A 56,093-nucleotide genomic window follows, 5' to 3' on the forward strand; every position below is an offset into this window, starting at 1 on the left:
GTTCACCGCTGTCCCGGAGCGCCTACCGAGCGGTGTACCCGAAGGCCACACCGTTGGCCGGCAGGCCGCCCGAGCCGGGCTTGTACGTGGTCACGGGAGCGACCGTGCCGCCCTGGGTCACGTTGGACATCGGCAGCGCGTACAGCGCGCCGGCGGCGTTGGGCCCGAACGGCATCCCCACGTACAGCTTGGTCGCGGTGAAGTGGATGCTCCTGCCGAGCTCCTGGTTGGCGCCGGGCGTGCCGGGGATCCCGTCGCCGTCGCCCGCCTCGATCCAGCGGTCGTTCAGACCGGCCGAGCCGGCCATGGAGAACGTGTGGACCGCGCCCGCCTTGGTCGCGGTGCCGATGGCCTCGCCGGGCGTACCGACCGCGAGGCGCATGGAGGCGATGGTGCTCACCGCGTTCGGCGCGGTGTTGACGGCGGTCAGCGTCTCGCCCATGCGGTCACCGGTCTCGGAGGTGCCGGAGACCTCGTCGTCCGCGGTGCCCTGCTTGAGCTCGCGCAGATAGCTCCAGGTGCCGTCGGGCTTGATCCGGATCTGCACCACACGGCCCGCGTTCAGCCGGTTCTCGGTGCCCACGACCACGCCTTCACCGGGCGAACCGATGGCGAGGATCGAGTCGGTGGGGGCGGAGGACCCCATGGGCCGGTACGGGGCGATGGCGACCGCGAAGCCGAACTGGTCGCCGGCCTCGGCGTCTCCGGAGATCGCCGCGCTGTCCTGGTCGAGCCCGGCCAGGGGAAGCGGTCGGCCCTCGGGGTCGAAGGCGTTGGCGTCGAAGAGGGCGACACCGCCCGCCTTCGCCTTGGTGCCGATGGCCTCGTTGGGGGAGCCGATGGCGAGGTAGTTCTGGTCGGCGGCCAGGGAGTAGCCGAAGTTGTCGTCCTTCTCGGGGTCACCGGGGACGCCGGGCTTGTCCTGGTGGATCGTCAGGCTCGTGGTGCCGTGGACGTAGAAGACGGTGCCCGCGTTGGTGAGCGTGCTGATGGCCTCGCCGGGCGTGCCGATCAGCAGGTACGGCCGGCCGGCGTCGTTGACGGCGGCCGCGAGCGAGTGCCCCATCCGGTCGTTCGCCTCGGCGGTCGAGGCGGCGATCCCGCCGGTGCCCGCGCCCTGCTCGAAGTGGGTGTCCTTGGTGGTGCCCGCTCCGAGGCCGCCGGCGGCGCCGTAGAGGATGTCGACCATGCCGGCGTTGGTGGCGGTGCCGATGTCCTCGCTCGGGGTGCCGACCACCAGGTCGGTGAAGCCGTCCTTGTTCCAGTCGATGGTGGCGAGGGTCTCGCCGAAGTAGTCGTCCGCCTCGGAGCCGCCGGGCACCCAGTCCAGGTCCTGGCTGATCTCCGCGGTGCCCTTGCCGCCGCCGTACACGATGCGGATCAGACCGGCCCTGGCGTCGGTGCCGACAGTGGCCTGGGTGTCGGAGATCGCGATGTCCTCGGCACCGTCGCCGTTGAAGTCGGTCATGCCGACGGGCTGGGGGGTGCTGCCGCCGCCGCCGAGCGCCGCGCCGATGTCGATGCGGGGAGTGGTGGCGCCCGTGTAGATGATGGGCCGGCCGCTGCTCTTCAGGAGGGCCACGAGGTCCGCGACGCTCTTGGTGGGGTAGGCCTGCCTGAGCACGGCGAGGGCGCCCGCCACGTGCGGCGCCGCCATCGAAGTGCCGTTCTTGGAAGCGTAGTTGCCGCCGGGGACCGAGGAGACGATGCTCGTGCCGGGGGCGAACACGTCGAGCAGCGGGCCGCGGTTGGTGAAGGAGGACAGCTCGTCGTCATCGGTGGTGGAGCCGACCGTGACGGCGGAGGAGATGCAGCCGGGGACGCTGACCGCGTCGGTGTAGCCGTTGTTGCCGGCCGCGATCACGGTGGCGACACCGGCGGCGAGCAGGTTGTCGATCGCGGCCTTGCGCGCGTCGCTCTCGCAGGCGGCGGTGTAGTGGCCGCCGCCGAGGCTGAGGTTGGCCGCGATGATCGGCGTGCCGGCCTGCTTGAGCTTCAGCACCTGCTCAAGGGCGGCCAGTTGGGCGCTGGGGAAACTGCCGATGCACGGCACTTCGCCGCCGCAGGCGTCGGCGGTGTTGAACTGGGAGAACACCTGGATGGCGACGATGTCGGCGCCGGGGGCGACTCCGGTCTTCGGGGATCCGACGGAGCCCGTGCCCTTGCCCGCGGCGATGCCGGCGACATGGGTTCCGTGGTCGCAGGCGTTCAGGGTCGCGCACGGTCCGGACGCGGAGTCGGCGGAGCCGGGCCCCTCCTGCTGCGCGGCGCCGTTGGGGCAGAGGCTGGTGGCGCCCAGGTCGGGATCGATCGGCGAGAAGCAGGCCTCGGCCTTGACCCGGCCGCCCAGGAACGGATGGTGGGTGTCGACACCGCTGTCCAGCACGGCGACGGCGGTGCCGGCGCCGGTCTTGCCCGCCTTGGCGGCCTCGTCGCCGCCGATGAGCGGGACGCTCTCGTCGAGGGTCGCCTTCTCGGGCTTGTCCTCGGTGACACTGACCACCCCCGGCTGGGCGGCGAGCTGGTCGAGGCCCGCTCGGTCCACCTTGAGGGTGACCACCGGCAGGGCGTCGAAGCTCTGCTTCGTCTCACCGGCGGCGGCCGCTTCGGGAATGTCGGTACGGCTCTGGGTGAGCACGTTGACGCGGACGGTGGCGCCGCCGGCGGTCATGTCGTACAGCGGCGGGTCGACGACCTCGCCCGCGACCGCGGCCGTGGCCGCGCCGGTGGTGCTCGTCGGTGCGGCGGCCTGGGCCGGTATCGCACCCAGGGTCGTGGTCATCGCGGCGGCGACGACCGTGGCCCAGATCGTTTTCTTCATGGCGCCTCGGGGAGCAGGGGGCCCGGCGCGGCCCGTGGAGGGACGCGCGCGGCCGGGTCCGTGGAGATGGGGGGAAGGGATCGGGTGCGAAGGGGCCGGGTGGCGATGTCGCGCCACCCGGCCCGTGTCCGCCCGAAGGCCCGATCCGTCAGGAGCTCGGGCCGGGGGACGTCAGAGGTCCCCGCCCGGGATCAGGTCGCGTTCGCGCCGTTCTTGGCCCGGCCGAAGACCGTCACCGCGGCGTAGTACGTGTTGGCGAGGGAACGGCAGGTGCTCTTCCAGAAGTAGGCGGAGCAGGTCTTGCTGTAGAGCGTGCTGTAGAAGACGGCGTCCACGGCAAGGCCCTTGTTGCGCGACAGGTAGTACTTGTAGCCCTTGTACGTGTTGCCGATCAGGCCGTAGCCGTAGTCGTGCATGTCGCAGGCGGGGATGAAGTTGTAGCCGAGCGGCTTGTCGGGCGCCGTGGTGCAGTGGTCGTGGTTGATGCCGCGCACCCAGTAACCGGTCGGGGTCTTCTTCCACTTGGGCGAGTGCCAGCCGTAGTGCGCCACCTTGGCCGAGCAGCCGGACTTCCAGTAGTACAGCCAGTGCCGCGCCCAGCTGCACTTCGACGGGTACGACGTCGGGTCGGTGATCTCACCGCCGGGGAAGTCCGTGGCGGGCGGCGGGTCGGTGACGCCGGTGGTGTCGTCCGGAGCGTCACCCTCGACCGGCACGCCGGGGGTCGGGACGGCCTCGCCGTCGACGGTGGCGGTCGGGGCCGCGGAGTCGCCCGCGAAGCTCAGGTCCCAACTGCCGCTGCTCGGCGAGCTGATGTCGGTGAGGCGGTTGACGCCGTCGTACGTGTAGGTGGCCTGCGGCTCGGCGGCCTCGCTCGGGTTGGTCACCGTACGCAGCAGACCGGAGGAGTCGTAGGCGTACCGGGCGAGGGTCTGCGTGGTGGCGCCCTCGGTGACGCTGATCTGCTTGACGCGGCCCGTGTAGTCGCCGAAGGAGGTGCCGGCGGCCGTGGTCGAGTCCGCGTAGGTGACCGCGGTGGCCGTCGCGAGCCGCTCGCCCGCGGCGGGGGTCGAGACCTTGAACACCCGGCCCTTGCTGTCGTACTGGACCGTGGTGGCGAAGGTGTTGTTGCCGACGCTGGTGACCCGCCACTTGTCGGTGCCGGTGGCGGCCTGCTGCCACTTGTAGGTGGGCTTGAGGTCCGCGGCCGGGATGGGGTTTCCGGCGGCGTCGGTGAAGGTGTCGTCGCCCGCCGCGACGGCGGAGAGGTCCACGCCGAGCACCTCGACCATGGTGGTCACCAGGGTGCCGGTGGCGTCGTTCCACTTGGAGGTCGCCGTCACCTCGGACCCGTCGGCGGTCGCGTACTTCTTGACGCCGCCGCCGTCCGGGTAGTCGATGCTCGACTTGAGCGCGTACGTGATCTTCTCGTCGACACCGAGGTCGGTGACGACGATGGTGTCGCCCTGCTGCTCCAGCTTCCGGTTGAGCTGGCCACCGACGAACTCGGCCTCCCAGTTGGGACCGAAGACGCCCATCTCGGGGCGGGTGGCGGGAGCGGACTCGGGCTTGGCGAGGCTGCCGTCGGGCTGCGCGGCGACGGTGTGGCGCCGGCCTATGAGGGCGACGTCCACGTCGTTCTCGGCGACCTGGAAGGTCTTGTCCGCGGTCGAGTACTGACCGGGACCGATCGTGGACAGCGTGCCTTCCGCAAGCGGCTGGTCCGGGACCTCCGCCGTGGTGGCACTCGCCTGCTCGGCGGTCGTCAGTGCCATGGACTGCTGCGGCATCAGTAGCGCGAGTGAGAGCGCAGTGATGGCAGGAAGCGCGATTTTGCGCACGAGTTGCCCCCCTGGTGTGGTGCTCGGCTGGTGATTGCTGCGGACCCTAGGCGGCTCTTGATCAACTTCACAAGGCTGTCTCACCGGGGGGCGACGACGCCGTTTGCTTGCACCTGCGAACGCTCCGCAAATGCCACTCGCGTGTCCGGACGCGATTGAGTACGCGTACTCATGTGGCGTGCGGGGCAACGCCACAGACTGTGCGCATGACCGAAATCCCAGCTCAGGGCCGCTTGTTCATCCGCCGACGACACAGCCTCTCGGCAACTGCCGTAGTTCTTTTGGCACTTGTCGGCTGCGGAGCCCAGCAGCAGGCGGCCACGGGCGTACGGGACGGCTCCCCCGCCGACACCGCGGCCGACAGGGCGTTCACCGCGATGCTCGACGACGTGGCGCGGTCATGCCCCGAGCCCGGACCCGTGGAGAAGCCCCCGGGCGACGCGGCCGCGCCCGCCCCCACGGCGGGTCCGGAAGTCGAGCTGAACGCTCGCGACTGGTGCGCGAGCGCGCTGCACGAGGAGCGCATCACCCGGGAGGTCCGGAAGCCGGCGGACCCCACCCCGGACAAGGTCAGGAAGATCCTGAACGGCCTCGGCTACATCGACGCACGCATCCACGGACTCCGGCAGTCGGGCACGGCCACGACGTTCACTCTCGACCTGCGCGACAAGGGCGGCCGTCTCTGCGTCAACGGCTCGGCAGAAGGCGACAGGACCCTCGTCGAGGCGTGCGTGGCACCCGAGAAGGGCCCGTTCTCCCCTGCAAAGTAAGCGTTCCGATCTTCGAGCTCGTGTGACCCAAGTCACCTTGTGATCACTGCGCCGGGTGACCTACCGATCCTGCCCTGTCATGGCAAAACGGACCAGAGAGGGATGAACCTGCTCTCTTTCGAAGAGTTCGGGGGGTGTCACCATTTCACGGTGCGTCGTACGGCCAAGTGCTCTACGTGGTTGCATACGTAACTTCATTGCCCCTCAGCGCTCCGGACGGTAGGTCGCGATGATCACTCCGCTGCTGGTCGGCCGGGCGCTCACGAGTTCCAGCTTCTTCAGGGCGGCGTCGTCGGCGAACAGCTTCTTGCGCCCCTCCCCGGCCACCACCGGGTGGATCAGCAGGACCAGTTCGTCGAGGAGGTCCTGCTCCAGCAGGGAGCGCACCAGCGTCGGGCTGCCCGCGACGGTGATGTTCTTGCCCTCGCCCGCCTTGAGCCCCTCGATCGTGGCCGCCGGGTCGCCGCTGACGAGCGTGCTGTTCTCCCAGTCGTCGACGCTGTCCAGCGTGGAGGAGAAGACGTACTTGGGCGATTCGTTGATCCACTGGGCGAAGCCGACGTCCTCCCCGCTGGTCACCGTCGGCCAGTACCCGGCCCACTCGGTGAACGTCACCCGGCCCAGCAGGATCGTGTCGGCCGTCTCCAGCGTCTCCGCCAGTGCGGCGCCCATCTCCTCGTCGAAGGCGAACTGCCACTCGTTCGGCGACTGGGCGACACCGTCGAGCGAGACGAACAGACCGGAAACGACCTTGCGCATGATTCCTCCTGATGTGTACGGGCTTGTCGCCACGTCAGGAAGGCTATGCGGACTCCACCCCCGAGGGCTTGTACAGAAGCGACAGCGGCTCCGCCGTGTCCGGGGCGCTCAGCCGAGTGGCGGTGCGGCCGATGTACCGGGTCAAGGACCGCGCCAGGTGCGGCTGGTCGAAGTACCCGAGCCGGTGGACGACGTCCTGCGCCGCAACGCCCCCCTGGATCAGCAGCGCCGCCTCACGGGCACGGTGGATCTGCCGTATCGCGCCCCGGGTGAGGCCGGTCGCGGCGACGAATCGCCGCTGGAGGGTGCGTGCGGAGACGTCGGGAGCGGCCCCGCCGAGCACGGCGGGCACGATCGGGTCGCGGTCCACGATGCCCTCGCGCACCAGGCGCCGTACGAACACCTCGGCGTTGTCGTAGTCGGGCACGTGCCACGCCGAGCCCTTCAGCCACACGGACCGCCGCGTCACGTCGGGGAGCTCCGCGCCGCCGCCGACGAGCCGGCTGATCGGAACATGCGGCATCGAGGTGCCGAGGGCGAAGCTGATGCCGAAGAACGTGGCGTCCTTCGGGACGGGTGCCGGGCAGGCCTCGGGCTCCGGGCCCAGCACCGCGGCCTGCACCCGGCCGTCGTGCTCCCAGAAGACGAGCTCCCAGTGCGCCGACGCGATCGACGTCATCCGCCCCACGTCATCGCTTCGGCTGCGCCAGACCCGCTCGATGTACGGCAGCTCGGACGGACGGCTCTCGATCTCCAGCCCCAACCGGATCAACTCCTGGCATCGGTCGTCTTCATACGGGGCAGGGTCTGGGTGACGCGCCACAGGCGGCGGGGAAGGTCGCCCTCCTCGAAGGTGTGGAGTTCGTCCAGGGTCCAGCCCTCGGCGAGCGCGTCGACGAGCTCGCGGCCGAAGAAGTGGACCGCGAACCCGCCGTGCTCGAAGATGTCGTCGCCGTGCGCGGTGCCCGCGCCGTAGTGGGCGTCGCCGGTGTGCCGCACGGTGTAGACGAACACCCCGCCGGGCCGCAGGACTCGGCGGACCTCCCCGACCAGGGCCCGGATCTCCTGCGTCGACAGCGCCATGCACAGCAGCATGTGCGCGAACACCGCGTCCACCGACGCGTCCGGCAGCGGCAGGGGCTCGCGAACGTCGTGCACCGTGGTGGTCACCCGCGCGTCGACGCCCCGGGAGCGGGCGCGGGCGCGCAACTGCTCAAGCCCGACGGGGCTGAAGTCGGTCGCCCGCACCGTGAAGCCCTCGCGGGCGAAGTACAGCGCGTCCCTGCCGTGACCGGCCCCCAGCTCCAGCACGTCCCGGGCCCCCGCCGCCCGGAACACGCGGGCGGCGTGGACCGCGGGCGCGGACGGTTCCTCGCCGTACATGCCCGGGTGGGCGGCGTACGTGTCCTGCCAGTGCCGCCGCTGGGCCTCGGCCAGCTCCTGCTCGTCCGCCACGGTGTTCCCTTCCGGCTGTGCTCCCCGCCCAGCCTAGACATGCGGCGCTAGAGTCCGATGTCGCGGCGGTTCATGTCGTCGAGCGACTCCCGGCGTACGAGCGTGCGCGCGGTGCCGTCCTTCACGGCGACGACGGGCGGGCGGCCGACCAGGTTGTAGCCGGAGGCCATGGACAGGTGATACGCCCCGGCCACGGGGACGGCCAGGAGGTCTCCCGGGTGGACGTCCCCGGGGAGAGGAACGTCCTCCGCCAGCACGTCTCCCGCCTCGCAGTGGCGGCCGACGACGGTGACGAGCCGGGGCTCCGCCGTGGAGTGCCGGCTGATCAGGCGGGGCGAGTAGCGGACGCCGTAGAGGGCGGGCCGGGGGTTGTCGCTCATGCCGCCGTCGACGGCGACGAAGGTGTGCGTTCCGGTGCGCTTGACGGCGAGGACCCGGTAGACGCAGACACCTGCGGGTCCGACGACCGCACGGCCCGGCTCGATCGTGAGCCGGGGCACGGGCAGCTTCACCTCGGCGCAGCCGTCCCGCAGTTCGGCCCGGACGCGCGCCGCGAGCTGCGGCACGTCGAGGCTCTCCTCGCCGGGCCGGTAGGCGATGCCGTGCCCGCCGCCGATGTTCAGCTGGGGCAGCTCCACGCCGTGCTGCTCCCTGACCCGTGCCATCAGGCCGACCATGCGGCGCACAGCGGCGACGTACGGCTTGACGGTGGTGATCTGCGAGCCGATGTGGCAGTGCAGTCCGACGAGGTCCAGCCGGGGCTGGTCGAGCACCCGGGCGACCGCGTGCTGCGCGGAGCCGTCGGTGACGGACAGGCCGAACTTCTGGTCCTCGGTACCGGTCCGCACCTTGGCGTGCCCGCCGGCCGCGATGCCGGGTACGACGCGCAGCATCACCTGCTGACGCGAGCCGTGCGGCACGATCGCGGCGAGGCGCGCGATCTCCGAGGCGCTGTCGACGACGATCCGCCCGACGCCAAGACGCACGGCGGTGTCCAGGTCCTCGGGACTCTTGGCGTTGCCGTGGAGGACGATCTTCTCGGGCGGGAAGCCCGTGGTGACGGCGAGAACGAGCTCGCCGGCCGAGCACACATCGAGGCCGAGGCCCTCTTCCCGCACCCAGTGGGCCATGGCTCGGCACAGGAACGCCTTCGCGGCGTAGACGACATCGGCTTCGGGGAACGCCGTGCGGTACGTCCGGCAGCGCTCCCTGACCTCGTCCTCGTCCAGTACGTAGACGGGGGTGCCGAACCGGCCCGCGGTCTCGGCCAGTGACACACCGGCGACGGTGACGTCCCCGCTGTGCTCGGGGCGGGTGGAACGCGGCCAGATCGACAGTCCGTCGGCCGTGTCGGACGCGGGTGACGGCACCTGGGGCAACGAAAGGGACAGGGACACGACGTCTCCTCAGCCGATACCGGCGCCCGGCCGGGCGGCCGGGCGTGCTCCGAGAGGAAGCTATGCCCGCCGGGCGCGGCTCCGGGCCCGTCACTGACGCGCGCTTGACGCCCTTGCCCGGACCCGTAACGCGCTCCTGACGCCGCTCAGGGGCGACGGACGGGGGGCCGCCGGCCCTGGTCGGCATCGGCGCGTGCGCCCGCCGACTACGCCTCGGTCTTCGGCCGGTAGGTGCACACGTGCACTCCGGTGCCGGTGACGACCGTGGAGACCAGATCGAACGCGCGGAGGTGGCCGTCGGCCGGGTAGATCGTCTTCCCGCCGCCGACGAGCACCGGCAGGATCATGAGCCGGAGCTCGTCGACGAGCCCCTCGGCCAGCAGGGTTCGCGCGAGGGACGCGCTGCCCATGACCACCAGGTCGCGGCCTTCCGCCTCGCGCAGCTTCCTGATCTGGTCCACGGCCTGGTCGCCGGGGATGCGCGTGGTGTTGTTCCAGGTCAGCTCGTCCTCGCCGAGGGTGCTGGACACGACGTACTTGGTGACGCTGTTCATGTTGTCGGCGAACGGGTCGCCGGCCCGGCCCGGCCACGCAGCGGCCATGGTCTGCCAGGTGCGGCGGCCGAACAGCAGGGCGTCGGTGCCGGTCTGCCACTCGGCCAGCGCGCCGCCCATCACCTCCGGGTCGAAGAACGGGTGGGTCCAGCCACCGTGGGCGAAGCCGCCGTCGGTGTCCTCGTCCGGGTGCCCGGGGGCCTGAACAACACCGTCCAGGCTGATGAACTGACTGATCGCAATGCGCATGCGGATGTCTCGCTTCTTCCTGATCCGTGGGGTGCAGAGGGTGCCGCTGGAATCCCGGTCGTTCGCGACGAGAGAAAGCTATGTTGCGTTCAGGGGTCCGGCAACCGACGCATGACCCAATCCCCTTATACGCGCAGGCCAGTTGGGGAAATTCATTGCAATCATCCTGCAGCTGAACGCAAGGGTGGTCGTCGATCCGTTGCAATGACCTGAGCGTGAACGCGCGACACGACCTGCACATGGTGCACAGGTGGCACGTTTTGCCATTCGCCGTCGGTGGGGCGGGATCCAGCCATGTCGCGTTCATATGACGTTCGCCCCGGCCGCCCAGTGTCACGGCCATGAACAAGGCACTCCTCTCGGCGACGGCCGTCGCCGCCGCCCTCACCGTCACCACCGTCGCCCCCGCTTCGGCGCTGGACCTTCCCGACCAGGCCTTCCAGCACCGATCCGGTCAGGCCATCCCGTTCACCGCGGCCACCGTCACCTCCGGCGCCGACGGCTCCTTCACGCTCACCTGGTCGGCGGAAGGCGTCCGGCGCGTGGAGATCCGCGCGAACGGCAAGGTCGTCGCGAGGGGCGGCGCCACCGGCCGCGCCGTGGTCACCGGGCTGCCCGCCGCGGACCGTCAGTGGTTCTGGTTCGAGGCCGACCACGGCCAGGGTCTGCGCCTCGCCGACCGCCTCGTCCAGCTGTCCGGAACCGTCAATCTCCGTGACGTGGGCGGCTACCGCACCGAGGACGGCCAGTGGGTCAGGATGGGCGAGGTCTACCGCTCCGACGCCCTCGACAAGCTCAGCCCCGAGGACCAGGCCAAGCTCCAGCGCCTGCGCGTCAGAACCGTCTTCGACCTGCGCACGCAGGACGAGCGCGCCAAGGCCCCCGACCGCGTCCCGGCCGGAGCCGAGTACGTCGTCGCCGACGTCTTCGCGGGCTCCGGCGCCTTCCAGGCCATGCCGAAGACGCCGGCCGAGGCCGAGCAGATGATGATCGACGCCGAGAAGGCGATGGTCAGCGGCGACGGGGGCAGGAAGGCGTACACCCAGGTCTTCGACGGCATCCGTGAGGACGACGCGCGCTCCGTGCTCTTCCACTGCACGGCCGGCAAGGACCGCACCGGCTGGTCCGACGCCGCCCTGCTCACGGCCCTCGGCGTGCCGCGGGACACCGTCATGGCCGACTACCTGGCCAGCAACACGTACCGCAAGGCCGCCAACGACGCCATCCTCGGTCACCTCCCGCCCCAGCAGGCCGCCGTCTACAAGCCGCTGCTCGACGTCCGCCCCGAGTACCTCAACTCCGGCTACGCCGAGGTCGAGGCGGCGTACGGCACCTTCGACCGCTACCTGAGCGACGGCCTCGGCATCGACCACCGCGAACTGAAGCGCCTCAAGAAGGACCTCCTCATCGGCTGACCCGGGACGAGGCCCGACCGCCGTTCACCAGGTCGGGGACCGTCTGGCGGGCCGTTCCGCCGGACGTCGTCACCGATTCCCGATCGCCGTTTGCCGGGCCGGATCCGGGAAAGCCGGACCCATGTGGACGAAGTGGAAACCGCACTACGCACCGTCGTGATCAGCGGGGTCGGCGGGGGCGGCGGCGGTGTCGGCCGGGCCTGCGCGGTGGCGTTCGCCGCCCGTGGTGCGGGACGTCGGCGCGCACGGTCGCTTCGACGGCCGGGCCCGCCGCCGCAGCCGTCAGCAACCCGCCGCGCACGCTCTCGGCGCGCTGGCCGCGGCTTTCTCACGCAGATGGGGGCCACGCGCCGAACGAAAGCGGGACAGGAAGGTGTGACCATGCCGTACGAACACACCAGGATGACCGCGCAGGAAGGCGGGGCCCCGCTGGTCATGGGCACCGTTCCCGTGCCGCCGGACCCCGACACCACGCCCGTGCCCCCGCCCGAACCACCGCGACCGCCCGGCCCGCCCGGTCCCGTCGAGCCGCCGGTGCCCCCCGAACCGCCGGCACCGCCGGGTAAGCCCACCCCGCCCACCGAGCCGCCTGCCCCCGGGCCCGGGACTCCGGAGCCCGGCGATCCCCGCCCGCCGGAACCGCCCGACTGACGTTCCCGCGGGCTGTGGCTGGACCGGGCGGGTGACCCTGAACCGCGCCGCCCGGACCGGCAGGTCCGCGGTGTGGCCGTACTGGCGGCCGCCCTGGGCACCGATCCGGCGGCCGGGACGGTGCGGCGCATCCGTCTCAGTGGGGTCATGCCCGTGCGGGTACCCCGGTGAGGCGGGGGCACGGGCGCGCGAGTCGCATTCCGGTCGGCAGGCACAGGGGCGGCCGGGGTGCCCGATACGGGAACGGGCCGGCTCCGAGGAGCCGGCCCGTGCGCCGCGGCGCTGAGGGGTGCGGTCACCGCATGCCCGGTTCGTCGTCGGGCGGCAGCGACCAGGACCCGGTCTCCGGGGGCGTGCCCGTCGTTCCGGGCGACCGCACCGGCCCGGGCGGCTCCCGCATCGCCTCGGGGCCCTTGTGGGTCGTTCCCGTCCCCGTGGCGGTGCCGGCCTCGTCGGGACGGATCCGGCCGCGCCAGGCGCCGCTCGCGTCCCCGTGCTCCTCGATGAAGCCCTTGAAGCGCTTGAGGTCGCCCTTGACCCGGCGGTCGAGCATCCCGAGGGCGTCGGCGGCCTTCTCCACCATGCCGTCGGGCTCCACGTCCATGGCGAGCCGCACCCGGGTGTGCCCGTCGCCCAGGGGCTGGAAGCTGACGACGCCCATCTGCCGTACGTCGCCTCCCGTCGTGCGCCACGCGATGCGCTGGTCCGGGAGCTGGTCGACGATCTCGGTGTCGAACTCGCGCCGCACTCCGGCGATCTTGGTCCGCCAGTGGCAGTGCCGGTCGTCGATCTGCCGGACGTCCTCGACGCCCTCCATGAAGCTCGGGAACTCCTCGAACTGCGTCCACTGGTCGTACACGCTCCGCAGCGGTACGTCCACATCGATCGTCTGCTCCACCTTGCTCATGGTGTGGCCTCCTTCGGTGGCCGGGGGTGTTCCGTCGGACATTCCACCGCCGCGTCTACCCACGGTCGCGGCATACAGACGTCCCACTCGGCAACCGCCGCCCCGGTACCTTGATCCGCGCACGCACCGGCGGATCGAGGAGCACACATGCAGATTTCGACGCTCAGCCTCTGGGGGGCCGGGGCCTTCGGCGCGGTCATCGGCTGGATCGCCTACCGGACGCTGCGGCGCGCGGCCGGCGGGTCGCGGATCGCCGATCTCGTGACGATCATCGCGGCGTTGGGCGGCGGCGCGGTCGTGAACAACCAGTTCGCGGAGCCTGATCTCTTCGCCGCGTACGGCATCGGTCTGTTCGCCGGCTTCTTCGGCTACTTCGTGGCCGGTCTGCTCGTCGACCGGTCGGAGGCCAGGGCGAAGGCGCGGCTCCGGGCGGAGGCCACGGCGGAGCTCCCCGCGCGGGCGGAGGGCTCCGATTCCGTCCCGGCGCCGCGGGACGAGGCCGGTGCCGGCTCGTCCGCGTCCACCTCGACGTCCACGTGGATGGGCGAGGAGTGAGCGGCGCCGGCCCGGCCCGCGGTCAGGCGGTGCCGCGCAGGCGGAGTGCGGCGGAGCAGTACGCCGTGTAGGCGAGCCCCAGGACGTTGCCCTTGCGCAGGAGCCGCATCCGGACGCCGTGCAGGGCGGGGCCGACCTCCTGCCCGGCGAGGAGCGCCTCCCAGAAGAGTTCGGCGAACTCGCTCGCGAGCGCCTGGTCCACGGTGATCTCGGTGCCGATGACTCCGGAGGCGTGGAGTTCGGTGAAGGTGTCGACGAAGCCGAGCCAGGAGGCGGGGTCGCGGTCGGCGGTGTGGCAGCCGTTGAGGAAGACGAGGGGTGCGAGTTCGTCCCAGCGGTCCCATCCCTCGTCCACCGCCCAGGCCTTGAGGTCCTGCGGGAGGATCCGGTCCGTCCGGCCGATCTCCAGGACCGTGGCACTGGAGAACTCGCCGTCGGCGGCGCGCGGCCGGCGGCCGTGCCCGTAGAAGTACACGCAGTCGCCCGGGTCGCCGATGAAGGCCCGGCGGAGCGCCGCGCTGTAGTCGTAGACGTTCACCCACCGGAACCGTGAGCGCAGGGCGGCGATGTGACGGTCCGACAGCTGCCGGTCGAGGCGGTTGCCGCGGGCCACGGTGAGGACGGGTGCGGCGCCCTCGCGGCCCGCCGTGAGGCGCAGGCGCCGTCCGCGCGGGACGGACGGCGGATGCTCGATGAAGTGGCGATATCCCCAGAAGCCGTACGGGCAGAGGGTGTTGAGGGCGTGCCGGTCCTCCGCGGGGCAGGAGCGGGCCGTGGCGTCCCGTCGCATCCGGTCCCAGCCGGGGCCGCACGGTACGAGGGGTGCCCGGCTCTCCACGGGGATGTCGTACAACAGGCCCCAGGGGAAGACGAGGTACTGGTGTTCCTCGCGGCAGATCTGGATCTGGGCGGGTTCGCGCAGGACGCGCATCAGCGCCGCCCGCTCCGTCCGGTCGCGCGCGACCAGCTGGAAGAAGGACCAGCCGAGCCGGGCGAGCCTCGTCATGTCGTGGAGCAGGGCCTCGGGCGGCTTTCCGTTGTCCGGGTCGAGCAGGTTCTCCAGCCTGCGGTCCTCCCCCTCCCCCGTCCGTAAGGCGTGACAGTCGAGCAGGGCCGCGCGTGCCTTCTCCAGGACGTCGCGCACCTGGTGGTCGCCGAGCCAGAACGTGGCCACGGGACCGTGCTGCGAGGTGACGTCGACCGTCATCGTGCCGTCGCCGCCGCGGCCGATCCGTACGGCCGCGGTCCGTGCGGGCAGCTCGGCGAGGTCCGTGAACCCGGGCGCGAGGGTGTAGTCGACGACGGCGGTCGTCGCGCCGCCCACGCCTTCCCGGGCGGCGACGACGGCCGTCAGGGACGCCGACTGGAGCTGGTTGCCGCGGTACGCGACGTGCACCCGCATCCGCGCCGGGCCCCGCGCCTCGGGCGCGGTGAACGGGATGTGCAGGTACCGTCCCCGGTGCCACGGCTCGCAAGCGTGCCGCTCGCCGGGGCGGCACGGGCAGACCCAACTGCCGCCCTCCCGCGGCAGGAAGAGCGGGTGCGCGACCGCCGGGAGGACGAAGTCCTCGCTGAAGACGGTCACGTCCAGCCAGTCGCCCCGGCCTTCGTCGTCCGCGTGGGCGAGCGACTCTTCGGGGAAGGACCTGGCCTGTCCCGCGAGCAGGCTCTTCGGGTACAGGTCGCCGATGTCCACCCGGAGTTCGTACGGGCTCCCGGAGGCGAGGAAGCGGTCCTCGGGAACGACCTCGCGGGAGAGCGGCCACACGACCGCCAGATTGAGGAACCGTTCTTCCGTGGCCTGGGCGGGTTCGGGCGCCGGGGTCCGGGGCGTGCCTCCGGTGGCGTGCTCGGTCCACGGCGGGATCGCGGCGCCCCAGGAGTTCGCGAAGTCCGGGGCCTCGGGCCGGGGCCGGGGCCGGGACCTGCGCCAGAGCCGGAACTTGCTCTGCTTCCTGCGCTCGGCCCGGCGTATCGGCTCCGGTTCGGGCCGACGCTCGTCCACGTCCTCCGCGGCGGGGACGGGCGGTGGAGCGCTCTCGGCCGGGAAGCCGGCGGGAATGCCGCGCGGTACGGCGACCACCGGCCTGGAACGGAACATCAGCAGGGTCTCGAAGGCGCCCCGGAACGCCGCGCAGATCTCGTAGAACGCGAACGAGAAACCCGCCTCGTCCACGTCCGCGTCACGCAGCAGCAGCTCCCAGGCGCGCCGGGCCTCGTCCTCCAACTCCGGCCGGTGCCACAGCTCGGAGTCCCGCAGAGCGCGCAGCTCCGCCTCCAGCTCGCAGCGCGGGGGCCACGCGTACGCGTCGTCGTGCGGCACAGGTGTCGCCTCCATCGTTCCGGACCTGCCGATGGGGTCATTCTGGATCCCTCGCGAAGGAGGGGAACAACGGGCCCGGCTCCCGCCGTCTCAGGCGCTGTTGGCGTCCAGGAGGCGGCGGGTGCGGTCGCTGGCGCCGCTGAGGGTGAGGGGCACGCCGAGGCCCGCGCACATCCGGTGGGCGCGGGCGAGGGCGCTCAGGGTGGCGGGGCTGGGGTCGGCGGCCGGGACGGCGATGACGACCCGGGCGGGCCGGTGCTCCTGGACGAGGGCCTGGATCTGGAGGGCGGCCGCGGCGCGGTTCGTGACGTCCAGGTCCCGGTGGAGCGTCACGTGCAGGGCGTCGTGACGTACGGCGTGGCTGATGAGCAAGGCATCCCTCCGCACAGGAGACGAGGAAGGCCCACAGCGGGACGTCGGCGTGGGCGGTTCGTCCGAGGATGTCACGACTGGAGGCCAGGTGGTGTTCTCGTGGCGTTCACCGCGCGGAGTGTCTAGCCGGGCGGACCCCGAAGTTCACGTATATGAATCGCCGGGCTCACCTCCTAGGGTGGGAGAGGCCGGGGCGACCGGTCGACATTTCGAACGAGACCCTCACTCACCAGGCGGTTTCCATGACTCAGTTCGACCTGTCCGTCGACCGGCTCCGCACGTACCGCAGTGCGTCCGTGGAGCCCGAGGACTTCGACGCCTTCTGGACGAAGACCCTCGACGAGGCCCGTGCGCACGAGCTGGACGCGCGCTTCGAGCCCGTGGCGACGGGACTGGCCACGGTGGACGTCTTCGACGTGACCTTCGCGGGCTTCGGCGGGCAGCCGGTCAAGGGGTGGTTCGTCCTGCCGGCCGGGACGTCCGAACCCCTGCCCGTGGTGGTGGAGTTCCTCGGGTACGGCGGCGGGCGGGGCCTTCCGCACACGCATCTGCTCTGGGCCTCGGCCGGGTTCGCGCACTTCGTGATGGACACGCGCGGGCAGGGCAGCGGCTGGGCCACCGGCGACACCCCGGACCCGGCGGGCAGCGGGCCCTCGTTCCCGGGCTTCATGACGCGGGGCGTCGAGGACCCGTACGCCTACTACTACCGGCGGGTCTTCACGGACGCGGTGCGCGCCGTCGAGGCGGCCCGTGCGCATCCCCTGGTGGACGCGGGGCGTACGGCGGTGACGGGCGTGAGCCAGGGCGGCGGCATCACGCTGGCCGTGGCGGGGCTGGTGCGGAACCTGGCGGCGGTGGCCCCTGACGTGCCTTTCCTGTGCGATTTCCCGCGCGCGACGACGATCACGGACCGCATGCCGTACCGCGAGATCGGCAACTACCTGAAGACGCACCGCGGCCGGGTGGAGCGGGTCAGGGAGACCCTCGCCTACTTCGACGGGGTCCACTTCGCGGCGCGCGCGACGGCCCCGGCGCTGTTCTCGACGGCCCTGGAGGACGAGACCTGCCCGCCGTCGACGGTGTTCGCGGCCTTCAACGCGTACGGCGCGGAGGAGAAGGCGATCGAGCTGTACGACTTCAACGACCACGAGGGCGGCGGAACGTTCCAGCAGGCGGCGCAGCTCCGCTGGCTGCCGGGGCGGCTCCGCTAGCGGATGGGGCCGGAGCCCGGGCCGCGCAGCGGGCCCGGGCTCCGGCGGGGTGCACGTGAGCTGTGCACCGGCGTGCTGCCCGCCTCCCGGACGGGCGTCACGCTCGCTGGTTTCAGTGCCAGTACTTCATGGTCGAACCTCCTCCCCCGCTCGTGGGCGCAGGGTGACCTCGAAGCGGTCGAGACCGCGGAGGGTCAGATTGCGCCGGTGGTCCGGTTCCGCGACCGCCCGTGCGTCCGGGTAGTCCCTGGCCAGGGCCCCGAGGACCGATCCGGCGAGCCGGATCGCCATGGACGCGCCCAGACAGGCATGGGCCCCGCGTCCGAACCCCAGGTGCGGGTTCGGGGCGCGGTCGAGTCGCAGCTCTGTGGGGTGGTCGAACCGCAGCGGGTCGTGGTTGGCCGCGCCCAGGAAGAGCGTGACCGGATCGCCCGCCTTGAGGGTGACGCCACCCAGTTCGGTGTCGGTGACGCAGACCCGGGCGTCCGCCTGGACGGGTGCGTCGTACCGGATGAGTTCGTCCACGGCCGTGGCCGGGCTCGCCCGGAACGCGGCGAGCGCGCCCGGGGTGGTGAGGAGGGCCGCGGCGGCGTTGCCGAGGAGCCGGGAGGCGGATTCGTATCCGGCGTGGAGGACGGCGCGCAGACTGTTCCGCAGAACCGTTTCTGCCACGCCGCTGTCCGCCGCGTGCTCGGCGACGTACGCGATGAGCCCTTCCTTGGGCGGATCCGCGAGCCACCCGCCGGCGTACTCCGCGAGCCGGGCGCGAGCGGCGACGGCCGGCTCGTGCTTCTCGGGCCAGAGCCCGGCGTCCATGCCGTCGACGACGGTACGGGACATGGGCACGAACCAGTCGAGTTCGGGCGCGGGGACGCCGAGGAAGGCGGTGACGAAGCGGAGGGCGACCGGTTCGGCGAGCTCTCCGACGAGGTCGAAGGAGGGCCGCTCGGCCAGCTCGGCGAGCAGGTCCGCGATCCCGTGCTCGAGGCCGTCGTGCAGGGCCTGGCGGTCCTGGGCGCGGAAGCCGTCGAGCAGCAGGTGCCGGATGGCCGTGTGCTCCGGCGGGTCGAGGGTCTGGACGCTCAGCAGCGGCGCGGGGATGTCCTCGCCGGCGCGGCGCCAGTCGGAGGCGAAACGGTTGCTGTCGGTGAGCACCGCGAGGCAGTCGGCGTGGCGGGTCAGGACCCAGGAGCCTAGCAGTTCGTGCCAGAAGACCGGCGTGGTCTCCCGCAGCCGCGCGTAGGCCGGGTAGGGGTTCCGCAGGATCGACGGACGGGCCAGATCCAGAATCGGGTCCACGGCTGCCGCTTGCTCCACGAAACGTCTCCCCCTGTGCATCGGGCCTGGTTGAGGCCTTGACTGCTTTCCGAGTCGAGCGAACGAGACGCCGGAACACCGGTGGGTGGAACGCCTCGTTTGGTGCTTCACCGGCGGTTCGCCGGTCCATCCCCGTACATCATCCGAGCCGAGCGCCGGTGACGCTACCACGCAACTGGGGTGGCTGGTATGACTACCTGCCTCAGATCTTTCACAAAGCTTCGGGGAGTTACGGAAGATGACCGGTCAAGACCAGACAATCGTTCACGATGTCCCGGTAAACGTCGCTCAACAGCCCAACCCCTACCCGCTTTTCGAACGCATCCGTGAGCACGGCGTCGTCCAGCGCGTCCGGCTGAATCCCACCCTTGAAGTCTGGATGGTCACCGGCTACGACGAGGCGGTGGCCGCGCTCACCGACCCCCGCCTCAGCAGCAGCCCCGTCGGGGTCAACGGCCTCGAGGAGGAGATGGCCCACCAGGAGCGCACCAACGTCCTGATGGCCAGCATGCTCGTGGCCAACGGCGAGGACCACACCCGGCTGCGCAACCTCGTCTCGAAGGCCTTCACCTTCCGCCGCGTGGAGGCGCTCGCGCCCCGCGTCCAGGCGCACACCGACGCCTTCCTCGACGCCATCGCACAGCGCGGATCGGCCGATCTGGTCTCCGAGTTCGCCCTGCCGCTGCCGATGGCCGTGCTCAGCGAGCTCATCGGCATCCCGGCCGAGGGACAGCCGGACTTCGCCCGCCTAGCGGTCGGCCTCATCATGCCGCCGAACACCCCCGAGCGCCTTGCCAAGGGAGCCCGGGCGCGGGCCGAACTCACCGAGTTCTTCGAGCCGTTGATCGCCGCGCGCAAGGCCGACCCGAAGGACGATCTGCTGAGCGCGCTCTGCGCCGCGCAGGCCGAGGAGAAGATCAGCGACCGCGAGCTGACGGCCATGGCCATCCTGCTCACGCTCGCCGGCCACGAGACGACGGCGAGCCTCATCGCGAACGGCGTCCACGCCCTCCTGCGCCACCCCGAGCAGTTCGCCGCGCTGCGCGACGACCCCTCGCTGCTGCCCGGCGCGATCGAGGAACTCCTGCGCTACGAGGGGCCGGTGAGCCGGGGCGTCGCGCGCTTCACCGTCGACGCGTACGAGATCGGCGGGGTCACCGTGCCGCCCGGCGAGATGATCATCATCGGCCTCGCCGCGGCCAACCGTGACCCGGCGCGCTACGACCGTCCCGACATCCTCGACGTGGCCCGCCGCGAGGTGCCGCAACAGCTCGCTTTCGGCCATGGTGTGCACTTCTGCCTGGGCGCCCCGCTGGCCCGCGCGGAGGCCCGGATCGCCATCGGCACCCTGCTGCGGCGCTTCCCCGACCTGCGCCTCGCCGACCCGGACGCGGACCTGAGCCGGCGCGAGGGCATCCTGCGCGGGATGGCGACGCTGCCCGTGACGTTCACCCCGCAGGCGTGAGGGGGAGGACGGTGGCGGTCGCCGAGTTCGACGAGATCGCGCCGAACTACGACGAGTCGCGCGGCGGTACGGAACGGGCGGCGGGTTTCGCGCGGATGCTGGCGCCGCTGCTCGACCCGGCCCGCCCGGTGCTCGACGTCGGCGTGGGCACCGGCATCGTCGCGGCCGAACTGACCGCGCTCGGGCACACGGTGCACGGCCTCGACCTCTCGCCAGGGATGCTCGCCCGCGCGAGGGCCCGGCTCGGCGCCCGGGTCGCGGTGGCCGACGCCTGCCGGCTGCCGGTACGGAGCGGGACCGTGGACCAGGCGGTGTCGACCTGGCTGCTGCACGCGGGACCGGACAACCGGGCCGTCCTCGCCGAGGTCGGACGGGTCCTGCGGCCGGGCGGACGCTATCTGGTGATCCCGGCGGGCGGGACGCGCCCGGCGGACGACATCGGCGTCCTCGTCGGGGAGTTGGAGGACCGCCTCGATCCGGAGGGCAGCCGGCGCGACGGACCGGAGTGGCTGGCCCCGATCGCCGCGGCCCACGGCCTCGTCTACGAGGGGACGGCCTCGGAGCGGCCCACGTCGTTCGAGGTGACACCACGGGCGATGGCCGCGTCGCTTTCGCGGGGCCTGTTCACGGGGGCGTGGGCGGTGGGCGCCGAGGCGACGGCCCTGGTGACCGAAACCAGATCCCGTCTCCTGGCCCTCCCGAACCCGGACGTCCCGCGCGTCCGCCGGGGCGCGGACGTGGTGCTGCGCTTCACTCGGACCGCGTGACGGACCCCGTTGCGGGGCCTGCGCCCCCGCCGGGGCGGCGCCCACCCCGTTGTGGGATGCGTTCCGCCGGGGCGGTGCCCACCCGCGCGGACGGCGCCCACCCCGTTGTGGGCAATCGTTCCGCTGGGGCGGTGCCCACCCGCCCGGACGGCGCCCACCCCGTTGTGGGCAATCGTTCCGCTGGGGCGGAACGGGTGGGCACAACGGAACGGCGCCCCAGCCGGGCCTAGGCTCCCGTGCCTGAACCCGCACCCCCGGTGACGGCGCGGTCGTGGTGCGGGCCAGGGCGCGGAACGCGGAGGCGCCGCTGAAGGGCGCCGTCCCGTGTGCCCACCCGTCCCGCCCTGCGGGACGATTGCCCACACGGGGGCGGGCCGGGGCGCCGCCCAGCCGAGGCGCGGTCCCACACGGGCGCGGGCACCCTCAGGCGCGGCCCCGTAGCGCCGCCGCGTACATCTCGTCCGGGTCCAGCCGGCGGAGCTCCTCGGCGATCAGCTCCGCCGTGCTCCGGACCTTCAGCGCCAGGACCCGGCTGGGCTGCCCGGGGATGGCGAGCCGCGCGACCGGGCCCTCGGGCCGGTCGATGCGGATCTCGCCGTCGGCCGTGCCCATCCGCACGGCCGTGACGACGGGGCCGTCGGTGACGACCCGGTCGACGGGAACCCCGAGCCGGACCTCGAACCAGCGGGCCAGGAGTTCGGCGCTGGGATTCTCCGCCTCGCTCTCGACGGCGGCGGAGGTGACGGTGAGCGGCGCCTGGTCGAGGGCCGCGGCCAGCATCGAGCGCCACGGGGTGAGCCGCGTCCAGGCGAGGTCGGTGTCCCCGGGGGCGTACGAGGCGGCGCGGCGCTCCAGCGCGGCGAGCGGGTCCTCGACCGCGTACATGTCGGTGATCCTGCGCTGCGCGAGCGAGCCGAGCGGGTCCCGGGAGGGCACTTCGGGGGCGTCGACCGGCCACCAGACGACGACGGGCGCGTCGGGCAGCAGCAGCGGCAGGACGACGGAGTCGGCGCGGGCGCCGAGTTCGCCGTACAGCCGGAGCAGGACCGTCTCGCCGGAGCCGGCGTCGGTACCGAGCCTGACCTCGGCGTCGAGCCGGGTCTCGTACCGCTCCCGGGGGGTGCGGGCGTGGCGCTTGATGACGACGAGGGTGCGGGAAGGGTGTTCCCGGGAGGCCTCGTTGGCCGCCTTGACGGAGTCGTAGGCGTTCTCCTCGTCGGTGACGATGACGAGGGTGAGCACGGCCCCGACGGCGGGCGTGCCGACGGCCCTGCGCCCCTGCAGGATCGCCTTGTTGATCTTGCTGGAGTCGGTGTCCGTCAGATCGATCTTCATGTGCGGCGCCCGTCCCTTCCTCTGCGGCGAGCCTAACCCTCCCGCGCGGCGGACGCGTGCGGGTCCCCCGGAGAGGTGCCTGCTAGGCGGCTTCCGGGCCGGGGTCCGAGTCGGGGCCCGGGTCGGGTTCCGGTGCGGGGGACGCCTGTTCCGCGGCGCGGCGGCCGACGACGGCGGCGGCGGCGATCGCCGTGCCGAGGAAGGCGGTGACCACGACCCAGCGGCGGTCGAGGACGTGTCCGGTGGCGTGGTCCAGGGAGTACCGTCCGGCGCCGGTGATGCCGATCGCGGCGGCCGAGAAGCCGAGGAAGGCCGGGTACTCGTAGCCGCCGGACATGGCGAAGAAGCCGGAGGGGGCGTGGACGGCGACGGCTCCCGCCATGGCGCCCGCCGCGGCGGCACCGGCGACCGGGGTGGCGAGACCGAGGGCGAGGAGCACTCCGCCGCCCGCCTCGCCGAGACCGGCGGCGATCGCGCTCTCACGGCCCGGGTTGAAGCCCATGGCCTCCATCGCCTTGGTGGTGCCCTCGATGCCGCCGCCCCCGAACCAGCCGAGGAGCTTCTGCGTTCCGTGCGCGGCGAGCACGGCGCCGGTGCCGACTCTCAGCACGAGCAGCCCGAGATCGCGTCGGTTGGGGTGGCCCATGGGTTCTCCAGGTGCGGGAGGCGGAGGCGTACGCCGTCCACTCTGGTCCCGGCGGGACCCGGGCGCTCTCCGAACCCCACCCGGAATAGCCCACCCGAGTCATGTTTTGCGGCGATTGCCCACTGTTGCTTGACTGAGTGGGCTTTCGTCCCCGAGGGAAGTGGGTCCGCATGTCCGCCGAGTCCACCGAGACCGCAGCCCTGCGGGAGAGGGTCCGGGCGCTGATGCCCCGGGCGAAGGAGGACCTCGCCGCCCTGGTGGCGATGCGCTCGGTCGCCGACCCGCGCCAGTTCCCGCCCGAGGAGTGCGCGAAGGCCGCCGACTTCCTCGTCCGGGCCTTCACGGAGGCGGGGCTCCGCGACATGCGCCGGGTGACGACCCCGGACGGCACGGACGCGGTGGTGGGGCACGCGCCGGGCCCCGAAGGGGCTCCGACGGTGCTGCTCTACTGCCACTACGACGTCCAGCCGCCCCTCGACGACGCAGCCTGGCGGACGCCGCCCTTCGAGCTGACCGAGCACGACGGGCGCTGGTACGGGCGCGGAGCCGCCGACTGCAAGGGCAACATCGCCATGCATCTGACGGCGCTGCGCGCGCTCGGCGGGCCGGAGGGCCGGGGCTTCCCGGTGAACATCAAGTTCGTGGCGGAGGGTTCGGAGGAACAGGGGACGGGCGGCCTGGAGCAGCTCGTGCCGCTGCAGCCCGAACTGTTCGCCGCCGACACCCTGTTGGTCTGCGACACCGGCAACTTCGCGCTCGGCCTGCCCACCGCCACCACCTCGCTGCGCGGACTCACCAATGTCGTCGTCACGGTCTCCACGCTCAAGGGCGAGATGCACTCCGGGATGTTCGGCGGCCCGGCGCCCGACGCACTGGCCGCGCTCGTACGGATCCTCGACAGCCTCCGCGACGAGCAGGGCAACACGACGGTCAAGGGCCTGGACGGCGCCGGCGTCTGGGACGGGGTGGACTACCCGGTCGAGCAGTTCCGTACCGACGCGGGCGTCCTCGACGGGGTGTCCCTCCTCGGCACGGGCTCGGTCGCCGACGAGCTGTGGGCCCGGCCGGCCGTCACCGTCCTCGGCATCGACTGCCCGCCGGTGGTGGGCTCCTCGGCCGCGATCCAGGCGAAGGTACGGGCCAGGGTCGGCCTGCGGGTGCCGCCGGGGATCGACGCGGACGACGCCCTGCGTGCCCTCACCGACCACCTCACCTCGGCCGCCCCGTGGGGCGCCCGGGTGGAGGTGGAACCGGAGAGCGCCGGACAGCCCTTCCGGGCGCGCACCGAGGGACCCGCCTACCGGGCCCTGGGGGCGGCGCTGCGCGAGGCGTACGGGAAGGACATGGTCCAGTCGGGTCAGGGCGGCTCGATCCCGCTGTGCAACGTGCTCGCGGCGCGGTTCCCGGAGGCGGAGATCGCCCTGATCGGCGTCGAGGAGCCGGGCTGTCTCATCCACGCGCCGAACGAGAGCGTGGATCCCTCCGAGATCGAGCACATGGCGCTGGCCGAGGCCCTGTTCCTGAGCTCCTACGGCACCCGGCCGTGACCCCCACCCGCCACGAAAGGACCGGTGCAGTCCCATGACACAGACTCAAGACTCTCCGTACGGCCGCGACGCGCGAGGGGACGTGCCACCCGGGCCCCTGGGAATCCTCGCGGGCTTCGCCTGGCAGGCCCTGCTCGTCGCCGGGCTCGTCTCGCTGATCCTCGGCGTCATGGTGCTGGCCTGGCCGGAGGCCACCCTGCGGGTGGTGGGGGTGCTCTTCGGTCTGTACCTGCTGCTCAGCGGTGTGATGCAACTGGTCGCCGCCTTCGGCACGCACGCCACCACGGCACTGCGGGTCATGGCCTTCATCAGTGGTGCGCTGTCGATCCTGCTCGGCCTGTTCTGCTTCCGGGGAGCGACGCAGTCGACCCTGCTGCTCGCGCTGTGGATCGGGATCGGCTGGCTCTTCCGCGGCATCACCCAGACCGTGGCGGCGGCCTCCGACCCGGCGATGCCGGCGCGCGGCTGGCAGATCTTCCTCGGCATCGTCAGCGCGCTCGCCGGAATCGTGCTGATCGTGTCCCCGCTGGAGTCGGCCACGGTGCTCACGGTCCTCGGCGGCGTCTGGCTCCTCGTCGTCGGGGTGGTCGAGATCATCACGGCCTTCATGGTCCGCTCCCGCGCCAAGGGCCTCCCGCCGGGCGCCTAGGGGCTCGCCGCCTCGGCCCGCCGCCCGCCCGATCTCCGGGGGGGCGGCGGTTCTCGTTCACCCGTGCGCTACATTTTGCCGGTCCTTGACCACCGATCCCCCGCGATCACCACGTTCGGAGCCGGCACCTCATGAGCGACATCGTCAACGGCCTCGGCCGGGCCGGCGCCTACGGCGCCCTCGGCGTGGTCCTGCTGATCCTCGGCATCGTGCTCGTGGACCTGCTGACCCCCGGCAAGCTCGGGCGCCAGATCTGGGAGGACCGCAACCGCAACGCCGCGATCCTGCTGAGCTCGGCGCTCCTCGGGATCGGCGGCATCGTCTTCACCTCGATCTGGACGACGTACGAGAACTTCGGCAAGGGCCTCGTCTCCACGGCCGCGTTCGGTCTGCTCGGCCTGGTGATGATGGCGGTGGCCTTCCTCGTCGTCGACCTGGTCACGCCGGGGAAGCTCGGTGCCACGCTCGTCGACCCCGAGCCGCACCCGGCGGTCTGGGTGACGGCCTCCTGCAACATCGCGGTCTCGGCGATCGTCTCCGCCTCGATCGCCTGACGGGCGGGCGTCCTCGGTGCCCGACGGGCAGGCGCCCTCGCGCACCCGACGGCCGGCGCGTCACGGGGACATGGGCTCGACCTCCAGGAAGCGGCGGCCGCGCGGCCCCTTGTAGAGGAGCGCCTCCCAGCCGAGCCGTCCGAGCGCGGGCACGCACGCGCCCAGGGCCGCCGCCTCCTCCTGGGCGGCGCCCGCGCCCGGCGGGCCGAGCCACTCCACCCTGACCGTGCCGGGCCGCTCCCCCGCCGTGACCCGGTAGCCGGTGGAGAGCCGCGCACCGGAGGCGTCCACGGACGAGGGCGTGATCCCGCCGGACTCCAGGGCGAGAGCCACCGCCCTGACCGGTTGACGCCGCTCCCAGTCGGCGGGCACGGTCCTCGGGTCGCCGCCCTGGCGCAGGGTCAGCCGCCGGATCTGGAGCAGCCCGTCGACGGCCGCGCGGATCTCCCGCGATCGCTGCTCGGTCTCGGCCGGGGGCAGCGGCGGCCCGTCGCCCGTTGCCGCCTCGAACACCCCCGAACCGCCCCCCGCACCGGTCGTCACAGCAGCCGCCGGATGTCGCCGCGCACCCGGTAGAACCCGCCCGCGGCCGGGTGCAGGGCGTCCACCACGTACCGCGCGCCGGGCTCCCGGATCGCCCGCGGGAACTGCACGTTCCACCCGGAGTCGTACCCCTGCGAGACGACCCGCACCCGGGTCCTGCCGCCCTCGGTCACGCATTCCACGACCACCGAGCCGGCCGGGGCGTCGCTGACGGCGGTCACCGCGGTCACGGTCGTCGCCGGCTCGTACACCGGCAGGGCGGCGGCGAGTTTGATGTCCCGCGCGACCGGGACCGTGCCCTTGTTGGCGGCCTCGATCGCCGCCTCGCTCGCGTCGACGCAGACCAGCGAACCGTCCGTGGTCACCAGGTAGAGCCGCTCGTCCCGGTACTGCATGGAGAGCGCCGAACCGCCGCCCGTACCGAGCTTCCACAGCCGGGTGCCGTCCTCCGCGAAGCAGTAGACGGAGGAGGCCGAGTCGGCGGCGAAGACGAACCGGCCGCCGGGTGAGGTGGCGCAGGAGTACACCGGGCTGTCGCAGGAGTACACCGCCTCCACCCGCCCGTCCTTCTTCGCGAGCCGCAGCACCTTCTTGCGGGACGTGCCCGCGTAGACCGCGGTGTCCTCCTGCCAGCCGAAGAGGACCCCGCCCTCGGTCGCCGTGTGCCAGCGCTCGCCGCCGCCGTCCGGCGCGTGGGCGGCGACGCCCTTCGTGTCCCCGTAGTAGACGGCGTCGCCGTCGGCGCGGACCATCCAGGCGTGCTCGCCCTGGCCGCCGCGCGCCCACTGGTGCTCGTCCTCGTGGTCGATGACGGTGAGCCGGCCGGAGCGGTCGGCGACGTGCAGGACGCCCTCGTGGATGTCGAGCCAGAAGATGTCGACGTCGGTGGCGATGTCGTACGCGGCGAACGGGAGCTTGGACGAGAGGTCGTACACCTTGCCGTCGTCGCAGCCCGCGTAGATCCAGAAGTCGTCGGCGACCAGGCACTTGACGCCGTCCGGCAGGCTGAACCGGGCCTGCACCTCGCCGGCGCGGTCGAGCGTGAAGACGTCCCCCGCCTGGTTGCCCACCCAGCAGCGCTCCTCGTCGACGTGGATGCCGAAGGCGGCCGAGCCGGTGCGGAAGCGCCAGAGGACGGGGGCGACGGCGCGCGCGGTGGAGGGCGCGGAGGTGACCTCACGGCGCGTCACGGGACGCGCGGCGCGCTGTCCCCGGACCGCGGGGGCGTACCCCTTGCGGACCTTCTCGCCGATCTTCTTCGCCGCCGCGGCCTGGGCCTTCGCCGTCGTCGGGAACGTCGAGCGCTGGGTCTGCCCGTCCGAGCCGATCCGGCCGTAACGGACCGACACCGCGAGGTCCTCGACGGTCACTTCGTAGAACTTGTGGGCACCGCCGCCGTCCTGCGACAGCTCCAGATAGGTCGTCGTCGTCATGGTGAAAACGGTAGGGGCCACCACTGACAACGGCCCGCGGTGAAGCCGTGGCCAAGGGACCAAAGACCCGGGCATTCGGGACTTTCGTCGCGGCATTCCGGACATTCACCCCTGTGACCATGGTGCGTGAAGATCATCCGACGAGCCGTCACCTCAGTTACGGCCGGAAGGGCCTCATGACCGAGCTACAGAAGCGGCCCCTGCCCGTCCGCACCCGCCGGCACACGGACGGCATACCGATGAACGACCTCTTCCGGTCGGACCCGGACCGGCCCGCCCAGATCCTTCCGAAGGCGCCGCAGCGCACCACGGAACAACCCCCCGAGACACCCGCCCCGTCGGTGACGCTCCCCCGCCGTCCCCCGCCCGCCGAACCCGACCTGACGGAACGTCCGGGCCCGGCCCTCCCCGGCTGGGTCGCCGTCCTCACCGGCCTCACCGCCCTCACGGGCGCGGCGGCGGCCCTGTGGCGCGCCCGTCCCCTGCGCACCGTCGACCTGCCGCCGTGGCAGTGGGCCGCGCTGGCCGCCTGCGTCGTCGTCGCCGTCGTCTCCTTCGGCGGGCTGACCCGCGGCCGCACGGGCTCCGCGTGGGTCCTGTCGCTCTTCGGCCGCTACCGGGGCAGCGTCCGGCGCACCGGCCTCGCCTGGATCAGCCCCTTCGTGCTGCGCCGCCGGATCGACGTACGGCTGCGGCACTGGCGCAGCGAACCCATCGCCGTCGTGGACGCGGAGGGTTCGGCGCTGCGCGTCGTGGTCCTGGTCGTGTGGTCGGTACGGGACACGGCCCGCGCGCTGCTCGCCGTCGACGACCATCTCGGCTATCTGCGCGAGCAGGTGGAGGCGGCCACCGCGCGCGTGCTCTCGCAGCTGCCGGCGGACGCCTTCCGGGGCGACGCGCCGACCCTGCGGAACGCCGAGGCCGTCGGCGACGCGCTGACCCGGATGCTCGCGGCCGAGTGCCGGCCGGTCGGCATCGCCGTCTTCTCCGCCCAGCCGACCCGTATCGAGTACGCCCCCGAGGTCGCCGCCGCCATGCGCCGGCGGCAGATCGCCGTCCTGGACGCCAAGCACCGGGACTCGGTCCTGACCGGCGTGATCGACGCCGTGGACGACACGGTGACCCGGCTGACCACGCGGGGCCTCGTCGAGCTCGACGACTTCGAACGCCAGGCCCTGGTCAAGGACTTGACCGTGGCCTTCTACACCCGGAGTGGCGGCCCGGCCGAACCGAACCACCAGGAGTGAGGAGCACCATGAGCCACAGCACGCCCGACCCCGAGTTCGGCGTCCCCGCCTTCGCCGACGACATCCCCCCGGACTGCGCGTGCACGGGCTGCGCCGAGGCAGCCCACGCGGGTCGGGCGCCGGGCGGCGGGCAGCGGGCCCTGCACGGGGTGCGCCGCGCGGTCGTCGCGACCGTGGGCGTGGTCGCCCTGACCGGCGCGGGCGCCGGAACGGCCGCCGCCGAGCCCGCCCCGGCGCACGCCGGCTGGGACGGCTCCCGGTACTGGTTCCGGAACGAGGCCGGCGAGTGGCGCTGGACCAGCCACCACGCCACGTACGAGCAGCGCACCAAGACCTCGGGCCGCACCGGGGAGCCGGTCTTCCACGGCCGGCCCGGGTGGGACAGAGAATGCGGCGTGTACTGGTACCAGTCACGCGGCCACTGGTACTGGACCAGTCATGCCTGGAAGTACGAGCAGCGGACGGGCCGCCGCCCCGCACAGCCGTCCGCCCCCGTCCCGTCCCCCTCGCGGGGCTGGACGGCGCCGGTCTCCTCGTACGTCTTCACGGGGTACTACGGGCAGCGGGGCTCCTGGTCGAAGGGCTACCACACGGGGCAGGACTTCGCCGTGCCGTCCGGGACGACGGTCCGCGCGGTGGGTCCCGGCCGGGTCGTTACGGCCGGGTACGGGCGCTCGTACGGCTACGAGGTGGTGATCCGCCATCCGGACGGCCGCTACACCCAGTACGCGCACCTCTCCCGCATCGACGTCTCGCCGGGGCAGAGCGTGTCGGGCGGGCAGCGGATCGCACGGTCGGGGGCGACGGGGCGGGTGACGGGTCCGCACCTGCACTTCGAGGTGCGGACCACGCCGTACTTCGGCTCGGACATCGACCCGCTGGCCTATCTCCGCGCGCACGGGGTGTCCGTGTAAGGCGTTCAGGCCTCGACCCGGTCCTCCTCCGCCGTCGTCGTCCGTCCGTTCTCCTTGATCGTGATCCGGCCCTTCCGGATCGTGGCCAGGCGGGGAGCGCGGCGGGCGACGGCGCTGTCGTGGGTGACCATGACGAAGGTCAGCCCGTGCTCGTCGCAGACCCCTTCGAGCAGGTCCACGATCTCGTCGCGCATCGACTCGTCCAGGTTGCCGGTGGGTTCGTCGGCGAGGAGCACCTTGGGCCGCTTCACCAGCGCGCGGGCGATCGCCACGCGCTGCTGCTGGCCGCCGGAGAGTTCGGACGGCAGGTGCCCGAGCCGCTCGCCGAGACCGACCGACTCCAGCGCCTCGGCGGCCCGGGCGCGCCGCTCGGCGGCCTTGACGCCGAGCGGGACGAGCGCGGTCTCCACGTTCTCCTGGGCGGTGAGCGTGGGGATGAGGTTGAAGCTCTGGAAGACGAAGCCGATGTTCTCGCCGCGCACGGCCGTCAGCCGGCGCTCGGAGAGCGCGGCCAGGTCGGTGCCGTCGAGCAGCACCCGGCCGGAGGTGGGGCGGTCGAGCCCGCCGAGCATCTGGAGGAGGGTCGACTTGCCGCCGCCCGTGGGGCCCTGGATGACCAGCCGGTCCCCCTGGGCGAGGGTGAGGTCGATCCCGGCGAGCGCCTCGACTCTCTTCTGCCCCCGCCGGTACTGCTTGGTGACGCCGATGAGTTCGTACATGGTGGGACTCCTGTGGTCCGTGGGTGAAGGGGGGCGGGCGGCTACTCGACGCGGCGCAGCGCGTCGGCGGGGCGGAGCCGCGAGGCGCGCCAGGCGCCGAAGGCGCCGGCGACGAGTCCGCCGCCGAGGGCGAGGAGGACGGCGAGGCCCACGGTGGTGACGCTGACGGGGGCGGTGAGGGCGATGTCGACGGTCCTGCCGGCGGCGGTACGGGCCGTGCCGGGGCCGCCGAGGACCATGCCGCCGCCGCGTCCGCCGCCGAACCCGCCGCCGTTCGCGCCGAGTTCGGCCGTGAGGGTCGGGCTCGCGGCCGTGACGGCGTACGCTCCGGCGAGGCCGATCGCGATGCCGAGCGCGCCGCCGATGACGCCGTTGACGAGGGCCTCGCCGACGACCTGGCGGGTGACCCGGCCGCTCTTCCAGCCGAGGGCCTTCAGGGTGCCGAACTCGCGGACCCGGCGGCCGACGGCGGAGGAGGTGAGGAGCCCGGCGACGAGGACGGCGGCGAGCAGCACGGCGTACGAGAGCCACGTGCCGACGTCGGAGGCGAGGTCGGCGGCGGTGTCGAGCGAGCCGGAGACCGTCTTCGCGAGGTCGGCGGAGGTGGTGACGGTGGTACCGGAGACGTTCTTCTGGATGGCGGTCTTGACGGCGTCGATGTGCGTCGAGTCGGTCGCCTTCACGTAGATGGTGGTGATCTTGCCGGTGGAGCTGGAGAGGGTCTGCGCCTGCTGGAGCGGCAGGTAGACCTGGGCGGCCGACTGTCCGCTGTCGGCGGTCGCGAGGCCGATGACCTCGAACATGACGCCCTTGACGGTCAGTTCGCCACCGACGGCGAGGCCCTTCTCCTGGGCGTAGGCGCTGTCGACGACGGCGACCTTCGCGTTCGTCTCGGTGGTCTTGAAGGTGCGGCCCGTGGAGACGGTGGAGGTGGTGAGGGGGCCGAGGTCGGGGGCGGTGACGTCGGTGCCGTAGAGCGTGAAGGAGTCGACGTCGAAGGCCGCGCCGCCGCCGGTGACGGTGTCGCCGGGGCCGGCGCCGCTGCCGCCGTTCTCGCCGACCGGGCCGCCGGGCTGGGCCTGCTGGGCCTGGCCGCGCTGGATCTGACCGCGCGTGAACTCGCCGTTGATCTTCAGATTGACGAGGCTGAGGCCGCCGACGGCCTTGGCGACCCCCTGCTGCTTCGCGACCGTCCCGACGGTGGAGTCGGCGAGGGTCTGGAAGCCCTGGACCATCAGCCGGTCGCTGCTCTGCTCCTTGCCGTCCTCCTTGCCCTCGAACTCGAACCGGGGCCGCTGCGGCTGCGCGCCCTCCGCGGGCCGCTCCTGCGCCTTGGTCACCGTCAGGTCGGTACCGAGGCCGTAGAGGGATTCGAGGACCTTGCCCTGGGCCCGGCTCATGCCGGAGGAGACGGAGTTCACGACGATGACCAGCGCGATGCCGAGCGCGAGCCCGGAGGCGACGACGAGCGCCGCCCTTCTGCGACGGCGCAGCTCGCGCCGGAGGTAGGTGAGGAACATGGGCGCGAAGGTAGGGGCGTCGTGTGATGACGGGATAAGGCCCGCGTGAGAGCGGGATGAGAGCAAGCGGCGGCGCGGGGCTCTCTCGCGGCGGGGAGGTCGCGGGTCCCTGCCGCCGCGTACGGGCCGGGAGTGTCCACTGCGGCGTGCAGGGCGGGCCCTGCCGCGGCGCGTGGCTCAGGGGCGGCCGGGCTGCCTACTGCGGATCGTACGCCAGGGGGTCGGCCAGGACATCGTGGAGGACGAGGGCGGCCGCGCCGCGCGAGGCGTCGGTGGCGGCGGACGCCGGACGCAGGCGCCCCGCGTCCGGGGTCCAGAGGCCGGAGACGACGCGGGCGGAGAGCTCCTCGGCGAGGGCGGGCGCCAGCCAGGACATCAGCTGCGGGTAGATGCCGCCGAGGACGACGGCCTCGGGGTCGAGCAGGTTCACGGCTCCCGACAGGGCGCGGCCCAGCATCCGGCCGGCTTCGGCGAGGGCGGCGAGGGCCCGTGGCTCCCCGGTCTCCGCGCGGTGCGCGAGGTCCGGGACGCCGGTGGCGCCCGCCGAGGCGAGGAGGGCGGCCTGTCCGGCGTACTGCTCCAGGCAGCCGCGGGAGCCGCAGCGGCAGCGCGGCCCTTCGGCGTCGACGACGAGGTGTCCGATCTCGCCGGCGAAGCCGTGGGCGCCGCGCAGGAGTTCGCCGTGGACGACGATCGCGCCGCCGACGCCGATCTCCCCGGTGAGGTGCAGGAAGGTGCGGACGTCGCCGAGGGAGCCGGACCACAGCTCGGCGAGGGCCGCCATGTTGGCTTCGTTGTCGGAGGTGAGGGGCAGGCCGGCGGTGGCGGGGCGCAGTGTGGTGAGGCCCTTGGCGAAGAGGGCTTCGGCGGGGACCTCGTTCCAGCCGAGGTTGGGGGCCTGCCGGACGGTCCCGCCGGAGACGAGCCCGGGGAGGGCGAGTGCGGCTCCGGCCGGGGCGAGGCGGAGTCGAGCGGCCTCGTCCAGGGCCTCGGCGGCGACGCCCGCGGCGCGGGCGAGAACACCGGCGGCGTCGGCCTCCCGGTTGTCGAGGTGCTCGGTGCGGCGGACGCGGTCGGCGCCGGTCAGGTCGACGACGCGGACGGTGACGTAGTCGACGTTGATCTCGACGCCGAGGCCGGCGGGTCCGGTGTCCGCGGGCTTGAGCACGGTGCCCGGCCGTCCCGCCTGCCCGCTGAAGGTCTTGCCCGATTCGACGAGGAAGCCGAGGTCGAGGAGTTGCTCGACGAGGGAGGAGACGGCGGGCCGGGTGAGCCCGACCCGGGCCGCGACCGCCGCGCGGGTCGTCTCGCCGGCCTCCGCGACGGTCCGCAGGACGAGGCTCAGGTTGTGCCGGCGCACTCCCGACTTGTCGGCCTTGGGTTCCGTGGGCTGGTTCATGGTGAGCGGAAGCCTAGTCGTCCCTTTCGCTCGCACAAAAACAGTTCGGTCACCGAACTCTTCTGCGCTAGGCTCCCGCCCATGACGCTTCCGCGCGACTACCGCGGTCAGACCTGTGCCCTCGCCCGCTCGATGGAGATCGTCGGCGAGCGCTGGACGCTGCTGATCCTGCGCGACGCCTTCTACGGGGTCCGCAGGTTCGGCGAGTTCGCCGCGCACCTGGGGGTCCCCCGGGCCGTCCTCACCGACCGGCTCGCCACCCTCACCGAGGCGGGTGTCCTGACGCGCCGCCCCGAGACGGGCACGGGCCGGCGCGAGGTGTACGGGCTCACGCCCAAGGGGGTCGCGCTCTGGCCGGCGGTCCGCGCGCTCACCGTCTGGGGCGAGGAGTTCTACGCGGCGGGGGGCGGCCCGCGCCGTGTCTTCCTGCACGCGGAGGACGAGGCCCCGCTCGGCCCGGACGGGCACTGCGCCGACTGCGGCGCGGCCGTGCCCGTACGGGACGTCCTGGTCGCCCCCGGCCCGGGGCTCGCCCCCGCGGCCCCGGACGACGACCCGGTGACGGCGGCGCTCGCCCGGCCGCACCGGCTGCTCACCCCGCTCCTCACGACCGCGCCCTCGCGGCGCCCCACGAAGGGTTCACCCTGATGAAGATCCTGGTCGTCGGCGCCGGTGCCACCGGTGGCTACTTCGGCGCCCTGCTCGCCCGCGCCGGCGAGGACGTCACCTTCCTGGTCCGCCCCGCCCGGGCGGCGGCGCTGCGCGAGCGCGGGCTGCGGGTCGTGGGCCGGGACGAGGAGTGGACGGTGGAGCCCCGGCTCGTCACGGCCGACGAGCTGCGCGAGCCGTACGACCTCGTGCTGCTGTCGGTGAAGTCCACCGGGCTGGACCGGGCGATCGAGGACGTCGCGCCTGCTGTCGGACCGGACACGGCCGTCATACCGCTCCTGAACGGCCTCGCGCACATCGACGCCCTCAACGCCCGCTTCGGCACGGGGGCCGTCCTCGGCGGCGTCGCCAAGGTGGTGACCACCCTGGACGACGCGGGCGACATCCGTCGGCTCGCCCCGCCGGCCCATCTGGCCTTCGGCGAGCAGGACGTGCGGGACGGGGCGGTCTCCGCGCGCGTGGAGCGGATCCGCAAGGTCCTCGAAGGGGCGGGGATCGACGCGCCGGTGCCGGCCGACGTCCTCACGGCGATGTGGCACAAGTGGGTGTTCATCACGACGTTCGGCGCGGTGACGAGCCTGATGCGCGGCACGGTCGGCGAGGTGTACGACGTGGAGGGCGGCCCGGCGTTCGGCCCGGCGGTGCTCGGCGAGGCGGCCGCGGTCGCCGCAGCGGCCGGGCACCCCGTACCGGAGGAGGAGCGGGCGGCGACGCTCGCCGTGGTGTCGGCGTCGGGTTCACCGATGGTGCCGTCCCTCTACCGCGACCTGGTCGGGGGCCGCCCGACCGAGGTCGAGCACCTCTTCGGCGACCTGACCGCCCGGGCGCGCACCCTCGGCGTGCCGACCCCGCTGCTCGACCTGGCGACCCTGCACCTGCGCGTCCACCAGCGCCGGGTCGCCGGGGCCTGACGCTCGGCCGAGGAGGACCGCGCCTCCCCCGCGCGGGGGAGGCGGTGCGGCTCCCGGGCCGATGCCCGGGGACCTGCCCCGGCGGCAGCCTTGCTGCCATGATGAAGCTCAAGGCCCTTCCGGGCGTGCCCCGTTGGGCCGCCGTCGCCGCCCACGCCGTACCGCTGATCGTCCTGCCGTCCGGCCTCTGGCGCCTCGCCCTGACGTTCGGCGCGCCGGTGGCCCGGGTGGACGACCCGTCGCTCGGGCAGGACGTCTTCCAGCTGGGCCTGACGGCGCTCGCCGAACTGCTCGCCTTCCTGACGCTGGGTCTGGTCCGCGAGTGGGGCGAGGTGTTCCCCCGCCGCCTCCCGTTCCTCGGCGGCCGCCCGGTCGGCGCGCGGGGCGCGACGATCGCCGCTCTTGCGGGGGCGTCCGGACTGACCGCGCTCACCTGCTGGTTCGTGTACCTGGCGTACGCGGGCATCGGCGAGAACGCCCCCGGCACCCACACCGAGGGCCCGCTCCAGGAGACCCTGTTCTACGCCTGCTACCTGCCCCTCCTGGCCTGGGCCCCGCTGCTCGCGGCGGTGGCGGTGGCGTACCACCGCCGCCGAGCGGGTCTCACCTCGGCGGGTCCTCGCCCGTGAGGCCGTCGACGGATTCGCGGATGAGGTCGGCGTGACCGGCGTGCCGGGCGTACTCCTCGATGAGGTCCAGGAGAATGCGACGGAGGTTGGGGCGTTCGCCGCTGCGGGTGGTGTAGGCGCCGAGCTGGTCGAGGCCGCCCGCACGGAGTGCCTCGTCGACGATGGCACGGGAGCGGGCCACTGATTCCCGCCAGAGGGCGAGCAGTTGCTCCGGGGTGTCCTCGGCAGCGGAGCGGTAGTCCCAGTCGGGATCGCTGTCCCAGCCGACGGAGTCCCAGGGCGCGCCGACGGCAGAGGCGAGCCACAGCCGGGCGAAGTGGCTGTCTTCCACGTGTGCCAGGTGCTTGAGCAGTCCGCCCAGGGTGATGGTGGAGGCGCCGATCGTGGCGTGCAGGCCGGCAGCGTCCAGGCCGGAGCACTTCCAGGCCAGCGTGGCCCGCTGACGCTCGAGGGCACCGAGGACGGCTGCCGCCTCGGTGCCGGCGAGAGGAGGTTCCGGCCACGCTTCGGCTGTGATCTCAGTCATGGCCGCAGACCCTAACGAACGCACCGGATGCTGCGACCCGGCGGGTTGACCGCGACGGGCCGGACCACGGACGGATCTTGAGGACAGGATCGGTCCATGGCAGGCTCATGCCGCATGATCGACGAATTCGCGAAGAGCAACCTGCACGGCAGACTGCGGCGGGACCGCGAGGCGCTGCTGTGGAAGCTCGACGGCCTGTCCGAGTACGACGCCCGCCGGCCGCTGACGGCGACCGGGACCAACCTCCTCGGCCTGGTCAAACACGTGGCCACCGTCGAGGCCAGGTACTTCGGCGAGGTCTTCGACCGCCCCTCCCCGGAACCGCTGCCCCGGTGGCAGGACTCCGACGGCAGCGATCAGTGGGCGGCCGAGGACGAGACCCGCGACCAGATCATCGGGTTCTACCGGCGCACCTGGGAACACGCGGACGCGACGATCGACGCGCTTCCTCTCGACGCCCCCGGCCACGTGCCGTGGTGGCCGGAGCCGCATACCGACACGAACCTGTTCGCCATCCTGGTGCACGTCCTCGGCGAGACCATCCGGCATGCCGGACACGCCGACATCCTGCGCGAGGGCGTCGACGGCCGTACCGGCTTGCGCGCCGAACACGAGAGGCAGATCGACGAGGAAGCCCGTGCGGCCCACTGGGCGAAGATCGAGCAGGCCGCGCGATCGGCCGCACGCATCGAGGCGTGAGCGAGAGCCGGACTCCGGGGCGGGGATGTTCGCGTCGGGCGATGACGCGGGGGCGGGCCGGGCCGCCGGCGAGTCACGGCGAGCCCGGTGGCATCCGCCGGATCGGCCGACAGCCGCGCCCCGGCGTGCCGCACCGGCCTGAGTCGATGATCCGGCGGATTGAGTACGCCTACTCACGCGGCCGGTGGCGGCCGGCCAGCAAGGTAACGGCATGCGATCGATTCTTCTCCCGAAGCCCCTGCTCACCGCCGCACTCGGCAGCGTCGTCGTCCTGGCCGCCGTCGGCACCCAGAGCGCCCACGCGGCCACCACCACGGCCTCGGCTCGCGCCTCCGCCGTCCAGGACGCCTCCCGCCCCTCCGCCGTGCGGACCACCCGGGCGGCCAAGGTCGCGACGAGCGCCCGCCAGGCCGAGGCACGGTTCCTGGAGCTGGCCGGCCTCATCGCGCAGAGATGCGAACCGAACGTCCTCGGCGCCGTCGGCCAGGTCGCACCGGCACCGGCCCCCGACCGCACCCTGCCCGTCCTGTCCGACCCGGTGCCGCTGACCCCGGCGGAGGAGTGCGCCGCCCAGAGGCACCAGCTCCGGATCAGCAAGGCGTTCTCCGGAAAGGAGACGGCCACGTACGCGCAGATGCGGGACAGGCTGACGGCCCTGACGTACCCCGGAGTCCGGATCCACCGCATGCCGAACTTCGGGGGCAGGCCCGTGGTGAGGCTCGACCTGCGCGTGGGGGCCGAGCACCTGGCCCTGGAGGTCACCGACATCGGAAACGCCGCCATGGTCCGGGCGTTCGGCGCACCGCAGTTCGTGAGCGTGACCGAGGTCCGGCTGGAGCGTCAGGTGGACCGGCCCACCTCCTGAGAGAACCTCGTGCGGTCTCGGCGCGACGGAGGGGGCTACGGCCGGCCGTCGCGGCGGACGTAGGTGTCGCTCGCGGTCGGTACGGAGTTGTGGGCGGCGAAGGAGTTGAAGGAGACCCGGTCGGTCCTGGCCCGGCGCAGGGCCTCCTGCTCCTGCAGCAGGCCCTCGACCGTGTCCGCGCGGCCGCCGCCCCTGCGGAGCAGGGTGACGATCAGGAGCGCCCCGATACCGCCGAGCACGCCGAACAGGATGAGTAGCGAGAACATGGTGCCTCCCCCGTTGTTTCCCGCAGGGTAACCCCGAGGGAGGCGCCCGGGTCAGGTCTTCGCCGGACCCGTCCTCAGCTCAGCAGGGTCGGTGTCGCCGCGGTGAGTACGGACGCGATGCGCTCCCAGGTCTCCTCGTCGCGCGGGGCCGGGGGCAGGACGGTGCCCGTTCCCGTGCCCCAGGTGGTGGCCAGCGCCACCGGGTCGGCGCCGGTCGCGGCTCCCGCGGCCAGGGCCGCCGCGCCGAGGGCGACGAGTTCGTCGGCGGCCGGGACGAGCAGGGGGCGGCCGGAGAGCCGGCGGATGGTCTCCGTCCAGGCCCGGCCGCGTGACCCGCCCCCGATCAGGCGCAGCGGACGGTCCCGTACGGCGGGCGCGGCGGGGTCGAGGCCGCAGGCGGCGAGGAGTTCGTCGAGGGCGCGCAGGACGGTGAAGGCGGCGCCTTCGTAGGCGGCGCCGAGGATCGCGCGCGGGTCGGTGCCGTGCCGCAGACCGGTGACGAGACCGGCGGCGTGCGGGAGGTCGGGGGTGCGTTCGCCGTCCAGGTACGGGAGGACGACGACCCCGCCGCCCGGTGCCGCGTCCTCGCGGTCGAGGCCGAGGAGCGTGGCGAACCGGTCCACGGCGAGCGTGCAGTTGAGGGTGCAGCCGAGCGGGAGGTACGTGCCGTCGGTGGCGGCGAAGCCGGCGAGTCCGGGGTCGGCGGGCCGGGCGCGGGTCGCGGCGAAGACGGTTCCGGAGGTGCCGAGGCTCACGACGGGGTGGTCGAGGAGGCCCGCGCCGCCGAGCCCGAGTCCGACGGCGGCGGCCATGTTGTCGCCGGTCCCGGCGGCGACGGCGACGGTACGGGGCAGGCCGAGGGCCTCGGCGGCGGCCGGGGTGAGGGTGCCGACGCGGGTGGCGCCGGAGGGGGCGACGGCCGGCAGCAGGGCCGGGTCCAGGCCGAGGAGGTCGAGGACCTCCGGGTCGTAGGCGCCGGTGGCGGTCCCGTACCAGCAGGTGCCGGAGGCGTCCCCGGGGTCGGTGACGGCGGCTCCGGAGAGGCGTTCGGTGAGGTGGTCGTGCGGGAGGCGGATCCCGCGCGCGGCCTCGGTGTGCTCCGGCTCGTGCTCGCGGAGCCACTGCCACTTGGCGGCGGTCATGGAGGCGACGGGGACCGAACCGGTGCGCTCCAGCCAGGACTTGGGGCCGCCGAGGCGGTCGGCGAGGGCGGCGGCCTGCGGGGCGGAGCGGGTGTCGTTCCAGAGCAGCGCGGGCCGCAGGGGGCGGCCGTCGGCGCCGAGGGTGACGAGACCGTGCTGCTGGCCGGCGACCGCGATGCCGGTGATCGCGGAGGCCGGCACGTCCGCCTCCCGTACCGCCGCGCGGACGGCCGCGGCGAGGGCGGTCCACCACTGCTCGGGGTCGCTCTCGCGCGCCCCGCCGGAGCCGGTGACCGTGTGCGGGGCGCGGCCGAGGGCGAGGAGCTCGCCGGTCTCGGCGTCGACGGCGGCGGCCTTGGTGGACTGCGTGGAGCTGTCCACGCCGATCACGACGGAGCGGCTCGTGGGCACGCCCTCACCTCATCTCTCGATACGTCGGGGGCTGGCGCTCAGCGGCCCCGTCCCGTATTAGTTATGTCAGAAAACAAATCCGACTGCCAGTAGCAGGGAGACACCATGTCGGAGCGCTTCACCCCCACGCCCGAGGACCGTTTCACCTTCGGGCTCTGGACCGTGGGCTGGCAGGGCCGCGACCCCTTCGGCGAGGCCACCCGGCCCGCCCTCGACCCCGTCGAGACCGTCGAGCGGCTCGCCGGCCTCGGCGCGTACGGCGTCACCTTCCACGACGACGACCTGATCCCCTTCGGGGCGCCGGACGGCGAGCGGGACGCGATCGTGAAGCGCTTCAGGGCCGCCCTGGACCGCACCGGGCTCGCCGTGCCCATGGCGACCACGAACCTCTTCGCCCACCCCGTCTTCAAGGACGGCGCCTTCACCGCCAACGACCGGGACGTGCGCCGCTTCGCCCTGCGCAAGACCCTCCGGAACATCGACCTGGCCGTCGAGCTCGGCGCCACCACCTACGTCGCCTGGGGCGGCCGCGAGGGCGCCGAGTCCGGCGCCGCGAAGGACGTCCAGGTCGCGCTCGACCGGATGAAGGAGGCCTTCGACCTGCTCGGCCAGTACGTCACCGAGCAGGGCTACGACCTGCGCTTCGCGATCGAGCCCAAGCCGAACGAGCCGCGCGGCGACATCCTGCTGCCCACCATCGGGCACGCGCTCGCCTTCATCGAGCGCCTGGAGCGCCCCGAGCTCGTCGGCGTGAACCCGGAGACGGGCCACGAGCAGATGGCCGGGCTCAACTTCCCGCACGGCATCGCGCAGGCGCTGTGGGCGGGCAAGCTGTTCCACATCGATCTGAACGGCCAGTCGGGCATCAAGTACGACCAGGACTTCCGCTTCGGCGCGGGCGACCTGCGCCAGGCGTTCTGGCTGGTCGACCTCCTGGAGACGGCCGGCTACACGGGCCCGCGCCACTTCGACTTCAAGCCGGTGCGCACCGACGGCTTCGACGGGGTGTGGGAGTCCGCGAAGAACTGCATGCGGAACTACCTGATCCTCAAGGAGCGCGCGGCGGCCTTCCGCGCCGACCCGGACGTCGTGGCGGCGCTCGCCGCCTCCCGGCTGCCCGAACTGGCCGTCCCCACGGCCGCCGACGGACTCGCGGGGCTGCTCGCCGACCCCACGGCGTTCGAGACCTTCGACCCGGATGCGGCCGCGGCACGCTCGATGGCCTTCGAGCACCTGGACCAGCTGGCCCTGGAGCACCTGCTCGGCGTGCGCTGAGCCGTGCTTCGCGTCGCCCTGCGACACTACGTACCGCAGGGCGACGGCGCCGCCTGGGACAGGACCGCCGCCCGACCCGAGCCGTCCCCGAGGAACCCGTGATGCGTGTCGCCCTCTTCGTCACCTGCGTCAACGACGCCGTCTTCCCGTCCACGGGCGTGGCCACGGTCCGGCTCCTCGAACGGCTGGGCGTGGAGGTCGACTTCCCGGCGGCGCAGTCCTGCTGCGGGCAGCCGCAGTTCAACACCGGCTACCGCGCGGAGACCGAGCCGCTCGTACGGCGCACGGTCCGGGCCTTCGAGAGGTACGAGCACGTCGTCACCCCGTCGGGTTCGTGCGCGGCGATGGTCCGCCGTCACTACCCGTCGTTCGGCGCGGACGCGGCGGGCCTTGCCCCGCGCGTGTACGAGCTGACGGAGTTCCTCGTGGACGTGCTCGGCGTGACGGACGTGGGCGCGTACTTCCCGCACCGGGTGACGTACCACCCCTCCTGTCACGGCCTGCGGCTCCTCGGGCTCGGGGAGCGGCCGCGGCGGCTCCTGGAGGCGGTGAAGGGCCTGGAGCTGGTGGAGCTGCCGGGCGCGGAGGAGTGCTGCGGCTTCGGCGGCACCTTCGCGGTGAAGAACCCGGACGTGTCGGCGGCGATGGGCGCCGACAAGATCACGAACGCGCTGTCCACGGGCGCGGAGGTCCTGTGCGGGGCGGACAACTCCTGTCTGCTGCACGTGGGCGGCATGCTGAGACGCCAGGACGCGCCGCTGCGCGCGCTGCACCTGGCGGAGATCCTGGCCAGCACGGAAGAGGAGCCCTGGGCATGAGCGACAGGAAGGGGCGCGCGTCAGCGCTCGACGAGGGGCGGCGGTCGGGCGACGGGCGGACGTTTGTCGGCATGCCGGCCTTCCCGAAGGCCGCGCACGAGGCCGTACGGAACGACACCCTGCGGGCGAACCTGCGGCACGCCACCCACACCATCCGCGACAAGCGGGCGCGGGCGGTGGCCGAGCTGGACGACTGGGCCGCGCTCCGGGAGGCCGGCAAACGCGTCAAGGACCGGACGCTCCGTCATCTCGACACGTATCTCCTGCAGTTGGAGGAGGCGGTGACGGCGGCGGGCGGCACCGTGCACTGGGCGGCCGACGCGGCGGAGGCCAACCGGATCGTCACCGAACTCGTGCGGGCCACCGGCGAGACCGAGGTGGTCAAGGTCAAGTCGATGGCCACCCAGGAGATCGGGCTCAACGAACATCTGGAGGCCGAGGGGATCGCCGCGTACGAGACGGATCTCGCGGAGCTGATCGTGCAGCTCGGCGAGGACCGGCCTTCGCACATCCTGGTCCCGGCGATCCACCGCAACCGCGGCGAGATCCGCGACATCTTCCGCTCCGAGATGGGCAAGTGGGGCCGCCCGGCACCCGACCACCTCACCGACCGCCCCGCCGAGCTCGCCGAGGCCGCCCGCCTCCACCTCCGGGAGAAGTTCCTCCGCGCCAAGGTCGGCGTCTCCGGCGCGAACTTCATGGTCGCCGAGACCGGCACCCTCGTCGTCGTCGAGTCCGAGGGCAACGGACGCATGTGCCTGACCCTGCCCGAGACCCTCATCTCGGTCGTCGGGATCGAGAAGGTCGTCCCGACCTGGCAGGACCTGGAGGTCTTCCTCCAGACGCTCCCCCGCTCCTCGACGGCCGAGCGGATGAACCCGTACACGAGCATGTGGACCGGCACCACCGACGGCGACGGCCCGAGCACCTTCCACCTGGTCCTGCTGGACAACGGCCGCACCGACGCCCTCGCCGACGAGATCGGCCGGCAGGCGCTGCGCTGCATCCGCTGCTCGGCCTGCCTCAACGTCTGCCCGGTGTACGAGCGGGCCGGAGGCCACGCGTACGGCTCCGTCTACCCGGGTCCGATCGGCGCCATCCTCACTCCCCAACTCCGCGGCACGGCGAGCGAGGTCGACGCCTCCCTCCCCTACGCCTCCTCCCTCTGCGGCGCCTGCTACGAGGTGTGCCCGGTCGCGATCGACATCCCCGAGGTGCTCGTCCACCTCCGCGAGAAGGTGGCCGACCAGGGAGGCAGGGGGCACCGCCTGGAGCGGGCCGCCGTCAAGGCGTCCACCTGGGTACTGGACCACCCCGGGGTCCTCGCGGCCGCCGAGCGCCTCGCGTCGAAGACCCGCGGACTGCACCCGAAGAAGCTGCCCGGGCCGGGCGCCGGCCCGTGGAGCGAGGCTCGCGACCTGCCCGAGATGCCCGCCGAACCGTTCCGCGACTGGTGGAGGAAGAACCGCACATGACCGACTCCCGCGCGCGGATCCTCGCCCGGATCCGCACCGCCGTCGCGGACGCCCCCGAGACCGAGCCCGTCGCCCGCGACTACCGGACCAGCCACACCCCGGACGACCCGGCCCGGATCCTCGACCTTCTGCACGAGAACCTCGCCGACTACCGGGCCCACGTCCACCGCAGCACCCCGGACGGCCTCGCCGGGCTCGTCGCGCGGCTCCTCGCGGAGCGCGGCGCGCGCAGTGTCGTCGTACCGCCCGGGCTGCCCGAGGAGTGGCTCGCCGCGACCGGGGCCGCCCGGCGGTACGACGAGCCCCGGCTGACCCCGTACGAACTGGACGGCACGGACGCCGTGGTGACGGGGTGCGCGGTGGCGATCGCCGAGACCGGCACGATCGTCCTCGACGGCGGACCCGACCAGGGCCGCCGGGCGCTCACGCTCGTCCCCGATCTGCACCTCTGTGTCGTGCGGGCCCCGGAGCAGGTGGTGGCCTCGGTGCCGCTCGCGCTCCCCCGGCTCGACCCGGCGCGTCCGCTGACCTGGATCTCCGGTCCTTCCGCGACGAGCGACATCGAACTCGACCGGGTGGAGGGCGTCCACGGGCCGCGCACGCTCGAGGTGATCCTCCTGACGGGCGGTCCCGCTACGCCGACTCCCGGCGGACGAGCTCCGTCGGCAGGATGACCGTCACCGGGTCCTCGCCCGCTATCCGCGCCAGGAGCGTGCGGACCATCTCGGTGCTGATCCGGTCCCAGGGCTGACGGATCGTGGTCAGCGGGGGCCGGGCGGAGACGGCCGCCGGGGAGTCGTCGAAGCCGCCGACGGCGACGTCCTCGGGGACGCGCCGCCCGGCCCGGGCGAGGGCGTCGAGGACGCCCTGCGCCATGAGGTCGGAGGCGACGAAGACGGCGTCGAGGTCGGGGGCGCGTTCCAGGAGGGCGCGGGCCGCGTCCTCGCCGCTGGCCCGGCTGTAGTCGCCGGTGGCGACGAGGGTCTCGTCGACGGGCAGGCCGTGCTCGGCGAGCGTCTCGCGGTAGCCGGCGAGGCGCTCGACGCCGCCGGGGGTGTCGAGCGGGCCGGTGACGGTGGCGATCCGGCGCCGCCCGGTGGCGTACAGGTGGCGCACCATGTCGCGGGCGCCGTCCCGGTCGTCGGCGGCGACGTAGCCGATCTTGGCGGTCTGGCCGAGGGGCTTGCCGCAGGCGACGACGGGGACGCCGGCCTCGTGCAGCCGGGCCACGACGGGGTCGCCGGAGTGGCTGGAGACGAGGAGGACGCCGTCGACGTGGCCGGCCTCGATGTAGCGGAGGTTGCGGCGGCGTTCGTCCTCGGTGCCCGCGATCATCAGGAGGAGCGGGATGTCCTGGGCGGCGAGGGCCTGGGTGCAGGCCCTGAGGAGGACGTTGAAGTTGGGGTCCTCGAAGAAGCGCTCCTGGGGTTCGGTGAGGAGGAAGGCCACCGAGTCGGACTTGCCGGTGATCAGCGAGCGGGCGTGCCGGTTGACGACGTATCCCGTTCTTCGGATCGCGGCGTCGACGGCGGCCTTGGCCGTCGGGCTGACGTAGTGGCCGCCGTTGAGGACACGGGAGACGGTGCCGCGCGAGACGCCGGCCTCGCGGGCCACGTCGTGGATGGTCGCCGGGCGGCGCCTGCTCGCTGCTGCGTTCATGCTGTGTTTCCCCTCGATCCCCTGTGGTCAGGACTTTACGGCGCCGGAGAGCAGGTCGAGGCTCCAGAAGCGCTGGATGAGCAGGAACAGGGCGATGAGCGGGAGGACGGCGAGGAGGGCTCCGGCGATGACGAGGGTGTAGAGGGAGGGCTGGCTCGCGCCCTGCTTGAGGAGGGTGAACAGGCCGACGGTCATGGGGAACTTCTCGTCGTCGCCGAGCATGATGAACGGCAGCAGGAAGTTGTTCCAGATGGCGACGAACTGGAAGAGGAAGATCGTCACCAGGCCCGGGGACATCATGGGGACGGCGATCCGCAGGAAGATCCGCCACTCGCCGGCGCCGTCCATGCGGCCCGCCTCGACCAGTTCCATGGGGATGGCGGCCTCTGCGTAGATGCGGCCGAGGTAGACGCCGTACGGGGAGAGGATCAGCGGCAGCAGGACGGACGCGTAGGTGTCCGTCAGGTCGGCCTCGGCCATGAGGAGGTACTGCGGGACGGCGAGGATGACGGGCGGCATGAGGACGCCGGTGAGGATCACGTTGAAGAAGGCCTCGCGGCCGGGGAAGCGGTAGACGGCGAAGGCGTAACCGGCGAACGCGGAGACGAGGGTGGAGAGGACGGCGCCGAGGCCCGCGTAGAAGACGGAGTTGCCCATCCAGCGCCAGTAGATGCCCTCGCGGTACGTGTTGAGGTCGGCGAGGTTGTCGGTGAGGCCGTCGCCGGGCAGGAAGGTGAAGGTGGAGAAGAGGTCCTGGCCCGACTTGGTGGCGGCGACCACGACCCAGGCGACGGGCAGCAGGCAGTAGAGGGCGCCGAGGACGAGGCCCGCCGTGGGGAGCAGGGCGGTGCGGCCGCGGGTCCTTCCGGCGGAGGGAGGTGGCGGCCCCTGGGAGGTGCCGGGGGTGGTGCCGGCGGCCGGGGCGGCGGCGCGCAGCGGGGAGGCGAGCCCGGTCATCGGCTTGCTCCTTGTGTGGTGCGGCGGTTGGAGGCCCTGAGGAGGGCGAAGGAGAGCGCGAAGGTGGCGAGGGCGAGCACGACGGCGGTGGCCGAGGCGGCGTGGATGTTCCCGCCGGTGAAGGCGTCGTTGTAGACCTTCATGAGGGGGCTCCAGGTGGAGGGGATGCCGTTGGTGAGCGGTTTGAGCGTCATGGGCTCGTTGAAGACCTGGAGGGTGGCGATGATGGAGAAGAAGAAGGTGAGCACCAGCGAGGGCGCCACCATCGGGATCTTGATGCGGAGCGCGATCTGGAGCTCCGAGCAGCCGTCGAGCTTGGCCGCCTCGTACACCTCGGCGGGCAGGGAGCGCAGGGCGGTGTAGATGACGATCATGTTGAAGCCGGTGCCGCCCCAGATCGCGATGTTCGCCATCGACAGGTAGAGCGGTCCGCCGTCCATGAGGTCGGGCTGCGGGAGGCCGAGGGCGTCGAGGAGGTAGAGGAAGGGGCTGACGTCGGGGAGGTAGAGGAAGCCCCAGAGGAGCGCGGCGATGACGCCGGGGACGGCGTACGGCAGGAAGATCGCGAGGCGGGCGAAGGAGCGGGCCCGGACGCGCTCGGAGTCGAGGAGGAGCGCGAAGAGCAGGGCGAGGCCGAGCATGACGGGGACGACGATCGCGCCGTAGCCGAGGACGCGCAGGGCGCTGCGCAGGAACTCGGAGTCGGCGAGGGCGGAGGTGTAGTTCTCCAGGCCGGCCCAGACCTCGTGCCGGGCTCCCTTGCCGAGGCCGAGGCCCTTGATCTCGACCTTGTGGAAGCTGAGCCAGACGGCGTAGCCGATGGGCAGGGCGAAGAAGAGGGCGAAGAGGGCGGCGGCGGGCAGGAGGAAGCCGTACGGGGCCGCCTTGACCCCGTACGGGGCCGCCTTGACCCCGTACGACCGGCGCGCGCCCTGGCGGGGCTGCGTCACTTGGCGACTCCGAAGCCCTGCTTCTCCAGGTCCGCGACGGTGGTGTTCCGCACGGCCGTGAGGGCGGCGCCGAAGCCGGACCTGGCCTTGGCGGCCTTGCCGAACTCGTCCTTGAAGGAGGTGTAGGCGACGTTCACGTTGGGACCCCAGGCGCCCGGCGCGGTGGTCTTCGCGATCTCGGCGGCGCGGGTGTAGAAGTCGGGCTGGTTGGCGAAGTAGTCGGGGGCCTGGGCGAGGGCGCCGCTGGTCTGGGCGGCGGTGGCGGCGGGGTAGATGCCGGTCTCCTTGACCAGGGCGGCGAGGGCCTTCGGGTCGGTGTTCAGCCAGATGGCGAACTTCGCGGCGGCGGCCTTGTGCTTCGAGTCGGCGGTGACGGCGGTGGAGGAGCCGCCCCAGCTGCCGGTGGTGCGGCCGCCCTTGGTCCACTGCGGGAGCGGGGCCATGGCCCACTTGCCCTTGCCGGCGGGGGCGGCGGTGGTGAGGGTGCCGGGGGCCCAGACGGCGCTGACCCAGGCGAGCTGCTCGCCGGTGTTCATGGCCTTGTTCCAGGCGGGGGTGTACATGGGCTGGTTGTCGATGGCGCCCTCGGCGACCAGGCCGCCCCAGAAGTCGGTGACCTTCCTGGTGGCGGCGTCGTCGATGCCGACCTTCCACTTGTCGCCCTCGAAGGTCCACCACTGGGCGCCGGCCTGCTGGGAGAGGCCCGCGAAGAGTCCGGCGTCGTTGGCGGAGAAGGTGGTCAGGGCCTTGTCCGGGGCCTTCTTCTTCAGGGTGCGGGCGGTGGCGGCGAACTCGTCCCAGGTGGTGGGGACGGTGAGGCCGTACTGCTTGAAGAGGTCCTCGCGGTAGAAGAACATCAGCGGCCCGGAGTCCTGCGGCAGGGCGTAGACGGCGTCGCCGCCGAAGGTGGTCTGCTGCCAGATGCCGGGCGCGTAGGCGTCCTTGACGCTCTGCGGGACCTCGCCGGCCATGTCGGCCAGGGATTCGTTGCTGACGAGGGTGGGGAGAGCCTGGTACTCGGCCTGGACGAGGTCCGGGCCCTTGTGCGCCTTCGTCGCCGTGATGATCTTGGTGACGAGGTCGTCGCCGGAGGCCTGCTTCTGCACGGTCACCTTGATGTCGGGGTGCTCGGCGTTCCAGAGGGCGGCGACCTTGTCCATGCCGGGCGCCCAGGCCCAGTACGTGAGGGAGACGGGGCCGGACTCGGCGCCCGCCTTGTCGCCGGAGTCGGAGGAACCACAGGCGGTGAGCGCGGTGGCGCCGAGCAGGACGGCGGTGGCGGCGGCGATTCCGCGGCGCGAGATGTGAGGCATGGGGTACTTCTCCCTGACCGAAAAAGGGGCCTCTCCCTGGAGCGGGATGGCCGGTCATGCATCTGTGAGCGTTCACAGTAGAGAAATGTTCCGGACACTTGTCAATGGTTGTTCGTGTGCGGTTATGTTGCGTTGCCACATCGAGATCGACTGTGTGCACGTTCCCAGAAACGTCCCGGACATCCCCGTTCCAACTCCCCAGGTTTCAGGAGAGACTCATGCCGCAGACCACTCCCAAGGGCCTGCATCGGCTCGCGTTCGGCGGGGACTACAACCCCGAACAGTGGCCGGAAGGCGTATGGCAGGAGGACGTCCGGCTGATGCGCGAGGCCGGCGTCACCATGGTGAGCGTCGGGATCTTCTCCTGGGCCCTGCTCGAACCCGAGCCCGGCCGCCACGACTTCGGCTGGCTCGACCGCGTCCTCGACCTGCTGCACGAGAACGGCGTCCGCGTCGACCTCGGCACCCCCACCGTGGCGCCGCCCGCCTGGTTCTACCGCGCCCACCCCGAGGCCCTGCCCGTCACCGCCGAGGGCGTCCGCCTCTCGTACGGCTCACGCGGGGCGATCTGCCACAGTTCGCCCGCCTACCGCACGGCCGCCGCCGGGATCACCACCGCGCTCGCCCAGCGGTACGGCAGCCACCCGGCGCTCGCCCTCTGGCACGTCCACAACGAGTACGGCGTCCCCGTCAGCGCCTGCTACTGCGACAACTGCGCCGCCCACTTCCGCCGCCGGCTCCACGAGACGTACGGCTCCGTGGACGCCGTGAACGAGGCCTGGGGCACCGCCTTCTGGGGCCAGCGCTACGGCACGTACGAGGAGATCGACCCACCCCGCGCCACCCCCACCGTCGGCAACCCCGCCCAGCAGCTCGATTACCGCCGCTTCGCCGACGCCACCATCCGGGAGAACTTCCGGATGGAACGGGACATCCTCCACGAACTGACCCCGGACATCCCCGTCACCACCAACTTCATGACCGCGCTCAGCCAGTGCGACTCGATCGACTACTGGGCCTGGGGCCGCGAGGTCGACCTCGTCACCAACGACCACTACCTCATCACCGACGGCCGCCGCACCCACGTCAACCTGGCCATGGCCGCCGACCTCACCCGCTCCGTCGCCGGCGGCGCGCCCTGGCTGCTCCTGGAGCACTCCACCTCCGGCGTGAACTGGCAGGCCCGCAACCCGGCCAAGCGCCCCGGCGAGATGGCCCGCAACTCCCTCGCCCACGTCGCCCGCGGCTCCGAGGGCGCGATGTTCTTCCAGTGGCGCCAGTCCCGGCGCGGCGCCGAGAAGTTCCACTCCGCGATGGTCCCGCACGGCGGCACCGACACCCGGATCTGGCGCGAGGTCGTCGCCCTCGGCGCCGGCCTGGAGGCCCTGGAGGAGGTGCGGGGCAGCCGGACCGTCCCGGACGTCGCCATGGTCTGGGACTGGCACTCCTGGTGGGCGCAGAACCTGGAATGGCGGCCGAACGCGGCCCACGAGGCCCGCGAGCGCGCCGACAGCTTCTACGAGACCCTCTACGACCGGCACCTCACCGTCGACTTCGCCCACCCCGAGTCCGACCTGTCGGCCTACCCGCTCGTCGTCGTGCCCGCGCTCTACCTCACCACCGAGGCCGCCGGACAGAACCTCCGCGAGTACGTCGAGAACGGCGGCACCCTCGTCGTCTCGTACTTCTCCGGGATCGTCGACGAGCACGACGCCGTGCACCCCGGCGCCTACCCGGGCGCCCTGCGCGAGGTCCTCGGCCTCACCGTGGACGAGTGGTCCCCGCTCCTGGACGACCAGCGCGTGACGGTCCGCGGGCCGGACGGCGCCACGCTCACCGGAGACGTCTGGACCGAGTTCGTCCGCCCGCGCGGGGCCCAGACCGTGTGGTCGTACGCGGACGGCCCGGCCGCCGGCGGGCCCGCCGTCACCCGGCACCGGCTCGGCCGGGGCACCGCCTGGTACGTCTCCACCCGTCTCGACGCGGCCTCGCTCGACGCGATCCTCGCCGCCGCCTGCGAGGACGCCGGGATCGCCCCGCGCACCGCGCTCCCGCACGACGTGGAGGTCGTGCACCGCGCGGGTGCCGACGCCCGGTACGTCTTCGCCCTCAACCACTCCGCCGAGGACGCCGAGGTGACGTTGGACGGCTCCGGCACGGAGCTCCTCCACGGCGACACGGCGGACGGCAAGCTCACCGTCCCGGCCGGGGCCGTCAGGGTCGTACGCCTCGACGCCTGAGCCCACTCCCCCCTGAACTCCCCGGGGGCGGCCCGCACCCGCTGCGCCGCCCCCGGGTGAGCCGTACCACCGCAAGGAACCACCGCACGCCCCTCACATCCGCCACCGTCGAAGGGACTCGACGATGCACCCCCTCCGCAGCCGCATCCGCCTGCGCGCCACGGCCCTCGCCGCCGCGCTCGGCGCCCTGCTCCTGGCCCCGCTGCCCGCGGCGCAGCACGCCGAAGCGGCCTCCACCCTCACCAACGCGGGCTTCGAGGCCGACGGCACCGGCACCGCCACCCCCTCCGGCTGGTCCACCTACTCCGCCGCCGGACAGAACTCCGCCTCCTTCACCGAGGCCGGCGGCCACAGCGGCGGCCACCGCCTGAGCCACTGGTCCTCCGCCGCCTACAAGGTGGAGACGTACCAGTACCTGACCGGTCTCACCGACGGCAGCTACACCCTCAGCGCCTGGGTGCGCTCCGGCGGCGGGCAGAACTCCGCCTACCTCGCCCTGCGCAACTGCGGCTCCGCCGAGCAGCGCACCGACCTGCCGGTGACGTCGAGCGGCTGGATACGGATCGTCACCCCGGTCACGGTCGTCGGCGGGGCCTGCACGATCAGCGTCAACTCGGATGCCCACGCGGGCAATTGGATCAACGTCGACGACCTCACCTTCACCCCGGGCACGAGCGGGCTCAGCGTGAAGGGCGTCGACCTGTCCGCGCTGAAGAAGAGCGAGGACCTCGGCGGCACCTACAGGTCGAGCTCCGGCACCACCGGCGACCCGGTCGCCCTCCTGAAGAACTCCGGCGCCAACTACGGCCGTCTCAAGGTGTGGGTGAACCCGGCGGACGGCTACAACGACAAGGCGCGCGTCCTCGCGACCGCGAAGCGGATCAAGGCGCAGGGCATGAAGCTCCTCGTCGACTTCCACTACTCCGACGTCTGGGCCGACCCCGGCGCCCAGACCAAGCCCGCCGCCTGGTCGGGCCACTCGTACACCCAGCTCAAGACCGACGTCTACAACCACACCTACGACGTCCTCAACGCCCTCAAGGCGCAGGGCACCACGGCCGACATGGTGCAGATCGGCAACGAGATCAACACCGGCATGCTGTGGCCGGAGGGCTCCACGAGCAACTGGACCCAGCTCGCCGGCCTGCTCAAGTCCGGGATCTCCGCCGCCAAGACGGTCTCGTCGAGCACTCAGATCGCCCTGCACCTCGCCAACGGCGGCGACAACGCGCTGTACCGCACGTGGTTCGACAACGCGACGGCGCAGGGCGTGGGTTACGACGTGATCGCGCTGTCCTTCTACGGCTACTGGCACGGCGCGCTGTCCTCGCTCCAGGCCAACCTCGACGACGTCTCGGCGCGTTACGGCAAGAAGGTGCTGGTCGCGGAGACCGCCTACCCGTTCCGTCTGGACAGCGAGGACGCCCACGAGAACATCATCGACCTCTCCTCCGAGCTGGTCTCCGGCTATCCGGCGAGCAGCGCGGGCCAGACGGCCTGGCTGCGGGACGTCATGAACGTCGTCGAGGCCGTGCCGAACGGCCGCGGCCTCGGCGTCGTGTACTGGGAGCCCACCTGGACGGCCGTCGCGGGCAACGGCTGGGACCCGGCCGACCCGGCCTCGGGCAACGGCTGGGAGAACCAGGCGCTGTTCGACTACGACAACAGGCTGCTGCCGGCGGCGGGCGTGCTCGCGCACCGCTGACCCGTTCGCCGTGCCGAAGGGGCGGGCCCGTGCGGGAGCCCGCCCCTTCCGTGCGCCCTGGCTACCACTCGGCCAGCGAGCCGTCGTCGCGGCGCCAGGCCGGGTTGCGCCAGCGATGCCCGACCTCGGCGGCCCGCTCGACGGCCTTCGCGTCGACCTCGATCCCGAGACCGGGGCCGGTCGGCAGGGCCACGTGCCCGTCCTCGTACCGGAAGACCGTGGGGTCGACGAGGTAGTCGAGCAGGTCGGAGCCGGTGTTGTAGTGGATGCCGAGGCTCTGCTCCTGGATCAGGAGGTTCGGCGCGGCGAAGCCGACCTGGAGGCAGGAGGCGAGCGCGATCGGGCCCAGCGGGCAGTGCGGGGCGAGGGAGACGTCGTACGCCTCCGCCATCGCGGCGATCCTGCGGACCTCCGAGATGCCGCCCGCGTGCGACAGGTCGGGCTGCGCGACGGCGATGCCCTGGGCGAGGACCTTCTTGAAGTCCCACCGGGAGTAGAGGCGTTCGCCCGTCGCGATGGGGATCGAGGTGGAGCGGACGATGTCGCCGATGTGGTCGCTCATCTCGGGGACGACCGGCTCCTCCACGAAGAAGGGCAGGTACGGCTCCAGGAGCGGCAGGACCCGGCGGGCCATCGGGGCGGTGAGGCGGCCGTGGAAGTCGATCGCGATGTCGAACTCGTCGCCGACGGCCTCGCGGATGGACGCGACGCGGTCCACGATCCCCTGCGTGGCCGCGGGGGTGTCGATGAGCCGCAGCTGGGCGGAGGCGTTCATCTTGATCGCGGTGAAGCCCTCGTTCTTACGGGCCAGGGCCTCGCTCGCGACCTCGTCGGGGCGGTCGCCGCCGATCCAGCTGTAGACGCGTGCGCGGTCGCGGACGTTGCCGCCGAGGAGCTGCCAGACGGGGACCCCGAGGGCCTTGCCGGTGATGTCCCAGAGGGCCTGGTCGATGCCGGCGACGGCGCTGGAGAGGACCGGGCCGCCGCGGTAGAAGCCGCCCTTGGTGAGGACCTGCCAGTGGTCCTCGATCTTCATCGGGTCCTGGCCGATCAGATAGTCGGAGAGCTCCTCGACGGCGGCGGCGACGGTGTGGGCGCGGCCCTCGACGACGGGCTCGCCCCAGCCGGTGATGCCCTCGTCGGTGTCGATCCGGAGGAAGCACCAGCGGGGGGCGACGAGGTAGGTGCGCAGGGCGGTGATCTTCACGGGGATTCTCTCTTCACTCGCGTTCCTTCGGAGTCCTTCACTTCGACTCCTTCTTCACGGTCCAGCCGCCGTCGACGACCAGGTCCGTTCCGGTGATGTAGGCGGCGTCGGCGGAGGCCAGGAAGGCGACGGCGGCCGCGACCTCCTCGGGGCGGCCGAGCCGGGAGAGGGCGGTGGCGTCGGCGGAGATCCGCCGCCCCTCCTCGTCGACGTCGTTCCACACGTCGGTGAGGATCGGGCCCGGCAGCACCGAGTTGAAGCGGACCTCGGGCCCGTACTCGACGGCGAGCTGGCGGACGAGCGCGCACATCCCGCCCTTCGCGGCGGCGTACGCGGCGTAGCCGGGCAGACCGAAGGCGGCGTGCACGCTGGAGGTGGCGACGAGGCTGCCGCGCTCGGCGCGCAGGTCGTCGAGGAAGACGCGGGTGGCGAAGTAGAGGGCGCGCAGGTTCACGGCCAGCTCCCGGTCCCAGGTGGCGACGGGGAGTTCGTGGGCCGCGGCCAGGGTGTGGATGAAGGCGTTGCTGTGCAGGACGCTCACGGGGCCGAAGCGGGTGTGGGCCTCTTCCCGGAGGGCCTTCCAGTCGGCTTCGGAGGCGACGTCGCAGCGGACGTAGGCGGCGCGGCCGCCGGCGGCGCGGATGGCGGCGGCGACGGCCTCGCCCGCCTCGTCGGCGATGTCGGAGACGAGCACCGCGGCGCCTTCGGCGGCGAGCCGGACGGCGCTGGCGGCGCCGATGCCGGAGGCCGCGCCGGTGACGACGGCGGTCTGTCCGGAGAAACGGTTCATGGGAGTGGGTTCCTGGTGTCTGCGGGGAGGGTCAGCGGGTGATGTCCTGGGCCGAGAGGAGACCGAGCTCGGTGCGGCGCGGGAGGCCCTCCCAGTCGCCCGGTACGGAGACGGCGAAGGCTCCGCAGAGGGCGCCGAGGCGGAGGCGTTCCGCGGGCGGGGCGCCGTCGAGTACGGCGGAGAGGTAGCCGGAGACGAAGGCGTCGCCCGCGCCGACGGGGTCGACGGCGGTGACCGGTACGGCCGGGCGGTGGTGGAGCTCGTCGTCGACGACGGCGAGGGCTCCCCGGGCGCCGAGCTTGAGGACGGTCTGCCGGGGGCCGAGCCGGGCGAGGGCGCGGGCCATCCGCTCGGGCTCCTCCTCCGGCACGAACAGGGCGGCCTCCTCGGGGCCGGCGAAGACGATGTCGGCGTACGGCAGGAGGCGGGCGAGCACGGCGGCGGCCTCGGCGCGGCTCCAGAGCCGTTCGCGGTGGTTGACGTCGAAGGAGACGGTGACCCCGGCGGCGTGGGCGAGGGCGACGGCCTGTTCGACGGCGGCGCGCGCGGTGGTGCTCAACGCCGGGGTGATGCCGGTGACATGGAGGATCCGGGCCCCGGTGATCCGGTCCTCGTCGAGGTCCTCGGGGGCGAGCCGGGAGCCCGCGAGGCCGGACCGGTAGTAGGTGACGCGGAGCCGGTCGACGGTGCGGCGCTCGCGGAGCATCAGGCCGGTGGGGGCGGTCGGGTCGGTGCGGGCGGTGGACACGTCGACGCCTTCGGCACGCAGCCCGGCGAGGACCATCGCGCCGGTGGCGTCGTCGCCGACGCGGCCGGTCCAGGCCGCCGCGTGACCGAGCCGGCTGACCCCGACGGCGACGGTCGCCTCGGCCCCGGCCCAACCGAGGCGCATCGAGGCGCCGTTGGCGAACGGACCGGGCCCGGTGGCGGCGACGACGGCCATGACCTCGCCGAGGGTGACGAGGGCGGGTCCCGTGCTCATCGGCCCATCCCGTCGAGGAACGCGGCGGCGCGCTCGGCCAGGGCCGCGAGGGAACCGCCCTCGCAGGCGTCGCCGACCAGCGGGCTGCCGATGCCGAGGGCGGCGGCCCCGGCGGCGAGGTAGGCGGGGGCGTCGGCGGCGCCGATGCCGCCGGTCGGCACGAGGGGCACGTCGGGCAGCGGCGCGCGGACGGCCCGGAGGTACTCCGGTCCGCCGGTGGCGGCGGGGAAGAGCTTCACCATGCTGGCGCCCGCCCGCCAGGCCGTGAGGATCTCGGTCGGGGTGTACGCGCCGGGCAGCACCGGGACGCCCAGACGGACGGCCTCGGCGATGACCTCGGTGGAGGTGGTCGGAGTGATGAGGTACGTGGCTCCGGCCTCGACCGCCGCCTGCGCCTCGGCGGGCGTGGTGACCGTGCCGGCGCCGAGGGCGAGTCCGGGCGGGGCGTCGGCGGCGTACTCGCGCAGGGCGTCGAGCACGCCGGGGGTGGTGAGGGTGAACTCGGCGGCGCGGACGCCCGATGCCAGGAGCGTGTCGGTGACTTCGGCGAACCGGGTGGCGGAGGCGGAGCGGAGGATCGCGATGACGGGAACGGCGTCGAGGGCGGCGCGCAGCCCGTCGTACGGGGAGGTCATGGGCTTCCTTGTCGGGGGGAGGTGGGGTCGGGGGTCGGCGTACGGGGCCGGTGGCGGCGGCTCGCGTACGGGGAGGGCCTGCGGATCAGCGGTCGGCGTACGGGGCGGGCCTGGGCTACCGGAGTCGGCGTACGGGGCGGGCCGGCCCGCGGATCAGCGGTCCGCGTACGGCAAAGGCCCGCGTTTCAGCGGTCCGCGTACGGCGTCGTCGGCAGGCCCGTCGTCCCCGGGTGGCAGATGAAGAGGCGGCCCGCGTCGGGTTCGGCGCGCAGACGGGTCTCGTCGAGGCCCGCGGTCGCCGTCGTGATGACCAGGACGTCGAGCCCGGGTCCGGCGAAGGCGCAGCTCGTCACGTGGGTGGCGGGGACCTCCACGCGCGCGTGGAGGCTGCCGTCGGGCGCGAAGGCGAGGACTTCGCCGCCTCCCCAGACGGCGACCCAGACGCGGCCCTCGCTGTCGACGGCGAGGCCGTCGGGGACGCCCCGGTCGAAGGCGGCGAAGGGGCGGCGGTCGCTCAGGGCGCCGGTCTCCGGGTCGTAGGCGAAGACGTCGACGCGGCGGGTGGGGCTGTCGGCGTAGTAGAGGCGGGTGCCGTCGGGGCTCCAGCCGAGGCCGTTGGAGACGGTGACGGAGT

51 protein-coding genes and 1 pseudogene (1 of these 52 running past the window's edge) are annotated in these 56,093 nt (G+C 72.8%); 22 read left to right on the top strand and 30 right to left on the bottom strand.

The window, feature by feature from the left end:
- Positions 1-22 precede the first annotated feature (22 nt).
- Positions 23-2,821, bottom strand: a complete 2,799-nt coding sequence (locus ACWGN5_RS08795) for a S8 family peptidase (protein ID WP_453512570.1) — start codon at positions 2,819-2,821, stop codon at positions 23-25.
- A gap of 191 nt (positions 2,822-3,012) precedes the next feature.
- Positions 3,013-4,596, bottom strand: coding sequence for a phospholipase A2 (locus ACWGN5_RS08800; protein ID WP_453512572.1), 1,584 nt, complete (start codon positions 4,594-4,596; stop codon positions 3,013-3,015).
- A gap of 347 nt (positions 4,597-4,943) precedes the next feature.
- Between ACWGN5_RS08800 and ACWGN5_RS08805 the strand changes: the two genes are divergently transcribed.
- Positions 4,944-5,432: a hypothetical protein gene (locus ACWGN5_RS08805; protein ID WP_453512574.1), complete on the top strand. Its 489-nt coding sequence runs from the start codon at positions 4,944-4,946 to the stop codon at positions 5,430-5,432.
- Between the two features lie 204 nt (positions 5,433-5,636).
- On the opposite strand, the gene ACWGN5_RS08810 is transcribed toward ACWGN5_RS08805, so the two are convergent.
- The 5 genes from ACWGN5_RS08810 to ACWGN5_RS08830 all read right to left on the bottom strand — a co-directional run bounded on the left by ACWGN5_RS08810 (position 5,637) and on the right by ACWGN5_RS08830 (position 9,846).
- Positions 5,637-6,191, bottom strand: a complete 555-nt coding sequence (locus ACWGN5_RS08810) for a dihydrofolate reductase family protein (protein ID WP_453512577.1) — start codon at positions 6,189-6,191, stop codon at positions 5,637-5,639.
- A 43-nt stretch (positions 6,192-6,234) separates the two neighbouring features.
- A complete protein-coding gene (locus ACWGN5_RS08815) occupies positions 6,235-6,954 on the bottom strand; it encodes a helix-turn-helix domain-containing protein (RefSeq protein ID WP_453512580.1) in 720 nt (239 codons plus the stop codon).
- Between the two features lie 5 nt (positions 6,955-6,959).
- Positions 6,960-7,646, bottom strand: coding sequence for a class I SAM-dependent methyltransferase (locus tag ACWGN5_RS08820; protein WP_453512583.1), 687 nt, complete (start codon positions 7,644-7,646; stop codon positions 6,960-6,962).
- A 47-nt stretch (positions 7,647-7,693) separates the two neighbouring features.
- Positions 7,694-9,037 carry a diaminopimelate decarboxylase gene (gene lysA / locus ACWGN5_RS08825; RefSeq protein ID WP_453512867.1) on the bottom strand — a complete coding sequence of 448 codons (1,344 nt, stop codon included), beginning with the start codon at positions 9,035-9,037 and terminating at the stop codon, positions 7,694-7,696.
- A gap of 212 nt (positions 9,038-9,249) precedes the next feature.
- Positions 9,250-9,846 (bottom strand): dihydrofolate reductase family protein, encoded by a 597-nt coding sequence (locus ACWGN5_RS08830; protein ID WP_453512584.1) that lies wholly within the window; start codon positions 9,844-9,846, stop codon positions 9,250-9,252.
- Positions 9,847-10,187: 341 nt separating this feature from the next.
- On the opposite strand from ACWGN5_RS08830, the gene ACWGN5_RS08835 reads away from it, so the two are divergent.
- Positions 10,188-11,261 (top strand): tyrosine-protein phosphatase, encoded by a 1,074-nt coding sequence (locus tag ACWGN5_RS08835; protein WP_453512585.1) that lies wholly within the window; start codon positions 10,188-10,190, stop codon positions 11,259-11,261.
- Positions 11,262-12,348: 1,087 nt separating this feature from the next.
- Here ACWGN5_RS08835 and ACWGN5_RS08840 read toward each other — a convergent pair.
- Positions 12,349-12,819 (bottom strand): annotated as a pseudogene (locus ACWGN5_RS08840) (SRPBCC family protein); the annotation flags it as partial.
- Positions 12,820-12,966: 147 nt separating this feature from the next.
- Here ACWGN5_RS08840 and ACWGN5_RS08845 point away from each other — a divergent pair.
- Positions 12,967-13,374 (top strand): hypothetical protein, encoded by a 408-nt coding sequence (locus tag ACWGN5_RS08845; protein WP_453512588.1) that lies wholly within the window; start codon positions 12,967-12,969, stop codon positions 13,372-13,374.
- A 22-nt stretch (positions 13,375-13,396) separates the two neighbouring features.
- Here ACWGN5_RS08845 and ACWGN5_RS08850 read toward each other — a convergent pair whose 3' ends face one another.
- The gene (locus ACWGN5_RS08850; RefSeq protein ID WP_453512591.1) at positions 13,397-15,697 is read right to left on the bottom strand and encodes a CHAT domain-containing protein; all 2,301 of its coding nucleotides are present in this window, start codon (positions 15,695-15,697) and stop codon (positions 13,397-13,399) included.
- A 90-nt stretch (positions 15,698-15,787) separates the two neighbouring features.
- Positions 15,788-16,069 (bottom strand): hypothetical protein, encoded by a 282-nt coding sequence (locus ACWGN5_RS08855; protein WP_086831883.1) that lies wholly within the window; start codon positions 16,067-16,069, stop codon positions 15,788-15,790.
- A gap of 242 nt (positions 16,070-16,311) precedes the next feature.
- Between ACWGN5_RS08855 and ACWGN5_RS08860 the strand changes: the two genes are divergently transcribed.
- Positions 16,312-17,280, top strand: a complete 969-nt coding sequence (locus ACWGN5_RS08860; RefSeq protein ID WP_453512594.1) for an acetylxylan esterase — start codon at positions 16,312-16,314, stop codon at positions 17,278-17,280.
- Between the two features lie 126 nt (positions 17,281-17,406).
- Here ACWGN5_RS08860 and ACWGN5_RS08865 read toward each other — a convergent pair whose 3' ends face one another.
- Entirely contained in the window at positions 17,407-18,579 is a 1,173-nt protein-coding gene (locus ACWGN5_RS08865; protein WP_453512597.1) for a cytochrome P450, read from the bottom strand.
- A gap of 397 nt (positions 18,580-18,976) precedes the next feature.
- Between ACWGN5_RS08865 and ACWGN5_RS08870 the strand changes: the two genes are divergently transcribed.
- Complete coding sequence (locus ACWGN5_RS08870) at positions 18,977-20,062, top strand: cytochrome P450 family protein (RefSeq protein WP_256341223.1); 1,086 nt, start codon at positions 18,977-18,979, stop codon at positions 20,060-20,062.
- Between the two features lie 11 nt (positions 20,063-20,073).
- Positions 20,074-20,829, top strand: coding sequence for a class I SAM-dependent methyltransferase (locus tag ACWGN5_RS08875; protein WP_453512600.1), 756 nt, complete (start codon positions 20,074-20,076; stop codon positions 20,827-20,829).
- Between the two features lie 423 nt (positions 20,830-21,252).
- Here ACWGN5_RS08875 and opcA read toward each other — a convergent pair whose 3' ends face one another.
- Together opcA and ACWGN5_RS08885 are read right to left on the bottom strand one after the other, a co-directional pair.
- Positions 21,253-22,164 carry a glucose-6-phosphate dehydrogenase assembly protein OpcA gene (gene opcA, locus ACWGN5_RS08880; protein ID WP_453512602.1) on the bottom strand — a complete coding sequence of 304 codons (912 nt, stop codon included), beginning with the start codon at positions 22,162-22,164 and terminating at the stop codon, positions 21,253-21,255.
- A gap of 82 nt (positions 22,165-22,246) precedes the next feature.
- A complete protein-coding gene (locus tag ACWGN5_RS08885; protein WP_453512604.1) occupies positions 22,247-22,810 on the bottom strand; it encodes a DoxX family protein in 564 nt (187 codons plus the stop codon).
- Between the two features lie 170 nt (positions 22,811-22,980).
- Between ACWGN5_RS08885 and ACWGN5_RS08890 the strand changes: the two genes are divergently transcribed.
- The 3 genes from ACWGN5_RS08890 (at position 22,981) to ACWGN5_RS08900 (ending at position 25,560) form a co-directional block, all read left to right on the top strand.
- On the top strand, positions 22,981-24,357 hold the full coding sequence (locus ACWGN5_RS08890; protein ID WP_453512606.1) for a M20/M25/M40 family metallo-hydrolase: 1,377 nt from the start codon (positions 22,981-22,983) through the stop codon (positions 24,355-24,357).
- Between the two features lie 34 nt (positions 24,358-24,391).
- Complete coding sequence (locus ACWGN5_RS08895) at positions 24,392-25,006, top strand: HdeD family acid-resistance protein (protein ID WP_453512607.1); 615 nt, start codon at positions 24,392-24,394, stop codon at positions 25,004-25,006.
- 131 nt (positions 25,007-25,137) lie between these two features.
- Positions 25,138-25,560, top strand: a complete 423-nt coding sequence (locus ACWGN5_RS08900; RefSeq protein WP_383860019.1) for a DUF350 domain-containing protein — start codon at positions 25,138-25,140, stop codon at positions 25,558-25,560.
- 60 nt (positions 25,561-25,620) lie between these two features.
- Here the strand turns inward: ACWGN5_RS08900 and ACWGN5_RS08905 are convergent, their stop codons facing one another.
- Both ACWGN5_RS08905 and ACWGN5_RS08910 read right to left on the bottom strand, forming a co-directional pair.
- Positions 25,621-26,073, bottom strand: a complete 453-nt coding sequence (locus tag ACWGN5_RS08905; protein WP_453512610.1) for a hypothetical protein — start codon at positions 26,071-26,073, stop codon at positions 25,621-25,623.
- 26 nt (positions 26,074-26,099) lie between these two features.
- Entirely contained in the window at positions 26,100-27,536 is a 1,437-nt protein-coding gene (locus ACWGN5_RS08910; RefSeq protein WP_453512612.1) for a WGR domain-containing protein, read from the bottom strand.
- Positions 27,537-27,712: 176 nt separating this feature from the next.
- On the opposite strand from ACWGN5_RS08910, the gene ACWGN5_RS08915 reads away from it, so the two are divergent.
- Positions 27,713-28,783, top strand: coding sequence for an SPFH domain-containing protein (locus ACWGN5_RS08915; protein WP_453512615.1), 1,071 nt, complete (start codon positions 27,713-27,715; stop codon positions 28,781-28,783).
- Positions 28,784-28,791: 8 nt separating this feature from the next.
- Positions 28,792-29,697, top strand: coding sequence for a M23 family metallopeptidase (locus tag ACWGN5_RS08920; protein ID WP_453512617.1), 906 nt, complete (start codon positions 28,792-28,794; stop codon positions 29,695-29,697).
- 5 nt (positions 29,698-29,702) lie between these two features.
- Here the strand turns inward: ACWGN5_RS08920 and ACWGN5_RS08925 are convergent, their stop codons facing one another.
- From ACWGN5_RS08925 to ACWGN5_RS08935, 3 genes are all read right to left on the bottom strand, one after another.
- Positions 29,703-30,416 (bottom strand): ABC transporter ATP-binding protein, encoded by a 714-nt coding sequence (locus ACWGN5_RS08925; RefSeq protein WP_453512620.1) that lies wholly within the window; start codon positions 30,414-30,416, stop codon positions 29,703-29,705.
- Positions 30,417-30,457: 41 nt separating this feature from the next.
- Complete coding sequence (locus ACWGN5_RS08930) at positions 30,458-31,936, bottom strand: ABC transporter permease (RefSeq protein WP_453512623.1); 1,479 nt, start codon at positions 31,934-31,936, stop codon at positions 30,458-30,460.
- Between the two features lie 196 nt (positions 31,937-32,132).
- The gene (locus tag ACWGN5_RS08935; RefSeq protein ID WP_453512625.1) at positions 32,133-33,335 is read right to left on the bottom strand and encodes an ROK family transcriptional regulator; all 1,203 of its coding nucleotides are present in this window, start codon (positions 33,333-33,335) and stop codon (positions 32,133-32,135) included.
- A gap of 81 nt (positions 33,336-33,416) precedes the next feature.
- On the opposite strand from ACWGN5_RS08935, the gene ACWGN5_RS08940 reads away from it, so the two are divergent.
- The 3 genes from ACWGN5_RS08940 to ACWGN5_RS08950 all read left to right on the top strand — a co-directional run bounded on the left by ACWGN5_RS08940 (position 33,417) and on the right by ACWGN5_RS08950 (position 35,544).
- Positions 33,417-33,983 carry a winged helix-turn-helix transcriptional regulator gene (locus tag ACWGN5_RS08940; protein ID WP_453512628.1) on the top strand — a complete coding sequence of 189 codons (567 nt, stop codon included), beginning with the start codon at positions 33,417-33,419 and terminating at the stop codon, positions 33,981-33,983.
- Positions 33,983-34,915 (top strand): ketopantoate reductase family protein, encoded by a 933-nt coding sequence (locus tag ACWGN5_RS08945; protein ID WP_453512631.1) that lies wholly within the window; start codon positions 33,983-33,985, stop codon positions 34,913-34,915. The genes ACWGN5_RS08940 and ACWGN5_RS08945 overlap by 1 nt, the downstream gene beginning before the upstream one ends.
- A gap of 98 nt (positions 34,916-35,013) precedes the next feature.
- Positions 35,014-35,544: a hypothetical protein gene (locus ACWGN5_RS08950; protein WP_453512633.1), complete on the top strand. Its 531-nt coding sequence runs from the start codon at positions 35,014-35,016 to the stop codon at positions 35,542-35,544.
- Here ACWGN5_RS08950 and ACWGN5_RS08955 read toward each other — a convergent pair.
- Positions 35,519-36,070, bottom strand: coding sequence for a DinB family protein (locus ACWGN5_RS08955; protein ID WP_453512636.1), 552 nt, complete (start codon positions 36,068-36,070; stop codon positions 35,519-35,521). The two genes, ACWGN5_RS08950 and ACWGN5_RS08955, sit on opposite strands and share 26 nt — an antisense overlap.
- A gap of 114 nt (positions 36,071-36,184) precedes the next feature.
- Between ACWGN5_RS08955 and ACWGN5_RS08960 the strand changes: the two genes are divergently transcribed.
- A complete protein-coding gene (locus ACWGN5_RS08960) occupies positions 36,185-36,769 on the top strand; it encodes a DinB family protein (protein WP_453512639.1) in 585 nt (194 codons plus the stop codon).
- 211 nt (positions 36,770-36,980) lie between these two features.
- Positions 36,981-37,634 carry a hypothetical protein gene (locus ACWGN5_RS08965; RefSeq protein WP_453512641.1) on the top strand — a complete coding sequence of 218 codons (654 nt, stop codon included), beginning with the start codon at positions 36,981-36,983 and terminating at the stop codon, positions 37,632-37,634.
- A gap of 35 nt (positions 37,635-37,669) precedes the next feature.
- On the opposite strand, the gene ACWGN5_RS08970 is transcribed toward ACWGN5_RS08965, so the two are convergent.
- Entirely contained in the window at positions 37,670-37,900 is a 231-nt protein-coding gene (locus ACWGN5_RS08970) for a hypothetical protein (protein WP_453512644.1), read from the bottom strand.
- Between the two features lie 74 nt (positions 37,901-37,974).
- The gene (xylB, locus tag ACWGN5_RS08975) at positions 37,975-39,453 is read right to left on the bottom strand and encodes a xylulokinase (protein ID WP_453512646.1); all 1,479 of its coding nucleotides are present in this window, start codon (positions 39,451-39,453) and stop codon (positions 37,975-37,977) included.
- Positions 39,454-39,558: 105 nt separating this feature from the next.
- Here xylB and xylA point away from each other — a divergent pair, with 105 nt between their 5' ends.
- The 4 genes from xylA (at position 39,559) to ACWGN5_RS08995 (ending at position 43,695) form a co-directional block, all read left to right on the top strand.
- Positions 39,559-40,728, top strand: coding sequence for a xylose isomerase (gene xylA, locus ACWGN5_RS08980; RefSeq protein WP_453512648.1), 1,170 nt, complete (start codon positions 39,559-39,561; stop codon positions 40,726-40,728).
- 101 nt (positions 40,729-40,829) lie between these two features.
- Positions 40,830-41,546 carry a (Fe-S)-binding protein gene (locus ACWGN5_RS08985; protein ID WP_453512650.1) on the top strand — a complete coding sequence of 239 codons (717 nt, stop codon included), beginning with the start codon at positions 40,830-40,832 and terminating at the stop codon, positions 41,544-41,546.
- Positions 41,547-41,617: 71 nt separating this feature from the next.
- Positions 41,618-43,021, top strand: coding sequence for a lactate utilization protein B (locus ACWGN5_RS08990; protein WP_453512868.1), 1,404 nt, complete (start codon positions 41,618-41,620; stop codon positions 43,019-43,021).
- A complete protein-coding gene (locus ACWGN5_RS08995) occupies positions 43,018-43,695 on the top strand; it encodes a LutC/YkgG family protein (protein WP_453512652.1) in 678 nt (225 codons plus the stop codon). The genes ACWGN5_RS08990 and ACWGN5_RS08995 overlap by 4 nt, the downstream gene beginning before the upstream one ends.
- Here ACWGN5_RS08995 and ACWGN5_RS09000 read toward each other — a convergent pair.
- The 4 genes from ACWGN5_RS09000 to ACWGN5_RS09015 are packed head-to-tail and all read right to left on the bottom strand — an operon-like array spanning position 43,655 to position 47,900.
- Complete coding sequence (locus ACWGN5_RS09000) at positions 43,655-44,680, bottom strand: LacI family DNA-binding transcriptional regulator (RefSeq protein ID WP_453512654.1); 1,026 nt, start codon at positions 44,678-44,680, stop codon at positions 43,655-43,657. The two genes, ACWGN5_RS08995 and ACWGN5_RS09000, sit on opposite strands and share 41 nt — an antisense overlap.
- Positions 44,681-44,707: 27 nt before the next feature.
- On the bottom strand, positions 44,708-45,637 hold the full coding sequence (locus ACWGN5_RS09005) for a carbohydrate ABC transporter permease (RefSeq protein ID WP_453512656.1): 930 nt from the start codon (positions 45,635-45,637) through the stop codon (positions 44,708-44,710).
- Positions 45,634-46,587 (bottom strand): carbohydrate ABC transporter permease, encoded by a 954-nt coding sequence (locus ACWGN5_RS09010; protein ID WP_453512659.1) that lies wholly within the window; start codon positions 46,585-46,587, stop codon positions 45,634-45,636. Before ACWGN5_RS09010 ends, ACWGN5_RS09005 begins: the two co-directional genes overlap by 4 nt.
- Positions 46,584-47,900 (bottom strand): ABC transporter substrate-binding protein, encoded by a 1,317-nt coding sequence (locus tag ACWGN5_RS09015; protein WP_453512661.1) that lies wholly within the window; start codon positions 47,898-47,900, stop codon positions 46,584-46,586. The genes ACWGN5_RS09010 and ACWGN5_RS09015 overlap by 4 nt, the downstream gene beginning before the upstream one ends.
- Before the next feature lie 218 nt (positions 47,901-48,118).
- Here ACWGN5_RS09015 and ACWGN5_RS09020 point away from each other — a divergent pair, with 218 nt between their 5' ends.
- Positions 48,119-50,140: a beta-galactosidase gene (locus ACWGN5_RS09020; RefSeq protein WP_453512663.1), complete on the top strand. Its 2,022-nt coding sequence runs from the start codon at positions 48,119-48,121 to the stop codon at positions 50,138-50,140.
- Positions 50,141-50,264: 124 nt separating this feature from the next.
- Entirely contained in the window at positions 50,265-51,845 is a 1,581-nt protein-coding gene (locus ACWGN5_RS09025) for a glycoside hydrolase family 53 protein (RefSeq protein ID WP_453512666.1), read from the top strand.
- 61 nt (positions 51,846-51,906) lie between these two features.
- Here ACWGN5_RS09025 and dgoD read toward each other — a convergent pair whose 3' ends face one another.
- The 5 genes from dgoD to ACWGN5_RS09050 all read right to left on the bottom strand — a co-directional run.
- Positions 51,907-53,052, bottom strand: coding sequence for a galactonate dehydratase (dgoD, locus tag ACWGN5_RS09030; RefSeq protein ID WP_453512669.1), 1,146 nt, complete (start codon positions 53,050-53,052; stop codon positions 51,907-51,909).
- 37 nt (positions 53,053-53,089) lie between these two features.
- Complete coding sequence (locus tag ACWGN5_RS09035) at positions 53,090-53,842, bottom strand: SDR family NAD(P)-dependent oxidoreductase (protein ID WP_453512671.1); 753 nt, start codon at positions 53,840-53,842, stop codon at positions 53,090-53,092.
- Positions 53,843-53,873: 31 nt separating this feature from the next.
- Entirely contained in the window at positions 53,874-54,824 is a 951-nt protein-coding gene (locus tag ACWGN5_RS09040; protein WP_453512674.1) for a sugar kinase, read from the bottom strand.
- Entirely contained in the window at positions 54,821-55,459 is a 639-nt protein-coding gene (locus ACWGN5_RS09045) for a bifunctional 4-hydroxy-2-oxoglutarate aldolase/2-dehydro-3-deoxy-phosphogluconate aldolase (protein ID WP_453512676.1), read from the bottom strand. The genes ACWGN5_RS09040 and ACWGN5_RS09045 overlap by 4 nt, the downstream gene beginning before the upstream one ends.
- Before the next feature lie 185 nt (positions 55,460-55,644).
- A protein-coding gene (locus ACWGN5_RS09050; protein WP_453512677.1) for an SMP-30/gluconolactonase/LRE family protein crosses the window boundary here: on the bottom strand, positions 55,645-56,093 show its final stretch. The gene runs 457 nt beyond the window's last position; only the last 449 of its 906 coding nucleotides appear in the window; its start codon lies off the right edge, out of view — the gene reads right to left on this strand; its stop codon occupies positions 55,645-55,647.

This window comes from Streptomyces sp. NPDC055815, assembly GCF_053616475.1.

Coding starts and splice junctions, on each gene's coding strand:
- ACWGN5_RS08795 (WP_453512570.1), bottom strand. CDS start 2,821: ATGAAGAAAACGATCTGGGCCACGGTCGTCGCCGCCGCGATGACCACG.
- ACWGN5_RS08800 (WP_453512572.1), bottom strand. CDS start 4,596: ATGGCACTGACGACCGCCGAGCAGGCGAGTGCCACCACGGCGGAGGTC.
- ACWGN5_RS08810 (WP_453512577.1), bottom strand. CDS start 6,191: ATGCGCAAGGTCGTTTCCGGTCTGTTCGTCTCGCTCGACGGTGTCGCC.
- ACWGN5_RS08830 (WP_453512584.1), bottom strand. CDS start 9,846: ATGCGCATTGCGATCAGTCAGTTCATCAGCCTGGACGGTGTTGTTCAG.
- ACWGN5_RS08835 (WP_453512585.1), top strand. CDS start 10,188: ATGAACAAGGCACTCCTCTCGGCGACGGCCGTCGCCGCCGCCCTCACC.
- ACWGN5_RS08845 (WP_453512588.1), top strand. CDS start 12,967: ATGCAGATTTCGACGCTCAGCCTCTGGGGGGCCGGGGCCTTCGGCGCG.
- ACWGN5_RS08860 (WP_453512594.1), top strand. CDS start 16,312: ATGACTCAGTTCGACCTGTCCGTCGACCGGCTCCGCACGTACCGCAGT.
- ACWGN5_RS08870 (WP_256341223.1), top strand. CDS start 18,977: ATGGTCACCGGCTACGACGAGGCGGTGGCCGCGCTCACCGACCCCCGC.
- opcA (WP_453512602.1), bottom strand. CDS start 22,164: ATGAAGATCGATCTGACGGACACCGACTCCAGCAAGATCAACAAGGCG.
- ACWGN5_RS08885 (WP_453512604.1), bottom strand. CDS start 22,810: ATGGGCCACCCCAACCGACGCGATCTCGGGCTGCTCGTGCTGAGAGTC.
- ACWGN5_RS08890 (WP_453512606.1), top strand. CDS start 22,981: ATGTCCGCCGAGTCCACCGAGACCGCAGCCCTGCGGGAGAGGGTCCGG.
- ACWGN5_RS08895 (WP_453512607.1), top strand. CDS start 24,392: ATGACACAGACTCAAGACTCTCCGTACGGCCGCGACGCGCGAGGGGAC.
- ACWGN5_RS08900 (WP_383860019.1), top strand. CDS start 25,138: ATGAGCGACATCGTCAACGGCCTCGGCCGGGCCGGCGCCTACGGCGCC.
- ACWGN5_RS08910 (WP_453512612.1), bottom strand. CDS start 27,536: ATGACGACGACGACCTATCTGGAGCTGTCGCAGGACGGCGGCGGTGCC.
- ACWGN5_RS08915 (WP_453512615.1), top strand. CDS start 27,713: ATGACCGAGCTACAGAAGCGGCCCCTGCCCGTCCGCACCCGCCGGCAC.
- ACWGN5_RS08920 (WP_453512617.1), top strand. CDS start 28,792: ATGAGCCACAGCACGCCCGACCCCGAGTTCGGCGTCCCCGCCTTCGCC.
- ACWGN5_RS08925 (WP_453512620.1), bottom strand. CDS start 30,416: ATGTACGAACTCATCGGCGTCACCAAGCAGTACCGGCGGGGGCAGAAG.
- ACWGN5_RS08930 (WP_453512623.1), bottom strand. CDS start 31,936: ATGTTCCTCACCTACCTCCGGCGCGAGCTGCGCCGTCGCAGAAGGGCG.
- ACWGN5_RS08935 (WP_453512625.1), bottom strand. CDS start 33,335: ATGAACCAGCCCACGGAACCCAAGGCCGACAAGTCGGGAGTGCGCCGG.
- ACWGN5_RS08940 (WP_453512628.1), top strand. CDS start 33,417: ATGACGCTTCCGCGCGACTACCGCGGTCAGACCTGTGCCCTCGCCCGC.
- ACWGN5_RS08945 (WP_453512631.1), top strand. CDS start 33,983: ATGAAGATCCTGGTCGTCGGCGCCGGTGCCACCGGTGGCTACTTCGGC.
- ACWGN5_RS08950 (WP_453512633.1), top strand. CDS start 35,014: ATGATGAAGCTCAAGGCCCTTCCGGGCGTGCCCCGTTGGGCCGCCGTC.
- ACWGN5_RS08955 (WP_453512636.1), bottom strand. CDS start 36,070: ATGACTGAGATCACAGCCGAAGCGTGGCCGGAACCTCCTCTCGCCGGC.
- ACWGN5_RS08960 (WP_453512639.1), top strand. CDS start 36,185: ATGATCGACGAATTCGCGAAGAGCAACCTGCACGGCAGACTGCGGCGG.
- ACWGN5_RS08965 (WP_453512641.1), top strand. CDS start 36,981: ATGCGATCGATTCTTCTCCCGAAGCCCCTGCTCACCGCCGCACTCGGC.
- ACWGN5_RS08970 (WP_453512644.1), bottom strand. CDS start 37,900: ATGTTCTCGCTACTCATCCTGTTCGGCGTGCTCGGCGGTATCGGGGCG.
- xylA (WP_453512648.1), top strand. CDS start 39,559: ATGTCGGAGCGCTTCACCCCCACGCCCGAGGACCGTTTCACCTTCGGG.
- ACWGN5_RS08985 (WP_453512650.1), top strand. CDS start 40,830: ATGCGTGTCGCCCTCTTCGTCACCTGCGTCAACGACGCCGTCTTCCCG.
- ACWGN5_RS08990 (WP_453512868.1), top strand. CDS start 41,618: ATGCCGGCCTTCCCGAAGGCCGCGCACGAGGCCGTACGGAACGACACC.
- ACWGN5_RS08995 (WP_453512652.1), top strand. CDS start 43,018: ATGACCGACTCCCGCGCGCGGATCCTCGCCCGGATCCGCACCGCCGTC.
- ACWGN5_RS09000 (WP_453512654.1), bottom strand. CDS start 44,680: ATGAACGCAGCAGCGAGCAGGCGCCGCCCGGCGACCATCCACGACGTG.
- ACWGN5_RS09005 (WP_453512656.1), bottom strand. CDS start 45,637: ATGACCGGGCTCGCCTCCCCGCTGCGCGCCGCCGCCCCGGCCGCCGGC.
- ACWGN5_RS09015 (WP_453512661.1), bottom strand. CDS start 47,900: ATGCCTCACATCTCGCGCCGCGGAATCGCCGCCGCCACCGCCGTCCTG.
- ACWGN5_RS09020 (WP_453512663.1), top strand. CDS start 48,119: ATGCCGCAGACCACTCCCAAGGGCCTGCATCGGCTCGCGTTCGGCGGG.
- ACWGN5_RS09025 (WP_453512666.1), top strand. CDS start 50,265: ATGCACCCCCTCCGCAGCCGCATCCGCCTGCGCGCCACGGCCCTCGCC.
- ACWGN5_RS09035 (WP_453512671.1), bottom strand. CDS start 53,842: ATGAACCGTTTCTCCGGACAGACCGCCGTCGTCACCGGCGCGGCCTCC.
- ACWGN5_RS09040 (WP_453512674.1), bottom strand. CDS start 54,824: ATGAGCACGGGACCCGCCCTCGTCACCCTCGGCGAGGTCATGGCCGTC.
- ACWGN5_RS09045 (WP_453512676.1), bottom strand. CDS start 55,459: ATGACCTCCCCGTACGACGGGCTGCGCGCCGCCCTCGACGCCGTTCCC.